Origin of the sequence: Acinetobacter albensis, from assembly GCF_900095025.1 — a bacterium.
GTDB classification, from domain to species: Bacteria; Pseudomonadota; Gammaproteobacteria; order Pseudomonadales; family Moraxellaceae; genus Acinetobacter; species Acinetobacter albensis.
Genome location: NZ_FMBK01000012.1, coordinates 57,672 through 115,342, shown reverse-complemented (window position 1 = coordinate 115,342; position 57,671 = coordinate 57,672). Strand labels below are relative to the sequence as shown.

Below are 57,671 nucleotides of genomic sequence, written 5' to 3'. Positions count from 1 at the left end.
GTGATTACCGTGGAGGTGGTCGCTCAAGCGCACGTGAAACAGCCATGCGAGTGGCTGCCGGTGCAATTGCGAAAAAATATTTATCTGAAAAATTTGGTATTTTAATCCGTGGTCATGTCACACAAATTGGAACAGAAAAAGTCCATACTTTAGATTGGAATGAAGTTCCTAATAATCCATTTTTCTGTGGCGATGTTAATGCAGTTCCACGTTTTGAAGCACTAGTCACGTCATTACGTGAGCAAGGCACAAGTTGTGGCGCAAAGCTTGAAATTTTGGCGGAGAATGTTCCAGTGGGTTGGGGTGAACCAGTATTTGACCGTTTGGATGCAGATATTGCCCATGCAATGATGTCAATTAATGCCGTTAAAGGGGTTGAAATTGGTGATGGCTTTGCAGTAGCCGAACAGTTTGGTCATGAATCTCGTGATGAATTAACGACGGATGGTTTCTTGGCCAATCATTCAGGTGGCATTTTAGGCGGGATTTCAAGTGGTCAGACTATTCGCGTTGCGATTGCATTGAAACCTACTGCAAGTATTACGACCCCGGGTAAAACCATTAATCTTGAGCGTGAAGATACGGATGTATTGACCAAAGGTCGTCATGATCCTTGTGTGGGTGTCCGTGCAACGCCAATTGCTGAAGCAATGTTTGCAATTGTGCTCATGGATCATTTTATGCGTCATCGTGCTCAAAATGCAGATGTGGTCGCACCATTTGCACCCATCGAGCCTAAATGAGGAAAACAAAGCAGTGCTTTGTCCCGAACAAGTTAAGTAAAGAATAGATATTTTAAGTTTTTAAAAAACCAGATATAAAATCTGGTTTTTTTTGATTAATCTTTTTTAAAATATAAGTTCAATTTATCAAGAATGAACCTAATTTATTCGTGAATCTCATTTAATCATAAACTCGATACACGCCTACAAAACGTTCGCAACCTTTTTGCGTAGTCTTAACCGATAAAATGGCTTTACTAAAATTAAATTGATATTTGCAATCATGCTCGTTATCTGTCACTTGATCTTTTCGGTCTGGAGTGGTGTAGGCCAAGAACGAAATGCTTTGTGTTTCTAATTTATTATTCGGATTACGATAAGCAATTCCTTCAATTTTAATACTATTTTTGCTTAATTGATGCACCTGTAAATGCACAGGTTGATTGGCAATTTGACCATTTTCAAATTTCAAATAATGACTGGTTAAACTTTGATTCAAGGAAGTGTAAAAGTTGAGATCATCAATACGCAATTCAAACTGTTGTTTATAACAATCTAAACTTTTACATTGTTGAAGGCGTTTAAACCATAAAGTATGGGTATCTTGTAATAAATGCACGGGTGCATCACTGACCAGAAAGGCCGTGGTGTAATGATTGATCAGCTTTTCTCGAGATTCATCAAAATTCTCGGCACAAATTTTCTTCATTGACGATGTATTGGGCTGAGTACAGTCAATTTTTTGAGCATGCGCCAGAGTTGAGCATAGACAGCCAATACTGAACAACATGCTAAAAGTTTTAATGAGATTAATTTCGGTATTCAGCAGCATGATCGCTTATAATTTCACTATATTACGCTGCTGTAACTATAGCGAAAGAGAAAGCGTGAATACAACATTTCAATCATTTATTTCTTAAGGATGCTTAAAGTGGTCGCACAAATTCGAATTGGTCAGGGAATAGATGTACACGCCTTTGAAGAAGGTGACTTTGTCACTTTAGCAGGAATAAAAATACCCCATACTCAAGGTTTAAAAGCACATTCTGATGGAGATGTCGTATTACATGCGTTGTGTGATGCCCTGTTAGGTGCATTAGCATTGGGTGATATTGGACAGCATTTTCCAGATACAGATGCAAAATTTAAAGGTGCTGATAGTCGAGCTCTCTTGAAGCATGTTTATCAACTGATTTTAGATCGAGGGTATTTACTCAATAATGCTGATATAACGGTGGCCTGTGAACGTCCAAAATTAGCCAAGCATAATTTAGATATGCGCCAAAGTATTGCTGATGTATTGAAAGTACATGTGACACAAATCAGTATCAAAGCCACCACGACTGAACAACTCGGATTCACTGGCCGTCAAGAAGGTATTTTAGCGACGGCCACGGTTTTGATTTCGCATCAGGTAAAATAATCTGGATGAATCAAAGACTGTTGTAATTCTTTCGTCGCTTTACGACCTTGAAGTTGTAAGGCGACAGCATGAGTCAGTCCTGTCCATGTATCATTTGGCTGCCAAATATTGTGCATCAGATCTTGCGCCGTAGGTAAGTCCATATCCATAAAATATTGACGATATAAATACATTAAGCTACTGACGTGATGGTTTTTACAACAATGCACCCAAACCAATTGTTCTTTAACTAAATGGTCAAGCATGTCTAAGACCAATAAACATTGATCATCAGAAGGGGTATCTGGAGAAATGGGCAACTGAATATAGTTTAAACCCAAATCAAGACAAATTTGATCTTGATGGGCCAAGGATTGTTCTAGATTGGATAAGCCTAGATTGATAACGGTATTTATGCCGTACTCTTTAATTGTTTTTAACTGTTCAGCATTCGGTTGAGCTGAAGTAAAAAGATGTTCGTGAATAAACTGAAAATTTTCAATATGGCTGAGTGCATGTTCAATATCATTCATAAAATAAATTTTCCCCTAGCTTCAAAATACAAACGCCATCTATCGAGATGGCGTTTTAGGTGATTTAACGATTTGGTAAAACGTCTTTCAATGCTTCATGCATATCGAGTAAGGCTTTCTCTGTAGTTTCCCAATCAATACAGCCATCCGTCACAGATTGACCATATTCAAGGTCATCTAGATTGGTTGGAATATCTTGGCGGCCACCTTTAATATGACTTTCCACCATAATTCCAACAATAGATTTATTACCATCCTGAATTTGTTCTGTGATGTTTTTCAGAACCAAGGGTTGTAAATAGGGGTCTTTATTGGAGTTAGCATGACTGGTATCAATCATGATTTTGGTACTGACTTTGGCTTTTGCTAAGGCATTTTCAGCTTCAGCTACAGAACCCGCATCATAATTTGGTTTACCGTTACCACCACGAAGCACAACATGCCCATACTGGTTACCACTGGTACGAATGACAGAGACTTGTCCTTGATCATTGAGTCCTAAGAAACTGTGACCATGCTTTACCGATTGCATCGCATTGGTTGCAACGGTTAAGCCACCATCTGTACCATTTTTAAAACCTACTGGTGATGATAAACCGGATGACATTTCACGGTGTGTCTGGCTTTCAGTGGTACGCGCACCAATCGCTGACCATGAAATCAGATCTTGATAATATTGTGGTGAGTTCGGATCAAGTGCTTCAGTTGCACACGGTAAACCTTTTTGATTTAATTCAACCAACAGCTGACGACCTATACGAAGACCTTTTTCGATATTAAAAGAATCATTCATATCAGGATCGTTAATTAAACCTTTCCAACCGACAGTTGTACGTGGTTTTTCAAAATAAACCCGCATAACCACATAAATTGAATCTTTAATTTTTTCGCTTAAAACTTTTAAACGATCTGCGTAGTCATGAGCTGCAACTGTGTCATGAATTGAACAAGGACCAATTACCACAAATAGGCGTTTGTCAGTCCCGTCAAGAATATTGCGAATAGTTTCACGACCTTTTAACACCGTTTGATAGGCATGTTCAGTTAAAGGTAACTCTTTTTTTAATTCAGCAGGAGTTACGAGAGGCTGAATGCTTTGTACATTCACGTCATCGATGTCGGATTGTGTAATAGAATTTGACTGTAGTGTATTCATTGCCGTCACTGGTTTGATCATACAAGAGTTTTTTTAGTAGCCTGAATATAACACGATTCTATTGGTGAGTTGCTATAGCACAGACCAATAAAATCATGAGAATACAGATGAATCGAATAGAGAGTCTAAGCTTGACTGCTATGTTCAAGTGTTGAAATCATGGCAGTGGTCGGTTTTTCCACTGGTTTTGCTTTCACTGGATGCAGGATAAAGTTAATCCCTAATGCAAATAATGTGATGCCTAAAACTTTACGGATAATTTTTTCAGGTAAACGGGAACTGATTAAAGTACCGATGATAATGGCAGGAATTGAACCAACCAACAGCCAACCGAGTAAATGAAAATCTACATTTCCTGAGCTCATGTGTCCCAGTCCAGCGACTAAGGTTAAAAGCACAGCATGTACGACATCAGAACCGATAATACGAATCATGGGTAAGTTGGGAAACATTAGTACTAGGGCCATAATCCCAAATGCGCCTGCACCTACAGATGAGAGGGTCACAAATACACCCAGTACAATGCCCATAATGACAATCAAAGCACGTTTATCTTTGGCTTGAAAATTTACCTTTTCTAAATCTTGGGTCATATCTACGGCGTCATTTTTACGAAACTTATTAAAGAAACGTTCAATTTGAGCGCGGAAAACAATAGAGATCCCAGTTAAAGTCAACATAAAACCAAGTACTGTTGTCAGTACGGCTTTATAACTTGAAGATTGGCTTAAATAATTTTCTAGAACCCAGTGTGTGGCAAGTGAAGCAGGAATACTTCCGACTGCTAGCCAAATCACAATGGGCCAGACAATATTCAATTTTTTGGCATGTACAAACGAGCCACAAAATTTGGAAATAGCGGCATATAACAAATCAGTACCAATCGCAATATGTGGTTCAATTCTAAATAAACTAATCAGGATGGGGGTCATCAAAGAGCCACCTCCAACACCTGTAATACCTACACAAAAACCGACCAATACACCTGCTAAAATAAATTCGAGTGGACCAAACATGGTTATATGCCAAATATCAAAAAACGTAGATATGTTATGATTTTTTTGTATAAGCCGTTGTCTTGATTATTGATTTGCTTATTCAAAAAAAAGCTAAAGTCGATTTAATATATTCGGATACTCTTATTTAAAAATAACTCCATCTATTTTGAATATTCTTTGTTCTTAATTTTGAGTTCATTGACACAAAAGATAAACAACCATAAAAGCGGAGTCAAAAAAATCCAAAAGCTAATAAAACCAATTGAAAAACCCTGTTGTTTCATCAATAAAAAAATAGAAATGAGGAGAATGAACAAACACATGAATCGGGTGGTTCGAGGCTTAATCGTTAGAAATGACCATTTGGATTGCTGAGTTTTCTTGATTTGTTTTTCACTCACTTTATATAAACCAAAAACAGCACATAAAATGATGAGCAAACTCCATAAAATATTCATCAAAGACCGTCCTGATTTTTTAATTGAGTGTTTTTCTCAAGTTTATTTTTTATTTTGGTGTGCGCTTTGAGTTGAATGGGGTGGATATTTCTATATAAAAATATAGCCAATAAAGCAAAAATCACAATAAAAATGTCAATTCTCAAAAAAGTCCAATAATCGCTAAAATGCTGAATACTGTCTTGTTTAAGCAGATACAGCAGATTAAAGACAACCAAACTAAAGGATAATGTGATAAATATGGTTAATTGTACTTTCCAAAGATATTGTTTTTTTAAACATAAACTTAAAATAAAAACAGCCAACCATACGCTAAAAAAAGTTATGACTTCATAGTTTTGGGAACTATGCAGAGATAAACCGATGCGGTTGGCATAAAAATAGCTAATAACTGCAATTGGTAAACCTAGAATAGCCGTAATATTAAGTCGCTGAACCAAATAATGTCCAAAGTGAAATTGTTGCTGCTTATTTTGTAGTTGTCGCTTTAAACTCCAGAGCAATAAACCTGATGCAATCATCGCGCAGCCGAGTAAGCCTGAAAATAACAAGGCCAAACGGAGCAGGGGTTGTGCAAAAGTTGCCATATGTAATCCGTATACACCTGCATTCAGTGTGGCAATTGCACTCTCATTTTTACTACTTGATAATGGCTGCCCTGTAATAGCATTGAAAGTCATTTGTGCTTGATTACGGGTAATCGAATGATCTTTACGTTCGATAAAAGTAATTTGTGCCTGTTGGGTATTTGGATTTTTCACATGGATAGTGTTGAACTCAGTTTTGCCCCATTTTTGTTGCACAGGTTGTATCAAGCGCTCAATAGATTGCATTTGAGCGGGCGAGTTTTTTTCAATTTTGGGAGCGATTTTTGTATTAATTTCATCGAAATATTGGTAGTTATTTTCAGGATAAAGTTTTTGCATACCCCAAGGTAAATATAAATAAAAGAAAATAGCTAAACCTGTAAATGTAATAGTGAGAAAGAAAGGAAGGGCAATAACCGAGCTGACATTATGAAAATCTAAATACGAACGTTGACCTTTAAAAGCACGTAAAGTAAAGAAATCGACAAAGATTTTTTTATGCGTAATGATGCCTGAAACCAAGGCAATCAACATAATAAATGCTGCAAGTGACACAATTAATCGACCAAGCAAATAATTCATGCCGAATAGTTGGAAGTGGAATAAATAGAAAAAATCTCCCCCGAGTGTTTCGGTTAGGCTGACTTCTGTTGCAGTATTCGGATTTAAAGTCTTATTTTCATATGCTCCATCGGCTTTTTGCCAATATAGTTGGTTGACTGGCTTCTGTTCATTGGCGATGTTGATCGTCCATGTTTTGGCATTTGGCGCATTTTGTTCTAAATACTGGTATGCAGAATGTAGAGCTGTGTCTTGATTAACCTGTATTTGGGTCAGAGGTGGTTGCATCCAAAGGCTGATTTCTTGACGATAATATGACAGTGCACCCATTAGAAAAATGGCGAACATGAGCCAGCCAAAGATTAATCCTGTCCAAGAATGCAGCCATGCCATGGATTGACGTATTGATTTTTGCATGACTTATCCTAATATCCAATATATTACAGCTAGACATATCAACAAACTGAAACTGATCAAACTTAATTTACGCACCGTGTAAATACAAAAACTACTGATCACAAAACCAATAAAAAACAGAAGACTGATGAAGGCTGCCAAATAAATTGATTCTGCTTTCGGCAGTAAGGTATTCAAAATTAGGGTGAGATTTTGAATCAATAAAGAAGTACAGATGTAGCCCAAGATAAATGCAATGATAAATCGATAGAGCACAGAGATTCGATAAGAGAAAGATACGGTTTTACTCATAAGGGAAGGTCACTGTGCTCACAAAAATCACGCCTAAATCATCAGGCCAAGTTAATTATTTAATATTTGAATTTCACTGCCACAGAATAGTTAGCAGGTTCGCCGTAAAAAGCTTGTCCATCGGGAAAGCTATTTAAGTATTTTTTATCGGTGACATTTTTAGCATTTGCTTGTAGCAAAATATGATCATTTACTTCATAACTGGCCATTAAATTGACTAAGGCATAAGCATCTTGAGTGATGGTGCTATTTAAAGTCGCATCATACAATTTGATATTGTCTTGCCATTGCAGCCCAGCACCGACTTTCAGTTGAGGTAAAGTAGGTACGGTATAAGTTGCTAACAGATTAATGGTTTGGTTTGGATTATAGGTTCGTGCTGCACCACCATTTTTTATATCTTTTAAGCTAAATTGGGTGTAACCAAAAGCGAGGTTGATATCATCGTTAATTTCTCCGGCCAAGCCAATTTCTACGCCTTGAGAAAGTAAATCGCTGGTCTTAGACGTACGATTTAATGGGTTACCATCGGAATTACGCAATGGATAATTATTTTGTTCCGTTCTAAAGACACTCATTGAACCTGTTAATCGATCATTTAGCCATGCGCTTTTAATCCCCATTTCATAACTTTCACCTTCAACAGGTTTTAAAGCTTGACGCGTTGTTTCTTCAATCCCTGTTTGTGGACGGAAAATAGAGGTATAGCTCATATAACCTGTATATTCAGGGCTGAAATTATAAGTTAAACCTGCATAGGGCGATAATTTACTTTCACTGTAATCCATTGGAGAACCATAGCTACTGCCATGACTTTTCGCCTGAACGTAATTGCCACCTAAGATTAATTTCAAGTCATCATTTAAATGAATACGTGTAGCAGCATAGTAAGAGTTAATTTTTTGTTTATAGTCCGCTGCATCACTAAACTCAGACCATGTAACTGATTGTGGTGTCCAGCTCGCCCAATTTGTTGTGTATTGAGTTAGATAAGGCACACCATCATAAATACCTGCTACATTATTAATATTACTGTCATTAATAACACCACTCGATTGTTGATCGTATTGATGTGTTTGAATATGACTGTATCCTAATGTAGCTTCATGCTCTTGATTGAGTAAGTTAAAAGTACCTTGGAAATTCAAATCAGTAAAATGTTTACGCAGTTGTTCTTTGCCACCCCAAGCTGTGAGTGAAACGCCTGAACCATCTGCTTGAGGATTGCCATAGTAATAAAGCAAGCGGCTATTGTGTTCAGTATCACTATAGTTATAGCTCAGTTTTGCAGTCCATTTTTTGCCAAGTTTTTGTTGTAATTCTAGGAAAGCATCTTGGGTTTCATTGTCCCAATGTGCCCAATCTGGATTTGGATTGTAATTTCGGTCATAAGACAGTTGTTTTCCATTGGCATCAAGGAGGGGTAAAGCTCCCCAGTTATTGGCATTGGGTTTATTCTGGTTTTGACTGTAACCGACAGTTAATAATGTTGAGTCAGTAATATCGGCTTCTAAGATGCCTGCAAAGCCATTTTTTTCAGAAGAATATCGGTCAAGATGCGAATCTCCCGTTTGCTCATATCCCATGAGGCGACCACGTACTCGTCCATCTGGAGAAAGTGAACCAGAAACGTCTGCTTCATAGCGCTGGGTATCCCAAGAACCATAACTTAGTCCAGCACTTGCCTGTAATTCTTTGGTCGGACGTTTACGAATATTATTAATGGTTGCACTTGGGTCACCAAAGGCATTCGATAGGGCATCGGCGCCTTTGACTACTTCGACGCGGTCATAAAAGTAAGTATCGGGATTGGTATTATTATAATTATAGCTGCTTAATGGGAAGCCTACACCATCAGTGAGAATATTTGAAATTTCAAAACCGCGTGACATATAAGAGCTACGTTCTGTTTCCTGACTCTGAACAGTGACCCCAGGTGTATTTTTTAAAATTTCACGTGTTGAATTTAAACCAAAATCTTCAATTTGCTGGCGTGTGACTACATTGACGGTTTGAGGGGTCTCTTTGACTGCAATATTGAGTTTTGAAGCACTGCTACTATTTTTTACAGTATAAGCTTTGGTTTTTTCAGAACTCTCATTTGTATTTTCTGATTGGGCTTGGAGTTGAATCGTAGATAAGGTTTGGCTTTCATTTTCAATAAGGTTTTCTGCAAAGCTATATTGAACACTTAAAATCGCAAAACTGAGTAAAGATAATTTGAAGCTTTGATAAAAGAGAGGAGAGATGGATTGCATGAGTGATTCTAAGTGAAAATAATTATCATTAATGTTATTGTTTGTGTGATCTGAACGCAAGACAGAAGTAATTGAGTTTTTGAATTAAAATAAATAAAAAGAGTGAGAATTTAGATAGAAATGCTTTAAGCCATGTTTAGAAAGTGATTTTAAGATTACGCTTTAAATAAATTGAATATGTTAAAATAGTTCTAAATTTAAATAGGATAAAAGTCTTGCAAAATCGGAAGCTTAAAATCGGTATAGTGGTTGGAGAAGTATCAGGTGATACTTTGGGCGCAAAACTAATCCGCAGTTTTCGTGAGCAAGGAATTGATGCTGAATTTGAAGGCATTGGTGGACCACAGATGATCGCTGAGGGGTTTAAAAGCGCTTATCCGATGGATGTTTTATCGGTTATGGGGATTGTTGAAGTTCTTAAAGACATTAAAAAACTATTTGCAGTACGTGATGGCTTGGTTGAAACTTGGAGTAAAGATCCAGTTGATATTTTTATTGGTATTGATGCGCCAGATTTTAATTTACGTTTATCGAAAAGCTTAAAACAAAAAAATCTACCGATTAAAACCGTTCAATATGTCAGTCCTTCAGTTTGGGCATGGCGTCAGGGACGGGTACATGGTATTAAAGCCAGTATTGATTTAGTGCTCTGCTTATTTCCGTTTGAAAAGTCTTTTTATCATAAATTTGATGTGCCTGCTGCTTGTGTTGGACATCCTTTGGCAAGTCAATTGCCGCTTAAAAATCCAATTATAGAAGCAAAGCAAGAGCTTAATTTAAATATTGAAGATAAGCATATTGCACTTTTGCCGGGTAGCCGCCGTGGTGAAATTGAAAGACTTGGCCCTTTGGTATTGGATGCTGCCAACATTATTTATCAAAAATATCCAGAATATATTTTTTTAATTCCTGCGATTAATGATGCGCGTCAGCAACAAATTGAAGCATTATTAAAAGATTATCCAAGTGACTTTGTGGCCAAAATTAAACTGATGGAGAATAGTGATATTGAATCTAAAATTGGTCGCCAAGTCATGAATGCCTCAAATATTGTCGCTTTGGCATCAGGAACTGCAACTTTAGAGGCAATGTTATTACATCGCCCAATGGTCACTTTTTATAAGCTGAATTGGTTGACCTATGTGGTGGTTAAATTTCTGATCAAAATTCCGTATTATTCTTTGCCCAATATTATTGCAGGTAAAAAAGTGATTCGTGAGCTCATTCAAAATGACGCCACCGCCGAAAACTTAGCGGCTGAAATAGAAAAATTAATGAATGTTGAAACCGCACAAATTCAATCAATGCAGCACATTACGATGCATAAACAATTGCTTGCAGGTAATAGTGAAGATCCCGTTCAGGCTATTCTCAATACCTTAAAATCAGTAAAATCTACTGAAACTGTTGACGATACTGGCTTGGGGTTAAACTAAACAGTTTTTTAAAAGTTTGGCTAAAGGCGGTTTCGGAAGAATAACCGACTCGGTGCGCAATTTGTTGAATGGAAAATTGTCCTGCACGTAAGTGTTGTGAAGCCAAACGGAAACGGTATTGTTGCAAATATGCCAATGGCGTTTCACCCACGATCTGGCTAAATAAGGTGGCAAATTTAGAGCGGGACATACAGCATTGCTCAGCCAATGTTTCAACTGTCCATGCCAATTCTGGTTGGCTATGAATGGCCGCTAAAGCATTTGATAGTTCAGGATGCGACAGCGCGCTAAGCCAATTATTAGAATCATTTAATTGTGCAATGTAGTCACGAACGCATTCAATAAAAAGAATACTCACCAGATGATCTAAAATTTTGTCGCGTCCGGGCCGAATTTGATACGCCTCAATTGCTAAAAAATGTAAACCAATTTGCAACCATTCTGGTGCTGCACTGCCTGTAATATGGTGAATGTGAATATAGGGGGGTAGGGCATGCAGTAAAGGGCGGGCCATAAGGGTATCAAGATGGCAGCGGATCGCTAAAATGAGTGTAGATTCTCCACTCGGACTGCCAAATTCAATGGTTTCTTGTCTTTTTTGATCAAAAAGTGTGGTGATATCTAAAGCTTCTACCAAATTGCTGTGTGTATGACTAGAACAGGAGTGATTTTGTCCTGATGGCATCAGAATGAGATCTCCAGCTTCAACATAAAGCTGAGTATGTGAATTGAGTTGTAGCATCATACTACCGACTAAAACCACATAACCAATCATGGCATCTTGTTCTTGATAACAATGCACCCAATTACCTTGCGGTTTTAAATAGATATATTCAGATCGATTAAGATGAATATCATCAAATATTTTACTTAAAGCATCCATGATTATCGTTCTTCATCAGCGAATTAAAGTATAAGAATTCTCAAATAGTATAAGCATGTGATTTTAGGTCAAAAATAGGCTCTTTAAGCCAAGGACGTTTAGATAGGTTTTTTGGACGCTCACAACTGTTCTTGAGTGCTTATTTCTATAAATATAGCGATAGAACAGAAAATAGGGAAGCATATCGCATGAATGCGCCATTAAATTTAAAGCAAGACCACCTTCAAATTGTGCCTACTTCCTCAGGTTTAGCGTTAGATAAAAAGCGCTATTGGTGGTTACTGAGTCCAGGTTTACCTGTGCTTGGAATGGGTATTTTGGCAGGTTATCATTTTGGCCCTAAAGCGACAAAAAAAATCTTTGCTTTAGGTGGACCTTTACTTTTACATGTCATTATTCCCAGTATTGATTCTATTGTTGGACAGGACAATAACAATCCTGAAAATGAACAAATCCAATCATTGGTCGAAGATCCATATTATGACCGTATTGTAAAACTCTTTATCCCTTTACAAATGACTGCCAATGTTTTTGCAGCTTATGTGGTCAGTCGAAAAAGTACTTCATTTCTCGATCAAATTTTACTGGGTATTTCCATGGGTGCGATTAATGGTATTGGAGTCAATACTGCACACGAGTTATCACACAGACCCCATAAAAAAGATCATTATCTTTCACATGCGACTTTAATGCCGTTATTTTATAACCATTTTCGAGTTGAACATCCGTATGGGCATCATAGACGTGCAGCTACTCCCGATGATCCCGCATCTTCGAAAATGGGAGAAACCTTCTACGAATTCTGGCCAAGAACAGTTTTTGGTGGCTTAAAATCGGCTATAGAGATTGAAAAAAATCGTTTAAAACGTAAAGGTCTGTCATTTTTTAGTCCCCAAAATGAACTATTTCAAGGCTGGGCGATGAGTGCTGGATTTCACGCTACATTGTTAAATCTGTTTGGGCGAGAGATTATCCCTTACTTGGCGACGCAAGCCTTTTATGGAGTAAGTTTGTTCGAAGTCATTAATTACATTGAACATTACGGTTTAATGCGTGAACAAAAAGAAGATGGATCTTTTGCACGAACCATGCCTGAGCACAGTTGGAATAACAATAACATTACCACCAATTTATTTTTGTATCAGTTACAACGTCATTCAGATCATCATGCTTATCCGACACGGCCTTTTCAAGCCTTGCGTCATTTTGATGAAGCACCAGAATTACCAAGTGGTTATGCCACCATGTTATTGCCCGCTTTAATTCCATCCTTATGGTTTAAAATGATGGATAAACGTGTTTTTGATCATTATCAAGGTGATTTAAATAAAGCTAATATTCATCCAAAACGTCGTGCAAAAATCTTTCAGAAATTTGGGGTAATTGATCGATTGTTAAACAGAGATTGAAGATGAAAAAAGAGCCTAATTAGGCTCTTTTTCTTTTTTAAAATAAGAAAACTTTATGACTGTTTTGGTTTATTTAGGGCTTCATTTAAAACGTCTTTATCTAGAGCATTGTCCCAACGAGCAACCACAATGGTTGCACACGCATTCCCAACAAGGTTGGTCAATGCACGGCACTCAGACATAAAACGGTCAATACCTAAAATAAGTGCCATACCAGCGACTGGAACGGCAGGTACGACTGACAGCGTAGCAGCTAATGTAATAAAGCCTGCACCAGTTACGCCTGCTGCACCTTTAGAACTCACCATTGCAACCAGCAATAATGCGACTTGTTCGCCAATAGATAAATCGACATTACAGGCCTGTGCAATAAATAAAGCGGCCATCGTCATATAAATATTAGTACCGTCAAGGTTAAATGAATATCCTGTTGGTATCACTAAACCGACTACAGATTTCTCACAGCCTGCTTTTTCCATTTTATGCATAAGAGAAGGTAGCGCAGCTTCTGACGAACTGGTTCCTAATACAAGCCATAATTCATCTTTAATATATCGGATTAGCGCTAAAATTGAGAAACCATTATAACGAGCAACAGCACCTAAAATAATCAGGATAAATAAGAGAGCGGTGATATAGAACGTCATAATCAATAGTAATAAATTACCAATAGATTGAATACCATAAGCACCAATAGTAAATGCCATTGCACCAAATGCACCAATCGGTGCTAATTTCATGAGCATGCCCACGAGGTAAAATACAGGTGCTGTTAGGTTATTTAAAAGATCTACAATAGGACGACCACGATCACCAATTGCAGCTAATGAAATACCAAATAAAACGGCTACGAATAGAACTTGTAGAATACTTCCTTCAGCCAAAGGACTAATTAAAGTCTTTGGAATAATATTCATGAAGAAATCGACCAAGGTCGCGTCGTGTGCTTTTTCGACATAGCCTGCAACTTTATCGGTTGCCAGTGTGGTTGGATCAATATTCAAGCCTTTACCAGGTTGAATAATATTTGCCACTACCATGCCTATAACAAGGGCAAGTGAAGAAAATGTAAAGAAGTACAACATTGCCTTACCAGTGACACGCCCAACACGACTCATATTGGTCATACTGGCAATACCAGTCACCACTGTTAAAAAAATGACTGGGGCAATAATCATTTTCACGATTTTAATAAAAGCATCACCTAAAGGTTTTAAACTTTCGCCAAATTCTGGATAAAAATGTCCTAAAAGGATACCTAAGATAATTGCAAAGATGACCTGTACATATAAGATCTGATGAAACTTTTGTTTCTTCTTAATAGCTTCTGGTTCAAGGGTACTGAAATCCATTATCTGAATACCTTTTACGATGGAAAGAATTTTAAATAGCTAAAGTACTTAATCGCTCAGCAATATTAATACTTCAGAAAGGAGGAAAAAGAAGCATTGTAAAGAAGAAAAAGCCAACTCCATCATAAATTTGAGAAATACTAATTTTGGATACTATATCTTAAAGATATAAAAGTATATTTTAAATGATGATAGTAGGCCCTAATTTGGTGCGTGTATATTTATGTTTTATATGGATATTTTATTAACTAACTGTTTTTTAAAAATTAAAATAAAATTTTTCGATCACATAATAAAAGCATGTTAATGATATTGATATTTTTTATATAAATGGTTTGTCTGTTAAAATGGATTTGAATGAGTAATTCAATGTATGCAGATTTTTTCAATTAAAATGGGTTTATAGCGGTTCAATCGACAATCAAATTTTATAAATAAACGATTTAAAGTAATATGAATTGTATTGTTAAAAGAGCATTTATGTGAGATTTCATGCTTAATTTAAATCAAAACACCGACTTTTAAAGTCATTGATTGGAAGTGAATTTAGGAATAAATAGCCTAAGCAAACTAAACATTCAGTTTGAAAAAGCATATAATTGAATAAACTGACGATTAATCCATTAAAAATGACACCTGCTTGCAAAGTTTTAAAATCGAGTGCAATTGAATTTTCAATTCATGAATATGAACATGATGTACACGCAAAAAGTTTTGGATTAGAAGCTGCCCAAAAGCTTAATTTAGATGTAAGGGAAGTTTTTAAAACATTACTGGTAACAGACAGCAAAAATTTCTATGTTGCAGTTTTACCTGTTGCACATCAGTTAAGTTTAAAGAAAATTGCTGCGGCAGTGGGTGCTAAAAAATTACAGATGGCAGAGCCTAAAGATGCTGAGCGCTTAACAGGTTATTTGGTTGGCGGTATTAGTCCAATAGGACAGAAAAAGCGTTTAAAAACGGTAATTGATCAGTCAGCCGAATTACTAAATAAAATTTATATCAGTGGTGGAAAACGAGGTTTGGATATCGGTATAAAGCCTCAAGATCTTATACGGGTATTGAATGCGCAGTTTGCTGATGTACTAGATCAAGATTAAAAGTCAGCACAGCTAGGTACCTTCTAATGATAAGATTGAATTTAAAGTGATAATAATGTGTTCTTAAACTGTTCAACTTCTGTTATTCCGACCCTTACAGGGGATTATCCTGAATGGCATTGTGGTCGTGAGTATTATTCACTCTGGTATATTCATATTGAACATCCAGAATTACTGGCTTATCTAGATCAGCTACGTTCTGAATTTTCAGATTTTTTATACGCTCCAAATAGCCGACAGTTTCATATTACTTTATTCGTATGTGGCTTTTTAACGCAGCACAAGCCTGTTCGAGATGATGATTTTAATCTCGTAGCTATGCAGCAACATCTCCAGACATTAATTGCACAAAGACCAAAAAAAATTAAATTAAAAACTGGAAGGATTAATAGTTTTGAAAGTGCTTTATTTGTAGAGGTGATGGATGACAGCAATCTACTTAAACAGATTCGTCATTTGTTTCAAGAAACTGCAAATGAAATTGCACCTTTAACCTATCATCCACATTTGACCTTAGGTTTATATTCTCATAGCTTCAAAAGTGATCTGATTTTTAAACATATTCAAAATATAGAACAGCAAAGTTTTGAATTTTCAGTCGATCAAATTACCTTTGGTTGGTATCAGGCACAGGTACTACAAGGCCCGCTTTATCCTTTACAGCAGTTTAAATTGGAAAATGCATGATACAACTTATTTTAGGCGGTGCACGTTCTGGTAAAAGTCGCTTTGCAGAACAAGCCGCGAAAGATTCAAATTTAAACGTGACTTATATTGCAACGGCGCGGGCATTTGATCGCGAAATGCAGGCTCGTATTGATCATCATCAAGCACAAAGACCCAAGCATTGGACTGTGATTGAAGAATCTTTATATCTAGCCGAGTGTTTAATGAGAGTGGATCAACCCAATCAACTAATTCTTGTCGATTGCCTAACTTTGTGGATGAGCAATTTATTGATGCATGAAAATGCTGAATTACAGTCACAGGAATGCTTAAAACTGCTTGAAGTTTTAGCTAGTTTACAATCGGAACTGATTTTAGTCAGTAACGAAACCGGTTTAGGGGTGATTCCAATGGGGGAAATCAGCCGTAAGTTTGTTGATGAATCTGGGCGTTTACATCAACAATTGGGGCAAATTGCCGAAAAAGTTGTATTTTGTGTTGCGGGTTTTCCCATGATGTTAAAAGGAGAGAAATAATGAGCTGGTGGTTGGATGCGTGTAAAACGCCAAGTGCAGAAGTAAAAAAATTAGCGCAAGAACGTCAATTACAACTGACCAAACCGACAGGATCATTATCTGAACTTGAAAATACCGCGGTGCTATTGGCAAGTTTACAAGACAATCCACGTCCAGAGGTAGATCGACCTTGGATTAGCATTTTTGCGGGTGATCATGGAATTATGGAGGAAAATATTTCTGCTTATCCGCAAGCAGTTACACGGCAAATGCTACAAAATTTCGGTTCAGGTGGTGCATGTATTAGTGTTATTGCTAAAGAATATAGGGCTAAATTACAAGTCATTGATTGTGGCACAGTCGGTGATGATTATGAATATAAAGGCGTAGAACGCCATTGTATCATTGCAGGGACTGCCAACTTTAGTCATCACGTGGCAATGACAGAAACACAATGTATAGCAGCAATGGATTTGGGACGTAAAAGTGTTGAAGATGCTGTGGCGTATGGCGCATCTATTTATGTCGCAGGGGAAATGGGCATTGGCAATACCTGTTCAGCTTCAGCAGTTGCATGCTTTTTATTGAATGAAACTGCAGAACAGTTAACAGGAGTTGGAACGGGTATTCGTGCAGAACAACTCACTCATAAGAAAAATGTAATTAATCAGGCTTTGGCCTTGCATCGAGATTATGTGGCTCAAGATGCTTTTAAAGCATTGTGTGCAGTGGGTGGTTTGGAAATAGCAGCCATGACAGGTGCTTATATTCGCTGTGCTCAACTTGGAGTTCCTATAGTGGTTGATGGTTTTATTACGACAGTTTCAGCGTTACTTGCCGTACGTTTAAATCCAGCAGTTCGTGAGTGGATGTTGTTTGGACATCAGTCAGCTGAATACGGTCATCGCCGATTATTAGAAGAACTTCGGGCAAATCCTTTGCTCAAACTAAACTTACGTTTAGGTGAAGGGAGTGGTGCAGGGGCTGCCTTAGGAATTATTAAATTGGCGTGTAGCTTACACAACAACATGGCAACTTTTACTGAAGCTGCGGTGATTGGCGAAAAAGTTTAATTCCAGAATATTGATCTAGGAGTGTAGATGTTAAAGATTGATCTATTACGTCATGGAGAAACTACTTTAAGCCACACTTTAAGGGGTTCAACGGATGACGATTTAACCGAAGTAGGTTGGTCGCAAATGCAGCAAACTATAGATCAGTCTTTACATATATCTACACATCAGCAGCTACAATGGGACGTTGTTTTTAGTTCTTCTTTAAAGCGATGCCATTTATTTGCACATCACATTTCACAGCAATTAAAGCTTGAGTTGATTATTGATTCTCATTTGCAGGAAATGCATTTTGGGGATTGGGAAGGTATTTCAACTCAGGTAATTTATGAAAAAAATCCTGAACTATTGGCTAATTTTTGGCAACAACCCACTCTATTTACGCCGCCCAATGCAGAAAAATTGCAGGAATTTCAGCAGAGAATTCTCACTAGCTTTGAAAAAATCCAACAGCAGATGTTAAAAAATGATTGGGAGCATGCTTTAGTGGTGACACATGGCGGCGTAATAAAGCTGCTCAAATGCATCGCTTTGAATCATAAATTAGATGATATTCTTAAAATGAGCGCAGAGTTGGGGCAACTCAACTCCTTTGTCATTCGAGACAATGCTTCGGTACATTTGCTGAAGGAAGAATAATCATGACACCATTTTTGATTGCCTTACAGTTTTTGACTCAATTTCCCATTCAGTTAAAAAAAATGCCGACGCAACAGCAAAATGCCCAATCTTTATTGTTTTATCCACTAGTTGGCCTAATCATCGGAATTATCCTGTTTATCTTGGTCATTTTATTGCAGGAATTACCCTCCATTTTGCTTTCAAGTCTGGTTCTGGTGGTATGGATTTGGTTGACGGGTGGTCTGCATTTAGATGGTTTGGCCGATACCGCTGATGCTTGGGTTGGTGGCTTTGGCGATAAAGAACGTACTTTAACAATCATGAAAGACCCGAACTGTGGGCCAATCGGTGTACTCAGTTTGATTATAGTATCTTTACTAAAATGGTCAGCCATCTACATCTTATTAGAACAGCAATTATTTTTAGCAGTACTTTTATTTCCTGTTCTGGGACGTTTAACCCCGTTGTTTTTATTTTTGACTACCCATTATGTGCGCGAGAAAGGGCTAGGTTTTTCTATTGCAGCATATTTGCCAAAACTCGGATCTGGCATTGTTTTAACGCTAGGCTTAGCCAGCGCCTTATATTTTGGATACGCTGGCTTAGTGCTGATCTTTATTTTTCTGGGTAGTCTGGTTTATCTGCGACATAAGTTTATGCAACGTATTGGTGGGATAACTGGCGATACAATTGGTGCGAGCATTGAAATCGTTGAAACCGTCACTTTATTGAGTTTTGTGGTACTTAGTTTTTATGTACCGACCGTTTGGTTCTAATCTCACTTTTTAACCACAATCAAGTCTGAAAAATATATTCAAAAAAATGATCTGAAATGGCACGTTAAAAATAAATTTACAAGCAGTTCGGTGGTTTAGGAATGCCCGCTAAGCGACTTAAATGACGTGCGACTAACCCTGTATTAAACTGTTCTTGTAATACGGCGTTGTTAATATCTGAGCTGACAGTTTTCATCAAAAACTTAATTAATGGCCGTGTTGCAGGCGAGTGTCCAAACTGATGATAAAACTGGCGCACGGCTTGTAATATTTGAAAGTGCCAAGGCGTTAATTCTAAATCGAGCTTCCTTGCCAATTCTTGTGCAACGCTTTCATTCCAGATGGTGTAATCGACTAAATGACCATCTTGATCGAGATCTAAGTTCATGATTATACTCAAATTAAGCTAAACGGATACAACGGCTATAGGCTAGACACAGATCTGCAAATTGCTCATAAGAAATCACGATTGCATTTTCTAAGATTTGACTGGCTAAAATTTCTGCATCACGATCCAATATATAAAACTGATTCAATTGTTGAATAAACGTATGTTGAAAATGTAAAACCGATTCACCCATTAAAATGACACGATCTTCTGAGCTATACGTTTGTGCTAATTTTGACAAAGCAGAAGGGGTAGCAGAATAACTACTTTGAATCAGATATAAACTTTTATTCGACATACAATTTTACTCTTTTTTACCAGTACACAACAAAATCAAAATTTTGGATCAATTGACTATTCAATTCAACAAATTCAATTTCTTGCTCGGTATGCTCTACAAAATATGATGCCCGATGTTTATTTTCTATTAAAATTGGGGTCAGATCATAAAATTCAAAACTATCAATCATATTTGAAGCAAGCTTGAATGCGTGTTTAAACTGATCGAATTGAAGGTTCGAATTTAGCAAACTTAAAGCAGCATCCTGTAATAAGACTTTAACTTCACAACCGAAAGTTGCCAATACCATGGTCGCAGCTAAACTTTCATGAACTTGTAAATTGGCGAGATTCGCTTGAGTTAAAATAACGAGTACGGTTTTCACACAATTTACCTTTTAAAAGCAAAAAATTCCGAAAAATAATATCTTAGAATTGAATTAGACGTTGTGTTGATTGTATGGCATCGGCAAGTTCGCCGAGCCCAACCAGTTCAAAACCTGATGCTAGATTGTATTGACTAATCTGATGGCGCTGGGCATTTTCTTCATCACTAATTCCACGGGATAATGCAGCACTCACGCAAACGGGTAAGCGAATCGCAAGTGTTAGCCATTCATTCATTAAATGACATTGGTCATCCGGAACCCATTGTAAATTGTTGGCAACAGAAACGCCGTCTTGATAGAAAAACACACGGAAATCTTGCTTTTTAGCGTGTAAGGCGCGTGCTAATCCAAGTGCATGCCAAGCATAAATAGAGGTGGGGGCGGAAGTAATTAGTAATAAAGTGCTCATTGCAATTCACTTGAGGAATGACCAATCCAATGTTGATGCATCCAGACGTCATAATAAAAAGGTAGTATACAATAATTTTAGGAGGTATCTAAAGAATTTGGAACCAAATATTAAAATTATTATAAAAATATTTGTTTAAAAATAATGAGTTATTGGTTGTTAGTTATTTGAAATTTAAAAACTATTGATACCTGTCTTTTTATCTGCCTTGGCCAACTTGCTCATACAAATTAGTTGGCAAGAAAGCTCAATGAATCGGAAGCCAAATGTACAGTTAAAATCCAAGTAATTGAACGAAAGTGATTAAAAGCTTTGGCTGAAAAACAGAATGTCATTAATCAAGTGAATGCAGATTATGATCAAGTTAAATCTGAACAAAGAACCAAAGTTGAAACAGTTATAAGTGAGATGCAAAGATTATTGATCGTCCTGTCTATAACAATGTGTGTCTTGAGATAATGGGTGTCAGCAATTAACTCACTTATCAGCAGTGATTCCAGCTAATCTTTTTGAGCCTTATCTAAATCTTCAAAAATTGGAATCAGTTCAAGGGAAAACTGTATTGTTATGCGCAGTGGATAGTGTGGCGAAATATAATGCTTGTAAGGCATGTCATGGCACAATTGTGAAGGCCCTCAGGTGAGGGCTGCATTCCCATTCGATTTCAATAAAAGTTAATGTCACAGTTTGTGTACAGTGTGTGAATCAATGCCTTTAAATGAGGGTTTTTTCTTATAAAGCCATTAAGTTAAATATGGTGTAAATTCTCTATACATCATGCTCAAAGCTAACACGCACATCATTAGAGCTAAACCTTTAAGCAAAGCACTCTGTATTTTTAAATTATGTAGAATTTTTTTTAGACTCCAAGAAAAAAACACATAAAAACAACCAATAACAGCCAAAGTTAAAACGGTTATTACGATTATAAAAAATGTTTGTTCTTTCATGCTATATGCTCCAAAAATTGCAGGAACAAGTGCTAGATAAAATGAAATAGTTTTAGGATTACTTAGGGTGATAAACAATCCATCTCTATATGAAAAAAGTGTTTCTTCAAGGGTATTTTTATTTTGTATTTGCAGTAAATCTCCTTTAAAAGACCAAAAGCTATAAGCTAAATACAATAAATATATGCTGGATAGCATCACCAAATAAAAAGAAAAATTTGGAATTAGTTTTGTCAGTGAAGAAACTAAAAAAATAGAAATAAGTAAAAAAATGATATCACCTGTGATAAGTCCAAAGAGCATCATTACGCCATGTTTATAGCCATGTGTAAGTGTTTTAAACATTAGTCCTGTCATTCCCGGACCAGGCAAAATCGCAGCTAAAGCTAGAGTAAAAATATATGTGGTGAATTGTGTAAGATAGTCCATACAAGAATAGATCAAGGGAAAAGTTACACATATTTTTCGTTAAAAACAAAGATTAAAATGATCTATTTATTTCATAAAAAACTTAAAAAAGGGTATAGAATTACTTTTTTGGTTAATTACTTGAGTATTCATGCCTAAAAATAAAAAAATTGATAAAACGGATGTAAAGATTTTGGAGTTACTGCAGAAAGACTCACGTATTACAACAGCTGAATTATCTGAGCAATTGAGCTTATCGACCTCTCCTTGTTGGCGTAGAGTTAAACAGCTTGAAGATACAGGTATTATTCAAGGATATGGAGTATTGCTTGACCGTAAAAAAATAGATTTAGGCGTAATGGTATTTGTACGAGTGTCTATAGATAGTCATAGCGAGAAAGAAGCAAAAAAATTTGAAGAAGAAGTAATGGCCTTAGATTATGTTGTTGCATGTTACAGCATTGGAGGGGATGCAGATTTCTTACTCCAAGTTGTATCACCAGATCTTGATACTTATGCCGAATTTTCAATGTCGACGATTAGAAGACTACCTGGAATAAAAGAAATGCAAAGTATGTTTGCTTTAAAAGAAATAAAGCCTTTTGCAGGCTTTCCAGTTAATATTTATCCATAAAATATTTATCTAGGTTAAATTTTCTAAAATTAACAGAATAGATCTTATGCTAAGGGCTTGATTCATGGGTCTTTGCCGTATGAGTTATGAATCAGTTTTTGCAATATCTACAACATCATTTTTTAGTCTATCAAGTTCTTCATAGACTTTTTGATCAAGCTTAGGCCTAACCTTTTCAAATTTAATTTTTAACAATTCTAAACTTCTGAGCATCATCTCAAAAATAAGTTTTTTGCGTCCCAGATCATCGGTAGACTTAAATTCCTCGTAATTTATTTTTAAACGAAAATCCATAGTCTTTTTTTTAAATGAATACATGACTCGTTCTTCGAAGCCTTTTGGACCCATCATTATCGTAATACAATTCCAACTATCTAAAGGTATATCGTAAGACTTATGCTCAAGTTTATGATTAAGAAGCTCTCTAACATAGTTACGAGCAACATTTAATTGTGTTAATTGTTCTTCATTTAATACTGCTTTACTTGATTCACTACTCATCCATACCTTCATAGAAAATCCTTAATAGTCTAATTTTTTATAATAAAAAAGCCCGACATCCTGTTGGGCTTTTTTACATATTTGATGCTTTCGGTATAACTCCTGTCGTACCTGCATTCTCCGTTGCTGTTTATTCTTATTTTTATTTGGAGCATCCTGCTCTTTATGTCTCCATGATAGGAGGTTGGGGCGAAGTCGTATAGCCGCAAAATCCCTAAATCTCTGTACGCTTTTGCGTACATAATTGAGTAAAAATTATCCCTGTTTTATCCGCAGAAATTGGGGATAATTTAAGATCTCGGTGCGTTGATAACATAGATAAAAACCTCAATTAGATTAAAAAATAATCAATATTATTGGCAGAGATACCAGTGTTGATTAAAAAAAGCCGACTTGTGACTAAGTCGGCTTTTTGCGGTTTTCAGGTCAGTTAATTTTTTAACTATATAAAAAGCTATTTAAAGTGCATTTCATATCAGCACCATTCTGTTAAATGGATAGTGTCTTGGGAGAAGTTTCCCTCCAAAAGATCCAAATAAAGATAGCAAGAAACAAAAGTATTAAACTTGAAAAGATTAAGACAGAGCTATGAGCCATAACAAAAGCAGAGTTGGCTGATTTCATGATGATATCCGCACTTTCTGGCGATAGGCTTGGAAGGGCTTGATAAGTTTGGCCTATGGAACTTTCAACTGTTTTCAGTTGATCAACACTAAAAAAACGATAAAAATCAACATTTTTTGTGTAGAAGAAAGATGCCATTAATCCGAAGATTGTTACACCCAAACCTGTTCCTAACTCATAGGACATTCCTTCAATAGCACCCGCAGATGATGCTTGTTCAATAGGTGCTCCTGATAAAATTGCTGATGTCGCGGCTAAAAAGGCACATAAAATACTTAGCCCTAATAAGATCATATAAAAAGATGCAAATAAATATTCAGTTTCAAAATTAACAACTGATAAAAAATACATAGAGACAGAACTCAGTATTAAGCTAACCACTGCAACTTTTTTAGTTCCAAACTTATTTAAAAGGGGTGTACTAATCACGCCACCCACACTGACTGCAATCATAAATGGTAAAATATATAGACCCGCTTCTAATGGGCTAAATTGATACACGTATTGTAGTTTTTGGGAAATAAGTAATTCAAATCCTACCAGCGCAATCATAGCCACAACTGAAATTGTGAAACCATATTTCACAGGTTTCGATGTAAATAGCTTAAGATCAAATAGTGGTTGATTACTTTTAATCTGCCTTTTTACAAATAAAAAACCGAGTACAACTCCTGTAAACCCAAGAAGAATGAATTGAGGATCAAATTCTTTTAAGCCGGATTTTAAACTGTAAATGACCAAAAGAATGGCCGCTATAAGTATTAACGCATCTAATATATTTAATTTTTTTTCATGTATAAAATTTTGTTTAGGTAGATACTTTAAAATACATATACTTACAAGTATAACAATAGGAACATTAATCAAAAATACTGATCCCCAATAGAAGTATTCTAATAGTAACCCACCGACCAAAGGTCCGAAGGCGGCACCGGCTCCGCCAGCCATAACCCACAGTCCTAGAGCAAAGTTCCGTTCTTTTTCATCCATAAATGTATGGCGTAGACAAGCTAAAGTGGCAGGCATAATCATTGATGCACCCAAGGCCAATATAGCTCTTGCAAAAATTAAAAAATTGGCTGTAGGTGAGAATGCAGCTAGCACCGAGGCTATTCCGAAGATGATACTCCCCATCAGCATGAGTTTTCGGTAACCAACTTTATCGCCCAAAGCACCCATTACTAAAATAAGCCCAGCCATCAACAATGGATAGATATCGATAATCCATAAGAGTTGTGATGTGCTTGCTTTTAACTCTTGGCTTAATGTGGGTACAGCAATATGAAGGACAGTTGCATCAATAGCGACAGGCAGATAAAGCCCAACTACAATGGCTAAAATGAGCCATTTGGGATATGAAAACATAAAAATAGTATAAATTGAACAGATGTTCAATTTATACTATTTTTTGATTTTTTACGCAACTTGTATATGCTGATGATGTTGTAAATAACTGTATTAAAAAATGAGCTACTTAAGTAAAACGGAACGAAAAAAACAGATCTTAGATGCTGCTATGACAATCGCATTAGATGATGGTTTGAATACATTGACAGTACGTAATTTAGCTCAACGAGCTTCTTTATCTGTAGGGCTTATTCATCATCACTTTAAAACTATTCAAGAATTAAAGTGTGAAGTATTTATGCAGCTCATTTATAAAAATTTAGATATCAGCGAAATAGATGATAATTTAAGTTTAACGGGAAAAATACTTTTGGCTCTAGGTTTTACTGAATCAGAAGATGAATTACCTTACGTTCGATTGTGGAATGATGCTGAACAAAATAGTCATATTAGTCCTGAATTTAATAGAGTCTTTCTAGTAGCAATTGAAGAATGGCAGAAGTCTGTAAAAAAAATATTGGAATCGGCATCATTAAAGAATCATCAAGAAAACCTTGACGATATAGCTTGGCAATTTATAGGTCTAACTTTAGGATTAGAAGGGCTAGCAAAGTTTCATTCCCATTTATTTACTTATGAATATATGACTCAATTAGTAACTCATTTAATCGAAAATAAAATCAATCAAAAAATTTAGTTTTTCTAAAATTAGCATAATACACCTTATGCGAAATTCTCTATTTATTTTTAAATAAATCATTGGTTTAACTGTTTCATAGAAGCCCGATCAAGCTGGATTGGGTTTTTTATGTGAAATATAGAGTTCCACGCATAATATTTTTAATAAAACTACGGTATAAAATTATGACCTCAAAAAAATTCAATATCGTTAATGCCGTATGAGTAGTATTCGGTATAGCAGCTTTTATTTATTTTCAGCAAGCCATGAAAGTAGACCATTTTGCCGGTTAGAGCAGGGCACAGAACAATTTAACGGTTCAGGACAATAACTTGAAATCAGCAGTTCAGTGTGCTGATGATCCTGAAATTAATGTTAATAAAGATTTTTTAGAAGGGCGTAAAACATATTTTAAGTATAAAAAATATGATCTTAAATAATACTGCTTAAATGCTAATATATGGATCTGTGTGAAAAGCGTGTAAATAGGCCTTGTAAATAAAGTTACGCAGATTTTAATTGCTATACATTTATTATAAAAATACCAATAAAGATTTAATTAGAGCCAAAACTAAAATTGATCCGCTAATTACTGATGTTGAGGTTGATTATCGGTTCTAATCTATCATTGAGTATTTTACAAATAGATAAAAAACCGCCTTTGGGTGGTTTTTTATATCAGGCACAAAACGAGAGAATTTGCTTTCGTTTTAATTGCAGTTTGCACGATCTGGTTTGACTCATAACTTCACGTATGTAGATCTTAATGTGGTTCTGATCTGTGAGTAGAATTCAGATCATGTCTAACTTGACTAATACGATCATAAATCACTTTTCGCATGCGGTTTATGACTCCAAGTGGTTTATGTTCAGGTCGTGTATGCCACGGTGTAAAGGAAAGGTTTTCACAAAACCTATTTTGTTCAGGCGTATCGAAAACTTGTTGAGGAATGCGGATGGTTGCTACCTTGTAAAAAGGAGCTTGGCTTTCCTTCCATTCCGTCATAGAGTCCTCGACTGACATGGTATTTGATGTTCGAGGCTGTATTAAAAACTCCATACATGCATCGCCATTTTGCAGACTATTTCGTAGCGTATCTCTCAGAAAATCATGAGTTGGTTGTGCTGGCATAGGGTCTGTTATTGTTGAGCAAGCTCTAGCAGAATATTTTACCGCTTTACGGTCAGAACCTAGTCCTAATTGATAGGGAACCATGGACCAATATCGAGTTTGCAGCGGATTTGAAATTTTATTTCTAGAATTTAAGGCAATCCAAGTTCCTTTAGCCCCTAATGCAAAAGGAATATGGAGTTTTTTAAGAAATCTATCACTATTTATATCCTGCATAAATGACATATAGCGAGCTGGATCATTAACAAAAAAGACAGGATGATTAATCATAATAAAATCTTGCGTAGATGCTGCATCATCTAAAAGATTATTCCCCGGCACCGCCAAAAGTTTGATCGCCATGCCCCGAGCATCTCTTTTAATATCGGCCTGTTTTGCATCACTAGATCCATTAGAAAAACGAATCCAGGCTTGGTATGTCTTGCCGGGAATAAAGATACCTAGAGCCATGTTTTTGGGGAGCGCTTCATCTATCTTGAATTCTGCGCGTACACAGCCATGTGCTTTGGGGTGGGCATCACGTAATGCGAGTCCTGTGGAATAGTCTTTCCGGATCGACATTTCAATTATGTCAGCAATTTTTTCAGCTGTTTTTGCCTCATTAGGATAAAAATTTTCACTTAAATCCCGATCAATATTCGGGTAAAAACTACTTTGGGGAGTACTAACGGCTATAGGCGAAGTATTGGCATGTGCAGCAGTACAAATACTGATTATTATGATGGGGTGGAAAAGTAGACCCCAATATACAGGTTTTATGAAGTTTGGCATTAATTGTCTCCTTGCTATAAAGCTGGAATCATTTTTAATTTATAGCCTGATAGTTCTAAATTCTTTTACCCTTCAGTAATGCACAAGGTAATGATAATGTCTGTCGTATTTTTATTCTTTCCAGCTATCAACATATTTGCCCAATCTTGCTCAGGCTAAGGGGAGATATTTTTTGTAGTAAACAAAATACAGTTAATAACAATAACTGCAACAGATGCAAAATTCGAAACCTGTAATATGATCATATAATGCTCTTGCAGATTAGCCGACTCAAGAGAATTTTTGAGTCGGTTTTTGCTTATGGTCACTGTGAATAAGTTGGCAAGAACACCAAAATTACACCAATAATATATAAGATACTGATTATAATAAGGAGTATCTAAACAATGATTTTAGTGACTGGTGGTTTAGGCTTTATAGGTTCACACATTGCTTTAAGTCTGATGGCGCATGGGCAAGAAGTCATTATTGTGGATAATTTATCCAATGCAAATTTACAAACCTTAGAACGATTAGAATATATTTCAGGCCGTTATGTGCCTTTTGTCAAAATTGATATTCGAAATACGCCTGCATTAAATAAAGTTTTTGAACAATATTCTGTAGAAGCGGTCATTCATACTGCTGGCTTTAAATCAATTGAAGAGTCTGCTTTAAAACCACTGGAATATTATAATGATAATGTCAGTTGCATTATGAGTTTACTCCGCGCTATGCAACGTACTGGTATACGAACACTGGTTCATTTATCCAGTTTAGCAGTCTATGGTAAGTCCAGTTTAAATCTTTTAGAAGAAATGCCATTTGATTATGCTTATCCAAATCCGTATATAAAATCACAGCAAATGATTGAAGAAATTATACGAGATACTGCTTTGACTGATAGTGAGTGGAAAATTGCAATTTTAAGATTAAGTAATATTGCCGGTGCTTTTGAACATGCAGTATTAGGTGAATTTGTTGCGCCTTTACCTAAAAATATTATTCCATTGGCCTTACAAGTGGCTGCTAAGCAACGAGATTATGTTGAGTTACGTCAACAGGCCCAAACCTCAGACAGTACAGCAGAACGAAGTTTCTTACATGTATTGGATTGTTGTGATGCTATTTTGGCTACGTTACATTGGTTAAGCGCTCAACAGCATGTATGTGAAGCCTTTAATATTTCAGGTTCTACAGTGTCTATTCGTGCTTTATTGGATGAAGTTAGCAAAGTGACACATACAGAAATTAATACTTTAGAAGCACATATCTATCCCGCTGCTGAACTCGATCAAATTGGCGCAACGTCAGAAAAAGCATTTAAAACCTTAAACTGGAAAGCCCAACGCAGCCTCAATAAAACGATTGAAGATGCATGGCGTTTTTACCAACACACATTAAATGGGAATTAAAAAATAAATTTAAAATTGTAAATAATAACCATTTGCAATTGATTCTAATTTCATTAAGATCATAACAGATAGCATTTGTACAAGAAATTCAGAAAATTGTAATATTACACAGCAATGAGGTTAAACATGCAAACACGTATTGAACATGACACTATGGGTGACGTTGAAGTACCCAGTGAAGCAATGTGGGGCGCACAAACACAGCGCAGTTTGCAGAACTTTAAAATTGGTCAAGAGCGTTTACCGCGTGCCATGATTCGTGCCATGGGTTTAGTGAAGAAGGCTGCAGCTATAACCAATGCTGAATTGAATCAAATTCCACAAGAATTATCACATTATATTGTGGATGCGGCAGAAGAAGTGATTTCTGGAAAATGGGATAGCCAATTCCCGCTGGTGGTTTGGCAAACAGGTTCAGGCACACAAAGTAATATGAATTGCAATGAAGTGATAGCCAATGTTGCCAATCAAAAGCTAGGGAATCCTTTAGGTTCACAAAAACCTGTTCATCCCAATGACCATGTCAATCGTGCTCAATCGACCAATGACTCATTTCCTACCGCGATTCATGTGGCGGCATGTTTGCAAATTAATGAATTATTGATACCTGCAGTGCAGCATTTGCGTGACACTTTAGATCAAAAATCCAAAGAATTTTCAGATATTGTCAAAATTGGTCGTACCCACTTACAGGATGCGACCCCTTTAACTTTAGGGCAAGAGTTTAGTGGTTATGTGTCACAGCTTGAACATGGATTGAAACGTCTACAGCAAGCTCTTTCAGGTTTGTATGAATTGCCTTTAGGGGGAACAGCTGTTGGAACAGGGTTGAATGCTCATCCTGATTATGCAGAAAAGGCCGCTGAACAATTGGAAATACTCACGGGTTTACCTTTTATCACTGCACCCAATAAGTTTGAAGCATTAGCAGGACGTGACGCCGCAGTATTTGCTTCTGGCGCTTTAAAAACTTTAGCTGCCAGTTTAAATAAAATTGCCAATGATATTCGTTGGTTAGCCAGTGGCCCGCGTTGTGGATTGGGTGAACTTAGAATTCCTGAAAATGAACCTGGTTCGAGTATTATGCCAGGCAAAGTCAATCCAACTCAAAGTGAAGCAATGACTATGGTGGTCGCTCAAGTCTTGGGTAATGACACCACCATCAATGTGGCGGGTGCTTCAGGCAACTTTGAGCTGAATGTTTTTATGCCTGTGATTGTATTTAACTTATTACAGTCTATTCAATTGTTGGGTGATGCATGTAATAGTTTCAACGAGCATTGTGCTGTAGGCATTGAGCCAAATCGTGAAAAAATTGATTATTTCTTACATAACTCACTGATGTTAGTGACGGCTTTAAATCCGATGATTGGTTATGAGAATGCTGCCAAAGTCGCTAAAATTGCATACAAGGAAGGCAAAACGCTGAAGCAGGTGGCTGTTGAACTGAATTTAGTCACTGAAGCACAGTTTGATGCGTTGGTCATTCCTGAGGAAATGGTTTCACCTAACGTAAAATAATCATCTGATTGCTTGAAGTCTTATCAATTGCACAGCAGTGGTTTTTATCTGTTATAGATATGCGGACAATAGCACTAGAAATTTACTGCTGATGATTGATTATGCTTGATGTTTATTTAACATGTATTTAAATATGTTCTAATTTATTGTTTTATAATATATTTAATATGTCGTTTTCCCTCTAAAATATAGGAAAAAGGACGATCATAGATATTATAGAAAACAACGAGTTATCAAATGGTTTTGCATTCAGTTTTTTCGGCAATTCAGCCAATTAAAAAAGCCACTTATAAAGTGGCTTTTATTGTTTGTGGATCAGTTTAGATCACAGGGACGGTCAATACCCACGTCTGCGTCATTCCAAATAATCTCATGTCCTGATGCATAAAATTCAGTCATTTTTCAGTTACATGACCTGCCAATGTTTGAGCTGATTTACCGGCTTTCTTATGCAAGTGAATGGAGAGAGCACGAATTTCATGGAAGCTTGGTAGTTGGGGACCCTTTAGTTCGGGATATGCATTTGCTAATTTAATTGCTTTCAAAAATTCTCTAGACACATATTGTGCTTCGATTTGTGTCCAATGCTCTTTAGTTTGACCACGGTTTTTAGTCTTTCCTTTTGGTACTCTGTGAATAATGTATGGGCTTAAAACCTGATCTTTACAACGATCTAAAACACGCTGCAATTCATCATTAATTTTAATTCGAACATACCCAGCACCTTCTAATAGCTCAAAATCATCTTCCGGGTCATCTGTGGTTTTTTCTTGCGCCACGTGTAAGAAACCATTTTTAATGCCGGTCCATCTCATATTGATGATGTCTATACGTCGCTGTGTTGTGAGCATAGCTAAATCAATTGCGTTTTTAAGCCATGGAGGGGATACATTTCGAATAGCAGTTAAGCCCATTAAAGTGTGGCGCTTACGTTGTTTGACTCGATAACGCTTGATTGTTTGTGCAGCTGGATTGTCTACTACTATGCCTTTACTTATAGCTAGATCAAATATTTGAATTAACAAACTACGAGTTTCAATGCTTGTTGATGCAGGTACGCTTTCAAGCAATTTATTGATCATAAATAGAGTAATTGAAGAGAGTGGCATGTTTTCCCATTCAGCACACTGCTTTAAGCTGTGTGTATAAGTTCTTAGTGTATTTTCGGCAAGTGGTCGACCATCTTTTCGATGCTTCTCAGCTAAGAATTTTTGTGAGAACTCACCAAACGTTACCTCACCCATAACAACCGATATAAGATCGGTTGCTGGAGATAAAATATCGTTAAGTTTTCAGGCAGCATTTATAGCTTTAGCCTTCCTCAACAGCTGGCAGAAAAACTGGAGCAGAAAAAACAACTTGATCAGGAGATAGCGGGTAAGACAATGTAGCCTGATCACCTACTTCAGCAGGTTCAAACACAGATGGGAATTTAATCAGATTACTAACTGTAGATAGCCGAGGTGAATACCTCAGCTATCATCTTTTGATTCTGCTAATTCAGATTAGCCTCCTTAAAAGAGGCTTGAATAAATTAAAGTAAAATGAGAACTAGAAAGTGATTGAGAACATTTTTAAATAATCCAATTTTTCTTAAAATTTAGCACGTAAAGATAAAGTCACATTACGTGGTTCACCCCAATAAACACCATTATAAAAGCCAACTTGCTGATAATATTTTTCATCAAATAAATTATTAGCCTGTAGGTTTGCACTTAATGAATCATTAAAAGTATATCCAACATTAGCACTTGCTAAAAAGTAAGCATCTTGACGAACATAACCATCAGTATTTTTTGGTGCGCTACTTGATTTACTTTCTACATCACTTTGCCAATTTACCCCAAATCCTAAATGGATTTTATTAGCACCTTCCCACAAATACTCAGGAAGTTTAAAGTTTGTATATACTTTAACTAAATTTTGAGGAATTGTTGTTGATGCTTTTACTTGTTCAGAACTTATGCTGTTAGAGTAAGTATAACCAGCTGTAATATTCCAATTAGGGTTTATTTTTCCTATAGCTTCAATTTCAAAGCCTTCAATTTTTAAACCTTCGCCTGAAGATAGCATTGGATCACCGCCATCATCGGTTTTGATACCTGCGAGTATTGCTGCATTATCTTTAATTGCAACATTTGATTTTTCAGACCAGAAAGCTGCAGCCGTTGCAAGTAATTGGTCATCTAAGAAACTGGCTTTAATGCCAGCTTCATAACTTTTACCAACTTCAGGTTCTAAGAAATTATTATTCCGGTCTTTATTGCTGCTTGGATTGAATATATCTGTGTAGCTTGCATAAGCCGTATAGATATCATTTAAATTAAAAGTTGCACCGAAATATGGAGTAAATGCATCTGCTTCAACATCACTTTTAGTTCCATTCGTTGCAGAATAATCACTGTATCGTCCGCCCAGAATTACTTTCAAATCATCCGTTACATTCAACTTAAGCGCGGTATAAGCACCGTAGTTTTGTTGTTTTGAATCTTTAGTTACGGGTATAACATCATAATCAGGTTTGAATGTGGTATTACCATCCCATGTCCGCCAATCATTAATCACACACGTATCACCTAAATTGTTTGAGGGCACCGTTACTCCATTTTCATCTTTCTTTGTACACGTTAATTGATGACTCGCAAGCCCATTCACTCTTCCATCAGGACTATTTGTGGAACGGTTAAATCCATTTGCTCCAATAACGAGTTCATGTTGCCGGTCAAATAGCTTAAATGGACCACTGGCAAATAATTCGAGACTCGTTTTCTTGGATTCAGAAGTTGGATAAACTGTGGTCCAGACACCTATACCAGATCCATCATTTTGATTTGGAAAACCAGACCCACCGTATGACATTAGCCAAAAACTTTTTGATAATGAATATGAACCTGCGGCTTTTACGATCCAGTCATTATCAAATTTATAAGTTAAGTCAGCAAAAGCGGTTCTGTCACTTTGGCTCACTGTATTCCAACTATTTGCTAAACTAAAATTCCGCGGTAAATTTGCCAGTGATCCATCTTGATTCCAGTAGGGCACAGTACCCCATGTAGAGCCTTTGGGTTGATTATCCTGATATTGAAAACCAATACCACCCGTTAATTTATTGGTTAGATCAGCTTCAACCATTGCCATTGCTGCTGTTGTTTCTAGCGAATAGTAATCCATATAGGAATTACCTTCTCTATGTGCAGCCATTACACGGCTTCTCACACTTCCATCTGCAGTTAAGGGTATAGAAATATCAGCTTCATTTCGAATGGTATCCCAAGTGCCGAATGAAGTGGTAGCTGATCCAGAAAGCTCTTTTGCTGGACGTTTTCGAATCATATTAATGGTTGCAGATGGATTACCAGTAGCTCCAGTTAAACCTGTTGCACCTTTTACGACTTCGATTCGATCAAAGAAGAAGCTGTCTACACGTGGGCTATTATCTCCTATTGGCATGCCATCTATTTGACGGTTAGTAATCCCATATCCTCTAGCTGAGTAATTTGATCGCTCACTATCATTTTTAGTGACAGTCACGCCAGGTGTTGCTGCAAGTACATCATCAATAATATTTAAATTTCTTTGCTCAATTTGTTCACGAGTGATCACGCTTACGGATTGTGGTGTTTCTTTTAAAGATAATTTTAACTTTGATGAGGTTCTAGAGGATTTAGCCTTGTAACTTTTACTTCCTTCTGTTTTTTCATCATTAGCTTCAGCTGTGAAAGTAATCATTTGAAGAACAGTTGAGTTTGTTTCAATGGCATTGTCTTTTTGTGCAAAAGCAGTATGTGACATAGCGCCAAAAATCAGAATTGATTTTATAGCAGTATTTGAAGCAGTTCGTTTAAGCTGATCAGTCATAACAATACATCAATGTAATTGAGAATCATTATTATTACTAATTACAGTACAAAAATAAACAAATTAAACATTATTTCTTTATATTTAGATTTTTTATTTTGATTTAAGAAATAAATTGCAAAATATTCTGGTCAAGTCTGGCCAGTGAGCGTGGTTTAGGCTTTTTAGAGTTTGTATTACGCATGATCTGGACTGATCAATGGCAGATTAAGCGTCTCTGGTATCCAATCAAAACCTACTTGAATTATCCCAATGCATATTAATGATGAGGAAAATCCAGATTATTTCCTGACAAGCCGGTTGCGTATTTCAATTGTTGATACTTCCGAGATTATTGAGCTGTCACCAATTTTACGGCGTTTAATTCCTTCCAATGTCGTGGTCAAGGATTATTCAAAGGCTTTAGATGTTGAGTTGGAGAATAGCTCAATAGGTGCAGCGGAATATGGCAAGGTTTATCAGTATCAGCTGATTGACTTCAGTGATTTGGGAGAGATTTAAAGGCAATAACTAGTTAAATGACATTAAATTGATTAATATTTTTCTCTAATTAAGTCATTAAGAATACGGGAAAAATTAATTGCAGGCTGGCAAGCAAGGTCAGCTTTAAATGCAATTCCAAGTCCAATAGTTGATGTTTGATTTTTCAAATATTTGTATTTTATACCTTCAATTCTTAGTTGTTTAGTTGATTCTGGAACCAAGGAAATTCCTAAATTTGCTGCAACAAGGGATAAAATTGAAATTATTTGAGGAGCTTGCTGACCTATTTGAGGAGTAAAGCCGTGTTGCTTACATGTATCAACAATTGCGGAGTATAATCCGGCACTTATATTAGGTGGCGATACAATAAATTTCTCATTTTTAAGCACATTTAAATCAATATTTTCTTGTTCGATAACTGGATAATCAATAGGTAAGGCGACAATTAATTTTTCATTAATAAGGTTCTTAACAATTATGCTTTTAGAAAAAATATCTGGTGGTCTTATAACAGCTATATCAAGTTCATTATTTAATAGGTCTTCAATTAAAATCAAAGAGTTTGCCTCTTTAAGAATTAAATTAACATCTGGATAGGTGCCCTGATAGTGCTTAATGGCTGTGGGAATAAGTGGATTTAAAATAGATGTACCAGTAAACCCAAGACGTAATTCTCCAATCTCGCCATTCGCTGTATTTCTTGTTAATCTCACTGCATTTTTAAGTATTTTTTGTATAGGTAATACCGTTTCGAGGAATGTTTTTCCTGCAGGGGTAAGTGTAGCGCCCTGAGAGTAACGATGAAATAACTCAACACCTAATTCCTCTTCCAGTTTTTTTATCTGCATACTCAATGGAGGCTGACTAATTCCTAAACGTAAGGCAGCCTTTGAAAAATTCTGTTCTTCTGCAACAGCTATAAAATATTGAATATGCCGGATGTCCATATGTTTTATATATACCACTATTGATTAATATATATTATACATATACCAGAGCCGTGATTAAACTTTGGAATTCATCCAATTAAGTTTTAAGTAAAACTATGAAAGAACATAGTGCCTTAGTCACACCATTTGGAATGAGTGAATTCAAAAAAGCAGGGTTAGCACTTTTTCTTTTAGGTTTTTCGAGTTTCTCATTAATATATTGCGTGCAACCACTGTTACCCGAATTTACTTCAAGTTTTCATATAACTGCAAGTAGTAGTGCACTTGCCTTATCAATGACAACAGGCTTTCTCGCATTTTCCATAATGTTGTCAGGCGCATTCTCGCAAGTGCTTGGTAGAAAGGGACTAATGTTTTATTCAATGTCTTTAGCAGGTATTTTGAATATTATCTGTGCGATCTCACCGAACTGGCAAATTCTAATTTTTTTAAGAAGTATTGAAGGTTTTGTTTTAGGAGGGGTTCCTGCAGTGGCAATGGCTTGGATTGCCGAAGAGATACATCCTAAAGACTTAAGTAGAATGATGGGTCTATATATTGCTGGTACTGCATTTGGCGGTATGATGGGCCGTGTGGGAATGGGATTGTTGACAGAAATTTTCTCTTGGCAAGTCTCAATGGCGGTGCTCGGTTTTATATGTTTATTTTGCGCGCTAGGGTTTATTAAGTTATTGCCTGATGCAAGGAATGTTACTCAGCGTAAAATTATGAATGTATCTTTCCATTTAAATGCTTGGCTTGGGCATCTAAAAAATATTCATTTAGTTAGGCTTTATAGTATTGGTTTTTTGATGACAAGTGTATTTGTGACATTATTTAATTATGTGACATTTCGCTTTTCAACAGAACCGTATAGTCTAAGCCAAACTCAGATTAGTTTAATATTTTTGTCTTATAGTTTTGGGATGGTTTCATCTTCTATTGCAGGAACCATGGCTGATCGGGTTGGTCGTAAACCAGTTTTATCATTAGGTTTTATTTTAATGCTTATAGGCGTTTTTTTAACTCTAAGTGCTTCACTTTTTTACATTATTTTAGGCATAGTAATTGTAACTACGGGCTTTTTTATTTCACATTCTATTGCAAGTGGCAATGTTGGAAAGCTAGCGCATGAAAACAAAGGTCATGCGGCCTCATTATATTTGCTTTTCTATTATCTAGGCTCGAGCATTATTGGTTCAATGAGTGGGATAGTCTGGCAAGAGCAAGGATGGGATGGAATAGTTATTCTAAACGTATTTATGATTGTTTTAGCATTGGTTATTATTGCTTTTACCCAAAGGGTAACGATGTCAGAATAGATGTGAAGTTGGAATTTTTAATAATGATGCACTTATTTGTTTATGGCACATTAGGGCCTAATAAACCTAATTCTCATACATAGACACCAACATATTAAACAGCCTGCTCAGAAAATCTCTAGGTGGGTATTCTAAAAGCGGACATTTTTACTTTAGAGAAAACAGACATTTCTATTTGGGGCTTACAGGACTGTTTCGTATAAGCGCCATTATGTTAAATTATAATAAATATATTGAATTTTACATGTAATTTTGATTTATTATACTGACTGTCATTAAATATAAGGAAATAGATATGGTCCTTTCTTCAGAGAAAGCAATTGAAAGCATCCATACCATGCATGTACTGATTGAAAAAATTTTCAGCGGTATAAATAGTAATCAAGACTTACCTTTATTGATTGAACATTTTTCTGAAAATTTTGAAATGGTTGGTGCGGCTGGCAAAAAATTTAATTTTGAAGAAGTGAAGCAGTTGTTCACGAACAATCAAGGAAAAATGCCAGATATCAAGATTGAAATTTATGATGAAGAAATTATTTCGCAGAATGAACAGACTATTGTTTTGACGTATACAGAGAAACATACAAAAGAAAATGGTGTATTAATCCGCCGTTCTTGTGCATTAATTGAAGAAGTTCAAGGAAAAATGCTTTGGCGTTTTCTACAAGAAACATTTGTAGGATAAAAGTACTTATCTCCTACATCAAAAACGAAAGGCTTATTTTAGTTTTTAAAGTATATAAGCCTAAGTTTTAACTAGTTGAAATAAAATACCCAATATACTCAAAGCGATTAGAAACAGCCTTCTTTCTTTTTCCACTATTGGTACTTTTAGTGCAAATAATATGTTTAATGTGCGCAAAATATAAAATGTTAGTCAATCTAATTTTGAAATAGAAATATAATCCATGGTTACTTAATTTTTGCTCTAGCTGGGCTATGGGTTAAGTCCTGCGATTGTATTAGGTATGCCTATTGATGTGTATTCAAGTAACTAATTTATATGCTTAATTTAATATTATTTTTCTAATTAATTTGTATTCATTTCTTCTACCAAATAGGAACATAGTCATTTGAAGGTATAACTTAATACTCAAAAAGACATGGAATATTACACATAAAACAAAATATAATTGAACTGAGGATATGAAAGTTTTGGATGGTTCTAACCAAAAAATAAGCTTGAATAGAAGTAATTTTTTGGAAAGAAATAAAAAATTTCTGATGATATTGATTAAGAAATATTTTTTCTATTCAAGCTAAAGGAAAATATGGGCTTATGAGGAATATAAGCCGTAGTACAAGGAATAAGTTACATGAATAGTTCTATCAAGAATCAAGCTACCGCTGTCAGTAAAAAATCGAATGCATATGCATGGTATGTTGTGCTTCTCTGTATGTTGGCTTATATATTTTCATTTATTGACCGTCAAATTCTGGCATTGATGATTGAGCCAATTAAAGCAGATTTAAATTTATCAGATACACAGTTCAGTTTATTGCATGGATTAGCATTTTCATTGTTCTATGCTTTTATGGGTTTACCTCTAGCCTATTTAGCAGATCGATTTTCACGTCCTAAAATTATTGCCGTGGGAATCGTATTTTGGAGTATTGCGACAGCACTCTGTGGTTTAAGTAAGAGCTTTTTTCAACTGTTCTTTAGTCGAATGGGCGTGGGCGTGGGAGAAGCTGCCTTATCACCAGCCGCATATTCAATGTTTAGTGATATGTTCACTAAGGATAAACTTGGTCGTGCCGTTGCGGTGTATTCAAGTGGGTCATTTGTCGGTGGTGGTATTGCCTTTTTGGTCGGTGGTTATGTCATTGGCTTACTGAAAAATATGAGCTTGATTGAAGTACCGTTATTAGGTGCGATTAAAGCATGGCAAATGGCATTTATTCTAGTCGGTCTACCTGGTGTTTTTATTGGCTTGTTGTTTATTTTGACAGTGCGTGATCCACAACGTAAAGGTCAGCGTCTAGATGCGCAAGGCCGAGTCGAAAAGACCAGCATGAAAAAAGCGTTTAAATTTATTAAAAAACATAGCACCACCTTCGGATGTCATTACTTTGGTTTTACTTTCTATGCGATGGCACTGTACTGCCTCATCAGCTGGACCCCTGCATTTTATATGCGCAAATATGGTTTAACTCCAACTGAAGCAGGTTATATGCTAGGTACAGTCATGCTGGTAGCGAATACACTAGGCGTATTTTGTGCAGGTTGGTTAAATGACTGGTTTATTCAAAAAGGCAGAAAAGATGCACCCATGATTACGGGTGTTATAGGGATTGTCGGTTTAATTCTCCCAATGATTGCATTCACTCAAGTATCTGAACTTTGGCTGTCTGTAACACTACTGGTTCCAGCCATGTTCTTTGCATCATTTCCAATGCCTATTTCAACCACAGCAATGCAAATGCTTGCACCAAACCAGATACGTGCGCAGATTTCGGCGGTCTTTTTGCTAATCAGTAATTTAGTTGCTGTCGGAATTGGTACTACATTGGTGGCATTAGTAACTGATAAAATTTTTGGAAATCCACTGATGGTGGGCACATCATTAACTATTGTGGGTACTTTCTCATGCATTTTAGCATTTATATTGTTGAAAAAAGGATGTAAAGCCTTTAGCGCCAGTATGCAACAAGAACATCCAATTTAAGTTCAAGCACTTAAACATTAAAGATACAAGTAAAAGCTCATTAGATTTAATGAGCTTTTGTTTTTGTGCAAATTTAGAAGAATAGACGTAATGGAGTTCAGCAATGAATCAGCGTTTAAATTTGAGTCATTTGCATTATTTGGATGAATTTCTGTTATTTAATTCAAATGATTATCAAACCATTAAAGATAAAATTAGTCATTATTTGTGCCCACATCAGTTTGATGTAGAGATCGCTTCAAGTTTGAATACGCGTTTAAATGGATTTAGCTTTGGCAATTCGGCTTTATATGATTTGAAATATAGCGCGGCTGTCGCGATCACCATTGATGAAACATCTTCGCATTATTTGTTCCGAATTAATCTTGAAGGGCAATGTCAAATTGAACATGCAAAACACCAGATTTTACAGTCACACGGCATCATGACAGTAACGCACCCGCATACGCAAAATAGGATTATTACTAATCAACGCTGTCGCAATATTATTTTGAAATTGGCTCAGCAGGATGTGGAAACTCAGCTCTATAAAATGTTGGGCTATACCCCCTCAGAATCTGTAATATTTGATACTGGTGACTCATGCACAGCAGAAGGATTGAACTCGATTATTGAAACACTCAATTATCTTTGTCATGCTTATTATAATATTCAAAACTGGAGTTTTATTTCAGCCAGCTTTAACCAGTATTTAATTGAATTAATTTTGCTGAAAGTTCCCAATAATTATAGTCAAAAACTGAATGAACGCAGACAAGACATCTTACCTAGTCATATGCGAAAAGCGCAGCAATATATTCAGCAACATCTGCAATCGAAGGTTTCTCTTGCTGAACTTAGTAATTTTTGCGGAGTGTCTAGTCGTACTTTGCAAAAAAGCTTTAACCAGCATTATCAACAAACGCCAATTGAATATATTCGAGATCAGCGTATGCATGCAGTGCATCAAGCTTTATTGAATAGCCAAACTAGTGATACAGTCACGGATATTCTTTTGCAGAATGGTATTCAAAGTTTAGGGCATTTTTCAAGTTTATATAAAAAGCGCTATGGTTGTCTGCCATCACAAACCTTAAAAATGAAAGTCATATAAATACTAGAAAATATTCGTATATCGAACAGTTTATTCGCATATGGAGAAGTGAGCTTCTTTTTAATCTTCTAAAGTTAACTGAGTTAATCAGGAGGATTCAAAATGAAAATTACAGTACTTGGCGGCGGTCATGGATGTTATGCCGCAGCTGCTGAAATGGCAGAAATAGGTCATGATGTGGTGTTATGGCGCAGAGATAGCGACGCACTCAAAGCATTAGCAGAAACAGGTGAACTTTTCATTTTGGATTATCAAGGTGAGCGTTCAGTAACTGTTGGTTTTGACAATTGCCAGATTAACTTAAAAGACTCTTTAGAGCAGGCAATTGTAGACGCTGAACTAATCATCATCCCTTTACCAGCAACTACGCATTTAAACTTAGCGAAACAGGCAGCACCGTATTTTAAAGATGGTCAAGTGGTTTATTTACCGCCTGGTACGTTTGGTAGCTTTGTCTTTGCTCAAGCCATGAAAAATTCGGGAAATCATGCTCAGACAGCATTTGCTGAAACAGGAACCTTACCTTATTTGGTACGCAAACACGGTATCAATCGGATTGTGGTGAGTGGTTATGCAACTCGCTTGCCTACAGGTGTTTTTCCTAGCCATTTATCTGAAGCTGCATTTAAGATTTTAAAGCAAGCCTATCCAAGTGTTGAGCCGATAGAAGACGGTTTGAGCGGGGCATTAATGAATGCAGGGCCTATTATCCATCCTCCGCTCATTATGATGAATGCGGGTCCGCTAGAACACTTCGAGGCATGGGATATTCATAATGAAGGCACACAGCCATCCATTCGCCGTGTTACGTCTCAATTGGATGCAGAACGGATGCAATTACGAGAAGCCTTAGGTTATGCTGCTCCACATTTTCCACTTGCAGATCATTATAATAAAGCAGATGAAGGCGATGAGTGGATGTATGGTCGAGGTGCTCATGGAAAGCTCACCGACAGCGGTGACTGGCGCGAAGACATTGATTTGCAGTCGCATCGCTATATGCTTGAAGACACTCGTTTAGGATTATCGTTAATTGTTTCTGTAGGCCGTTGGGCAGGTGTAAAAACCCCTGTAGCTGAAGGCTTGCTGAATATTGCCTCTGCTATTACAGGCAAAGATTTATATGCTGAAGGTCTTACATTTGAAAGTTTAGGCTTGGCGAATAAATCGAAACAAGAATTACAAGTAATCTTAAAACAAGGAGTTTAAGATGTCCAAAATTCAACATGTAGCCGTGGTCGGTGCAGGGCGAATGGGAAAAGCGATTGCGATTGCTTTTGCCTATGCCGGACTACAGGTAAAACTGATTGATGCCAAAGTTCGTTCAGCTCAAGAGTTTGTACAATACCAACAGCAAGTAGAGCAGGATGTTGCGCAAGAACTAATGCTCTTAAGCCAAATTAAGTTTATACAAACCACGCAAATATCAGTGATTCAAGCCAACATACAAATACTCGAAAAATCTGCTTCCATTCAATATTTAAAACAATGTGATTTAGTTTTGGAAGGTGTACCTGAGCAACATCAGGCGAAACAAGAAATCTTTGCTTGGCTAGATTCTTATATTTCATCGAATTGTATTGTGGCCTCAACCACATCGACCTTTTTAGTGACCGATATCGCCAAAATGATTTCTCATCCTGAACGTGTTGTTAATGCCCATTGGTTAAATCCTGCTTATTTAATTCCATTGGTTGAATTAAGCCGATCAGACCAAACTTCAGATCAAGTAGTGCAAGTACTGAAATCTTTTTTGACCACAATTGGCAAGGTGGCGGTGGTATGCAATGCCAAAGCAGGTTATATCGTTCCCAGAATTCAAGCTTTAGCTATGAATGAAGCCGCTCGCATGGTCGAAGAGGGTGTTGCTTCAGCAGAAGATATTGATATCGCGATTCGAACGGGTTTCGGCCTGCGGTTTTCTGTCTTAGGATTACTTGAGTTTATTGATTGGGGTGGTGGCGATATTTTATATTATGCATCACAGTATTTAGAGCGCGAATTGGGTGCAAGATATAGTACACCAAAGATTGTTAGAGAAAATATGCGCAATGGCCGAAATGGCTTAAGGGAGCAACAAGGCTTTTATCAATACAAAGACCTAGATATTCCCGCTTATAAACGGCAAGTGTTACAAACTTTTTTAAATAGAATTGAAACATCAGGTTTAAAGCCTGAATTTAATATAGCTAATCAGACTCAATAGATAAGTCGTAAAAAGCCCATCGTGGGCTTTTTTTTATGACTTATATTTAATTTTTAGCTAGATGGCATGAGTTCAAATATTTTTTTCATTTGTGTATTAAGTTGAATTAATTCTTCATCATCAAAAGCATTCAAGATTCCTGAAAGTGTGACTTGGCTAATTTGATTAATCTGTACCACCAATTTCTTTCCCTTTTCGGTTAACTTGACCATAGAGATGCGTTCGTCGGATTCAGAAGAAAAAACCTCAACAATATCATCTTCGACTAAGCGGTAAATGGCTTTGGTTGCGGTAGTCAGTTTAAGTGTCGATAAATTTGCAATTTCAGTAATACTGGCTTGACCTAGTGCATTGGTACTTAAAATAATTTTACGTCGTGTATTGTCTATCCCTAGTTTTTTTATAGATTTCTCAATCAACTGCGTATATTTCCCATTCACTTGGGAGATCCAGAAAAAAGGATAATTTTGTATACTGCTCGGTTCATTGTTCGGCAGAAAATTTTCTAAATGAGTAAGCATGGCAAAGTGATAACTTTGTGAAAATGGATAATGCCATTATACAAAAATAAAAAATATTTTCTTTGTTCTCTTTAATGAAAAATACTTGACAATTACATTACTTTTTCAGATATTAGTCTTATATATAAAAATACATGGAAAAGTGCATGAATATTGTGGCAAAGGATGTCCATTTAGGGTCAGGAAAATTCATCGTTATGGTGAAAGACTCTATTGATATTCAAGGTTTTCAAACCATTGCAGGAAGTAAGGCGCTAGAAAATGTTCCTATAGCTAAGAAAAATGCAGTTGTGGTTGATCGTATTTTGGCTGCAAATTGCCAAATTACCGCTAAAACGAATTTGCATGAATTGGCATTTGGCATTACTGGCATTAATAGTGCTTTTGGTACAGCAATTAATCCGAAATATTCATCACTCATTCCGGGTGGATCATCTAGCGGTTCGGCTGCCGCTGTGGCAGCAAAATTAGCTGATTTCACTTTAGGCACAGATACAGGTGGTTCAATTCGTATGCCAGCAGCTTGCTGTGGGGTGTTTGGATTGAAGCCAACTTTTGGTCGTGTGAGCCGTGAAGGTGTCCATCCTGAAAATAGCTCATTAGACAGCGTTGGCCCATTTGCTAATTCAGTCAATATGATTGAAACCGCTATGCAGATTATTGATCCGAGTTTTTATCCTGCGAAATCCTTAGAGCAAGCGCCTAAGCTTGCAATGCTTAATGTGCAGGCAAGCGATGAAGTGAATACATGCATTGCTGAATATCTTGAAAAAGCTGGACTGGCTTTAACACAGGTAGATCTTGCATCGTTTGATGATGCCTTTCACGCCGGTATGCAAATGATCAATTTCGAAAATTGGCAGGCTTATGGTGCTTTAACTGAAACTGGGCTTTTAGGCTCTGATGTCAATGCACGTTTATTGAAGGCTTCTGAAACCACACAGCAACAGGTTGTAGAAGCAGAACTGGTAAAAAAACGCTTTACTCAAGAAGTTGATGATTTATTGAATCAATACGATGCATTGCTGTTGCCGACATTGCCACAAATTCCACCATCGGTTGTTGGTGCAGAAAATACAGCCGCTTTTTTAAATCTAACTGGGCTGGTTCGTCCATTTAATTTGTCTGGGCATCCAGCTATTTCAGTACCGTTAGAGACCAAGAAAGGCTTACCAGTTGGATTGCAAATCGTTGCTAAAAAAAATGCAGATGAACAGCTTTGTGCGATTGCTGAATTTATCGTGAAAGCAGCGCAATAAGTTACAAGGAGTTAACGAATGAATGATTTATCTACAAGGGATTTTGTAATGGATAATACCACAGTAGATTTAACGGATTTATGTCAGGAAATCCGTGAACGCGCATGTACGGGCGAGTTTGATAATCAAGCCTATGTCAGTCAGGACATCATTGAAAAATTAAAAAAATTAGGTGTATATCGAGCATTTGTTCCTAAGCGCTTTGGTGGTTCAGAAGTTTCGCCGCGTGAATTTTGTGAACTGATTGAAAAATTATCTATGGCAGATGGCTCTGTAGGATGGGTTGCGAGTTTTGGGATGAGTCCAGCTTATTTAGGCAGCTTACCAGAAGAAACCCTCAAAGAGCTTTACAAAGATTCTCCAGATATTGTTTTTGCAGGCGGTATTTTTCCACCTCAACCAGCAGAAATGAGCGATGACGGTGTAGTGGTTAAAGGACGTTGGAAATTTTCCAGTGGATGTATGGGTGCGGATATTGTCGGTGTGGGAATTGCACCACAGAAGGACAATGAAGCACAAGGCTTGCCACGTATGGCCGTAATGCCAGCAAAAAAAGCCAAAATTGAAATGACTTGGGATACCAGTGGTTTAAAAGGAACCGGAAGTCATGATTTAGTGGTTGATAATGTTGTGGTCGCGAAAGAGTGGACATTTGTTCGTGGAGAGCCGTCTAAGCTTCCAGAGCCATTTTTTAAATATCCGTCTTTGTCACTTGCAACTCAGGTCTTAACAGTCGTGGGTATTGGTGTAGCTGCTGCTGCTTTAGAAGAGTTTAAGAACCTCGCTCCGGGCAAGGCGTCTATTACTGGTGGTTCAGAAATTGCAAACCGTCCTGTAACTCAATATGAATTTGCAAAAGCAGAAGCTGAGTTTAAAGCCGCGCGTACATGGTTTTATGAAACCATGGATACCGTTTGGAATGAAGTGGTTGCAGGTCGAACGCCAACAGCAGAACAAGTCAGTGATATGCGTTTGTCCTGTACCCATGCTGCTCGTGTTGCTGCTCGTGTTGCCCGCAAAATGCAAATGCTCGCAGGGATGACCGCCATTTATACCAACAATGTATTTAGCCGTTTTGTGAATGATGCCAATGTGGTGACCCAACATGCCTTTATGGGGGATGCAACTTTGCAGAATGCAGGTTTGATCAGCTTTGGCTTAAAACCAGCACCAGGCTATTTATAAGCAACTTGACTTCATGCATGAGGATTCAGAATGAATGACAAAATGAATTTGACCGCAATTTTACAGCGTTTAACGCAGTTGGAAGCACACGTTGCAATTCGAAATTGTATTAATCGCTATATGGAAATTTGCGACACTTTAGATGCCGGTACTGACTTAAATGAATTGATGGATTTGTTTGACGAAGACAGTATTTGGGAAGGCATTGGCGAAAAGTATGCACAGTCTTTTGGTCGTTTAAGCTCACGTCAGGTAATTCATGACATGTTTAAAGGCTACACCCAAAAAGAATCGCATTTCGTGATGAATGCACATTTTGTCAGTTCAGAACAGATTTATGTTGAGGATACACAGGCAAAAGCAACGTGGTTGATGTTGCAAACCTCAACATTTAGAGATGGTCGTAGTCATTTAAATACAGCCAAACTCAGCGTGATATTTAAGCAACAACAGGACGGACACTGGAAAATTAAGCATTTTCAAACAGAAAACATTTTTAGCCGTCCAGTGTCTCATTGGAACAGTACAGCGGAATTGCCAGTACCGTCTCAGAAATAATTCAAGGATAAATTTAAAAGGATAATTGACATGAATAGTATCATTCCAATGCAAAATATTGATATTGACTACAATGAGTTAGTGCAATCTGACCGTGCACATACTTCTCTGTATAAAGATGAAAAAATCTTTGATGATGAGATGGAAAAGATTTATCACAACTCTTGGGTATGGGTCGCACACGCGAGTGAAATTCCTGAAGGTGGTAGTTATAAAACTATAAACATTGGTAAGCAGCCTGTGGTTGTAGTACGTGATCGTAAAAAGAAAGTGCATGTCTTACTTAATCGTTGCCGTCACCGCGCTGCAACGGTATGTGAACATAAAAAAGGAAAAACCAACAGTTTTGTATGCCCGTACCACGGTTGGAGCTACGCTTTGGATGGTAGCCTACGTGGTGTACCGTCTCCTGAAAGCTATGGGGAATGCTTAGAAAAATCTGAATTTCCTTTAATTAGTCTGCGTGTTGAAGAATATAACGGCATGATTTTCGCCTCTTTTAACCATGATGTTGAACCGCTAGAAGACTTTTTAGGTGCTGCAAAAAAATGGATTGACCTGTTCATGAAACAGGGTGCGGGCTATCCAGTGAAAGTTTTGGGTGAGCACCGTTTTACTTTCCCAGGCAACTGGAAAATTCAGTTAGAAAATACCACTGATGCCTATCATTTCCCATTAGTACATAAATCATTCTTAAGTTCTGTAGATGAAAAAACCGAAGAATTATTTAATTTTGATAATCAACCTGGTTTTGTCGAAGACTTGGGCAATGGCCATAGTGTAATGGTAATGATTCCTGAATTGGTCGATCTTGAAGAAGAATTGATGGAACGTCCAATTCAAGAACGTTTTGAAGATTTGGCTCAGGCTTTGCGTGATGAAGGCCATGAAGAATTGGAAGTACGTCGTATCGTCCGTGCTGTAGGCGGTTCTGGCTTTAACTTGAATTTATTCCCGAACATTGCGTGTTCAATGGCGTTCTTCCGTGTGATGCAACCAATTTCTGTAGATAAAACAGAAATTCATCATTCCGTCATTACCATGGACGGTGGTCCACAAATTGCCAATCAGTATCGTTTACGCTTGCATGAACATTTCCAAGGCCCATTTGGTTTTGGTACACCCGATGATGCAGAAGCTTGGGAGCGTGTACAAAAAGGTGCAGATGCAGGTAAAGATTTATGGATCATGCTGAATCGTGGTTTACCGGGCGAAGTGAAAACTGAAGATGGCTTAAAAAGTGATGTCAGTGCTGAAACGGGTATGCGTGCTGCTTATCAGCAGTGGAAAAAGTTGATGACGGCTTAAGGAGAGAGCAATGAAAATCGATTTAAATTTATTGAATGAAGTGACTGCTTTTATTTGGGCTGAAGCTGACATGCTTGACCATTACGAACATGAATCTTGGTTAAAGTTATGGAATAAAACAGGTGTTTATATTATTCCGATTGATCCTGCTTTAACGGATTATGAAAACAATTTGAACTATGCATATGACGATCATCATATGCGTCAATTGCGTGTGAACCGTCTAGACAATGGAGAGGCTATTTCGGCTTCTCCAAAAGCAAATACGGTACGTAGTGTGTCACGTGTTCGTATTGTCAAAGATGATGAAGGTGAAATTGTTTTACGTTGCGCTCAAAACTTGCGTGAGTTCCGTAAAGAAAATCTGAAGCATTATACCGCAGATGTCACCTTTCACTTGATTCGCGATGCTGAACAAGGTTTTAAAATTAATCGAAAAATTATTAATTTAGTCAATTCTACCGATACCTTGGCGGGTATCAGTTACATCCTTTAGGAGAAGAACATGAAACAGGTTGTTTTAGTGACTGGTGCAGCATCGGGTTTGGGTAATGTGATTGCAGAATACTTTGCTAGCCAAGGTCATCAAGTGATTTTATCGGCAAGCACATTGGAAAAAGCTGAAAATGCAAAAGGGCGTAGTGCCTATGCAAGCAATATGTTTCCTTTGAAGTTGGATATTTCTGTTGAAGCAGATTTTCATCATGCTGTGCAATGGATCGAAGAGAAATTTTCAAAACTTGATGTGCTGATTAATAATGCAACCGTCACCAAAGCAACGCCTGTTTTAGAGATTACTGCGGCTGATTTTGACTGGATTACTCAAGTGAATCAGCGCGGTACATTTCAGTCTTGTCAAATTATTGGCAAATATATGGCAGAAAAAGGTGCTGGTCGTATTGTCAATATGGCGTCTCTGGCAGGACAAAACGGCGGAACAGCAACAGGCGCACATTATGCAGCGACTAAAGGTGCAATTGTAACCCTCACCAAAATTTTTGCTAAAGAATTTGCTGCAAAAGGCGTCACTGTCAATGCGGTCGCACCAGGGCCAATGGAATCGCCAATTGTGCATAGCGTGGTATCGGATGAAAAAATGGCACAGTTTATTCAGAATATTCCTGTCAAAGCTTTGGGCAGTATGGAATTTATTGCTGAAACATGTGCGTTATTGGCCAGTCCAAATGCTGGTTTTGTAACGGGTGCAACGTGGGATATCAACGGCGGATTATTTATGCGTTAAGCCTTCGGCTTGATGCATAAAAAGGGAGATGAATTATGACTGCACTTTATAATGTTGTTGTCAAAAATCGCCATGTAGAAGGCGAAAATATTGCAGTCATGGAATTTGAATCTGCAACATCTACAGCCTTACCTAAAATTGAAGCAGGTGCACATATTGATGTGCATTTACCGAATGGTATGGTGCGTCAGTATTCGCTGTGTCAAAACCCAAATAAAACAGGTATTTTTCGTTTAGGAATTTTGCGTGACCCTGAATCTAGAGGTGGTTCTGTATCTGCCTTTGATGATTTAAAAGACGGTATGCACATTCAGGTCAGTGAGCCTAAAAATTTATTTTCTTTGGTTAAAGCTAAGCATTCGGTATTAATTGGTGGCGGTATTGGCATTACCCCACTCATTACGATGGCTTATCAACTGGCACTTCAAGGTGAGTCTTTTGAACTACATTATTGTGGTGCAAGTCCAGAACGTTGTGCTTTTGTAGATGAAATTAAAAAGGGTGAATTAGCGCAATTCACCACCTTTCATTTTAAATCGGAAGGTGCAAGCCATCGTGAGTTTTTCCAATCTGCGATACAAAATATTGATCTAGAAAGCCATATTTATACCTGTGGTCCAAATGGATTTATGGATTGGGTGATTAATCTCGCACTCACACAAGAATTTCCTGAACAGCAAATTCACAAAGAATATTTTCAGGTAGACGTAGAAACGGGTGGCGATGCTTTTGAAGTTGTTGCGCAGCAAAGCGGCAAAATTATTATGGTTAATGCCGAAGAAACCATTTTACAAGCTTTGGCACGCGAAGGCATTGAAATAGAAATGTCATGTGAGCAAGGGGTTTGCGGAACATGCATGTGCGATGTGATTGAAGGTGAGCCCGATCATCGCGATGTATATTTTACCGATGAAGAGAAAGCCAGCAATGAGCAAATACTGGTGTGTTGTTCTCGTGCTAAATCGGCACGCCTTGTTTTAGATATTTAAATAAACACGAGTTACATTGAAATTGCAAAGTATTGAGTCCGCACAGGAATAGGACTTTAAAATTCAGGAGAGAAACATGAACGCATTACATACGATGGATACCGTAAAAATTGATCCAATCAAATTTAGACGCGCATTAGGCAATTTTGCTACAGGCGTCACTATTATGACTGCACAGAATGCACAAGGAGAAAAGGTTGGTGTTACTGCCAATAGCTTTAATTCAGTTTCTTTAGATCCTGCTTTAATTTTATGGAGTATTGATAAAAACTCTTCAAGTTTTCATGTGTTTGAGCAAGCAACCCATTTTGCGGTTAATATTTTGTCGGGTTCGCAAATTGAACTTTCGAATAAGTTTTCACGTCGGAATATTGATAAATATGAAGGCACCAGTTATCAGGAAGGAACAGGGTTGGCGCCTGTTTTAGACCATTGCTCGGCTGTCTTTGAATGTGAGCGCCATCAAATTATTGAAGGCGGAGATCACTGGATTATTATTGGTAAAGTCGTTAATTTTTATGATGAAGGCCGCAGCCCACTAGTTTACCATCAAGGAGCTTATTCAGGAGTAACTCCGCATCCTTTGTTACAGGTTAAGGAACCAATAGAAGCTGAAAATGTAGGTGATATGTATCAAGGACATTTACACGGTAATGTCTGTTATTTAATGAGTCGCGCCTTTAAATTCTATCAAAATGATTATATACCTAAGCAATTGGTCACGGGATTTCGTACCAGTGAAGCGAGACTTTTATTGGTTTTAGGTAGTGGTACAGCATCAAGCAAAGCAGAATTGCCACGTGATATTGCTATGCCTATGCGTGAAGTGGAACAATCTGCTGCAATTTTGGCGAAAGATGGCCTACTGATTGAAAGTGACGGTTTTTATAAGTTGACAGAAAAAGGAAAGAAAACTGCACACTATTTATTTGATATTGCCGACAGTCATCAAAACGAAGTACTAGAAAAATATTCTGAAAGTGAGAAGAATAGTTTCATTAAAATTTTAAAGGATATTGCGGGTATTAATTAAGTTAAACCGCGAGGCAACTATTGTTGAACAGCAAGAGTTGCCTATTTTTTTCACTCCAATTATGACCCATAATAATAGCACCCAATAAAGTCCGTTTTTTATAGATGAAAAATGATCTATTTCTAACATCTCATTAAATCTAATCCTGATCTTTAAGTGCTTTTTAATAGAATAATCTTTCATCAGGCTTAGTCATTAAGTAAATGAGCTCTGTTGTGAAATTGCTCATCCACTTAAAGCCAAGTCTGAAATAAAAATTTCTAAAAATGTGTCATTTTTTATAGATTCTTAAAAACTCTAAAAAACAAATATAAATTAATGTATGAGAATAAATATATTATTTGGATGGGCAATAAAAAACGTGGTCTGTCATATTGTTCTATGACAGACCCCACTTTATAATGAAAGATTACAAGATCCTAAAAATTAATAATCCAATGTCATACTTTGTGTACTGTTTTGATCAATTTTCTTTTGATCGACCGCATCTTCTTTACATTCAAAGTTTTCAAACAATGAGAGTTGATCGGCAAAATGAGCATCTGGGTTGCCATTTTTATCAATAAAACCACTTTGACCTGGCGCTAGAATTGAACACATGGTGACCTGACTTGGATTCAATACCACTCTAAAAGAAGCACTCCCAGTATTACCATAAGTACTTAATTTTTGTTGATGGGTTAGATCTGCCCATGGAATACCGACTGAATTTTTGGCAGAGAAGCCCATGGTTGCAACAGGAAGTTTCCAATTATTCGGATTGGTAGAGTTGTATTGTTTGGACAGGATTGCTAAACCATTTTCAAGAGCAACTAAAACCACATCATCAGGAGATTGTCCCTTTAAGAAGTCAATCTGTTGAGGAACACCCGATTGTTTTCCTTGCAATGCATTCCAGATTAATTTTGATGCACTGGCTGGCTGGGCGCTCCGTGGATCTAAGTTGATAGGATAAAGGGTATCAGTATAACGATTGTAAATACTTTCCGATAAATTGGGTTTTAAGACCAATTCAATCATTTGATTCAGCCATGCACGCATAATGGCAGGGGATGCGCCTTCATAGTATTTGGCTTCATGATCTGGACGGAGCTTATAATCCCAAGACGCCAGTAGAGGTGCTATTTTTTTTACAGCTTCAGAAGCTTTCGGGTTTTGTGCTGCTTTGATCATAGCGGGAATGAAATAGCGTGCGTTTAGATCAGCCCAGGCACCAGTTTTATTAATGTCCCAAATTTCTTGCTGGCTCAGCTTTTGTTTACTTTCAAGTGGTTCAAGTAGCTCATTGACACGATCTACATGAGAAAAATTAGATGAGTCTGAACGTAAACCTGCATAAGCTTTATTGTTCCAACTGGCGATGTAGCCCTTTTCTGGATTGTACTCTTTTGGATTATGCGAAAAGTCGTAAAAACCTTGCCACTCCATTGAGCCATCACCTTGGGCAGGAAACTGCGGATGTTGACTTTCTGGACGGATAGGTAAACGACCTAGTGCTGCAACCCCAATATTATCATCTGTATCGGCATAGAACCACGTGATGGATGCCGCAACACGATTGGCTTGTTTGAGAAATTCATCCCAATTGGTTGCTTTCGCTGCATTGGCCCAGCCTAATAACGTTTCAACCTCAACACCTTCCCAGCTGCGTCTTTGCGCATAGGCCATTTGATTTTTCTCATCCCATGCATTAACAAAGCCTTGTTTGCTTTTATAAACATCTAAAATGTGATCTGCTTGTTTACGCACTTTAATTTTAACTTGCTGATGTTTAAAGGGAATATATGTACCTTGGTAGAAATATTCCTTAGGATTACTCGGATTGAGTTTTAACTGATAAAAATCATTGGTATCTAATGAGCCGACCGTTGAACCCCATGCAATCTTGCCATTGGTACCAAATAAAATAGCAGGCAGGCCGACAGGCGTAATACCCGTTAAATTGTAGCCAGCACCATGTAAGCCAATACTGTAGGTAATGGCAGGGGTGTACCATCCTTGCTGCGGGCCATTATATAAAACAGCTTGTCCTTCAACGGTTTTATCACTCTTTAGAACCCAAGCATTACTTGCTGTTGGTACGCCATCAATAACACCTTTGCCCAAAGCAATACGGGCTTGAGTTAAATAGTTATCTGCCGCTTGTTTTGAAATAGGTCGAACCTTTTTGAAAACTTGCTTTTGCTGTGTTGAAAACTGAGGCTTTTGTTCTGACTGGATAATGGTCGGAGCACTTGGATCGTCTAGCCAACGCAATTGTTGATAAACTTTTAAACCTTCATCTTGGCCCTTTTCTTTTTGTAGTTGAGTCAGTAGGTCTAAATTAGAAATTTCTGAACTTGCTGCGAAAAAGCGATTTAAAATTAAGCCAACCCAAATCATAGCAATATCCTCGGACTGCCACGTGGATGGCTTGAAATCATAGTCTATGAATTCTTTTGGCATCAGTTCAGGGTTTTCTGTAATTTCTTTGATTCTTTTATTGAAACCAGCGGCGTAGCCGTCAAAAATTGCGCGGTCTTCAGGTGATAATTGTGCAAGTTGTTGTTTAATGTTTTCAGGGTTAAAACGACTGTGTGTTGCAATATCATATTGCAGATAGTCTGGTCCTAGGACTTCAGCTACCGTACCTTGACCAGTTCGCTTCGACATTTCCATTTGGAATAAACGATCTGTTGCTACAGCATATCCATAACCGTAAAAAAGTCCGAATGTATTGTCTGCATAAACATGCGGTGTGCCAAAATTATCACGTTTAATGGTCACTTGTTTTTGAACAGGGATAGGATCTAAAGTTGAGGAGGAATTGCAACCTGCAAGAAACATGCAGCTTAAACCTAAAACGCTGTATCGAATCAATGCATTTTTATAATGAGGCTGATTATTCAGCAGATGACTTTTCAATTTATATATCCTTACTTTCATTATGATTTAGAAGTGAACTCATTCACTACGACCACATATTTAATGTGGCTACATTCACTGATGAACATACCTTGTTCATTACTTTAAATTATTAATATATATCCATGTAATTTTCCATTACAAGGAAGGTATATCGTTATACTTTCTTGAATATAAATGAACTAAAAATACAGTTTCTGTCATAAATATAACTAAAAAAAATATTTTTATATTAAATTAAGTTTTTGTATTTAAATAAAATTTTAAAATTATTAGATAGAAATTCTCATCTACTTTTAAATCTTTGTTAAAGCAGGTATTTTAGCTTTTCTATTTTTGAATGAAATCTACTCTAAAAATTAATTTTCAAAATAAATAATATTTTTTAAAATTAACAAGAAAATTACATGTATTTATGTTATAAAAAATAAAGTCGTGAGACTCATCAATAAATGATAAATGGAGTTTGTCATATGGAAATCAATAAAATATTGCTTATTTCTGCTCTATCAGCAGGTTCAGTCACCAGTCATGCAGATGTACGCATTGGTGTTGTTAGCTCATCGACAGGCCCAGTGGCAATGGTCGGAATTCCGCAAAAAAATACAGTTGCGTTACTTCCTAAAACCATTGGTGGTGAAAAAGTCACTTATATTTCTTTAGATGACGCCAGCGACCCAACAGCAAGCGTAAAAGCAATTAATAAACTGATTAGTGAAAGCAATGTAGATGCCATTATTGGGCCTTCTGGTTCACCAAATGCCAGTGCTGTGATTGGTATTATTGCTAAAGCTCAGGTTCCTTTACTGGCACCCGTTGGAACATCAACGGTTGTTTTACCCATGAATGCACAAAAAAAATGGGTATTTAAAACCACACAAAATGATGATTTGATTGCACAAGCCTTAGTTGAAGACATGGTTAAGAGCAAGATTAAAACCTTAGGTTTTATTGGTACAGCAGATCCTTATGGTGAAAACTGGAGTAAAGTGGTTGCGAGTTTAGCCGCCAGTAAAGGTATTAAAATTACGCAGAAAGAGTCCTTTCAGCGCCAAGATACCTCATTGACTGGACAAGCACTGAAACTAATTGCGGGTAAGCCACAAGCCATTTTGATTGCAGCCCCAGGAAGTGCCGCAGTAACACCACAAGTGGCTTTATATGATCGTGGTTACCGTGGACAAATTTATCAAACGCATGGTGCAGCTTTAGATCAGTTTTTAAAGTTAGGTGGCAAAAAAGTGGATAACACAATTTTGGCTGCCAGTCTAATGCTTGTGATTAATGAAATTGACAATAAGCATCCTTCCAAAGCCGTTGCTTTGAAATACATGAACAATTACAAAAAAACCTATGGTGAATATCCAGCGACATTTGGTGCCAATGTTTATGATGCCGGACTACTTTTAGAAAAAGCAATTCCAGTAGCATTGAAGCAGGCCAAACCAGGAACTGCACAATTCCGCCAAGCCTTACGTACTGCATTAGAACAAACCAAAGAGCTAGCGGGTACACAAGGTGTTTATAACATGACACCAATGGATCATAGCGGTTTTGACAAGCGTGGGCGGGTCATGGTCACTGTGAAAAATAGTCAATGGAAATTGATGAAGTAATAAAATTTTTTATTTATTAATCTGCTATTAGATTCAGGGTGCAATGGCACTTCGGGAGCTATTGTCTCTGAAAAATAGCGAGGATCAGGCGGTCATGGATTTAGACATTGCATTAATTCTTGGGCAAGATGGGATTACCAGTGGGGCAATCTATGCATTGCTCGCCTTATGTATTTTATTGGTTTTTACTGTCACCCGAATTTTACTCATTCCCTTAGGTGAATTTAGTGTTTTTGGCGCACTGACACTTGCCGCTATCCAAGCTGGAACACCCAGCCATATTGTATGGCTATTGGTCGTATTTTTTGCTGTTCAGCTACTTATTGATATTTATACGAGTTTAAAAAATAAAACGCCATTTCATTTAAAAAGCCATAGTTTCTGGGCGGTTTATATTGCTCTCGTTGTTAGTGCAATGTATTTACTACCCTTGGCAAGCCTGCCAATGCTAATTCAAGTTTTACTGGCTTTGGCTGTAATTACACCACTTGGTCCGCAAATTTATCGTTTATTTTTTCAGCCTTTGGTGGCAGCCAAATCATTAGTGCTACTCATCGTCTCTATTGCAGTGCATGTTGCCTTGGTCGGTATTGGTTTGCTCATTTTTGGTCCAGATGGCGCACAAACCAAACCATTTAGTGATGCGGTATACCAAATGGGAAGTTTAGCTGTTAATAGCCAAACCCTTTATATTCTTGTCGCTTTTTTCAGCATGATTATTGTGCTGTGGTATTTCTTTGGCAAGACCCTTTATGGCAAAGCTTTAAGAGCGACTGCTGTGAATCGGGTCGGTGCACAGCTGATGGGGATTTCTCCAATTTTTGCAGGAAAAATCACCTTTGCAATGGCCGCTTTTATGGGGGCATTCGCGGGTATTTTAATTGCACCGATTACCACGTTGTACTATGACTCCGGTTTTATTATTAGCCTCAAAGGCTTTGTTGGCGCAATTATTGGCGGTTTGGTCAGCTTTCCTGTGGCAGCGGTAGGTTCAGTTGCTGTGGGCATTATTGAAGCATTTTCTATGTTTTGGGCCAGTGATTATAAAGAAATTATTGTCTTTACCCTCATTTTTCCATTTTTGCTTTGGAAATCTTTAACATCTCGTCACATTGAGGAGGACCATGAATGAAGTCTAAATATTTATTTATGGGCTTTGCATTGCTCATGGCCCTTAGCCCGTTCATTTTACCTGCTTATCAAGTCACGCTCCTCAACTATATCGGGCTAAATGCTTTAGTGGTTCTAGGTTTAGTATTATTAACTGGTGTTGGCGGTATGACTAGCTTTGGTCAAGCTGCTTTGGTTGGAATAGGTGCATATTCAACGGCCTACTTAACAGTGACAGAACAGTTACCCCAGTTCTTGATGTGGACAGGTGGAAGCCCATGGGCAGGGCTACTTTTAGGCATTGTTTTAACGGTTGTTTCCGCATTTCTTGTGGGTGGCCTAACCTTAAAATTGTCTGGACATTATTTGCCTTTAGGCACGATTGCTTGGGGTATATCGCTCTATTATTTTTTCTCAACCATTGAAAGTTTAGGCGGACATTCAGGAATTTCAAATATTCCAAGTATTTCTATTGCAGGATATGCCTTAGACAATAGCAATAAAATGTTTTATCTCATTTGGCTGATTTTGTTTATAGCCATTATTTTGACCAAAAATCTTTTAAATTCCAGAGAAGGTCGTGCGATACGTGCACTAAAAGGTGGACAAGTCATGGCGGAATCTATGGGGGTAAATACCTTTAGATCTAAAATGATCGTTTTTGTTATCTCTTCAGTTTTTGCATCTATCTCAGGTTGGTTATATGCACATAATCAATCATTTATTAATCCCACACCATTTG

At 37.1% G+C, this 57,671-nt stretch carries 53 protein-coding genes (2 of these 53 cut by a window edge); 32 read left to right on the top strand and 21 right to left on the bottom strand.

All coding sequences use genetic code 11. The annotated features are described in order from the left end of the window. On the top strand, positions 1–743 hold the 3' portion of the coding sequence (aroC, locus tag GA0116959_RS11135; protein WP_092720759.1) for a chorismate synthase. 352 nt of this gene lie to the left of the window's left edge; 743 of the gene's 1,095 nt are visible here — the last part of the coding sequence; its start codon lies off the left edge, out of view; it ends in the stop codon at positions 741–743. A 160-nt stretch (positions 744–903) separates the two neighbouring features. Here aroC and GA0116959_RS11130 read toward each other — a convergent pair whose 3' ends face one another. Continuing rightward, the gene (locus GA0116959_RS11130) at positions 904–1,554 is read right to left on the bottom strand and encodes an A1S_1983 family putative colistin resistance protein (RefSeq protein ID WP_092720758.1); all 651 of its coding nucleotides are present in this window, start codon (positions 1,552–1,554) and stop codon (positions 904–906) included. Positions 1,555–1,653: 99 nt separating this feature from the next. Here GA0116959_RS11130 and ispF point away from each other — a divergent pair, with 99 nt between their 5' ends. Further along, positions 1,654–2,145 (top strand): 2-C-methyl-D-erythritol 2,4-cyclodiphosphate synthase, encoded by a 492-nt coding sequence (ispF, locus tag GA0116959_RS11125; RefSeq protein ID WP_092720757.1) that lies wholly within the window; start codon positions 1,654–1,656, stop codon positions 2,143–2,145. On the opposite strand, the gene GA0116959_RS11120 is transcribed toward ispF, so the two are convergent. The 5 genes from GA0116959_RS11120 to GA0116959_RS11090 form a co-directional block, all read right to left on the bottom strand. After that, positions 2,133–2,657: a protein tyrosine phosphatase family protein gene (locus tag GA0116959_RS11120; RefSeq protein WP_092720756.1), complete on the bottom strand. Its 525-nt coding sequence runs from the start codon at positions 2,655–2,657 to the stop codon at positions 2,133–2,135. The two genes, ispF and GA0116959_RS11120, sit on opposite strands and share 13 nt — an antisense overlap. A gap of 64 nt (positions 2,658–2,721) precedes the next feature. Continuing rightward, complete coding sequence (locus GA0116959_RS11115) at positions 2,722–3,813, bottom strand: 3-deoxy-7-phosphoheptulonate synthase (protein WP_053580201.1); 1,092 nt, start codon at positions 3,811–3,813, stop codon at positions 2,722–2,724. A gap of 125 nt (positions 3,814–3,938) precedes the next feature. Then, positions 3,939–4,829, bottom strand: coding sequence for a sulfite exporter TauE/SafE family protein (locus tag GA0116959_RS11110; RefSeq protein ID WP_092720755.1), 891 nt, complete (start codon positions 4,827–4,829; stop codon positions 3,939–3,941). 439 nt (positions 4,830–5,268) lie between these two features. Beyond that, positions 5,269–6,834, bottom strand: coding sequence for a PepSY-associated TM helix domain-containing protein (locus tag GA0116959_RS11100; RefSeq protein WP_092720753.1), 1,566 nt, complete (start codon positions 6,832–6,834; stop codon positions 5,269–5,271). A 350-nt stretch (positions 6,835–7,184) separates the two neighbouring features. Then, positions 7,185–9,383: a TonB-dependent siderophore receptor gene (locus GA0116959_RS11090; RefSeq protein ID WP_092720751.1), complete on the bottom strand. Its 2,199-nt coding sequence runs from the start codon at positions 9,381–9,383 to the stop codon at positions 7,185–7,187. 215 nt (positions 9,384–9,598) lie between these two features. Between GA0116959_RS11090 and lpxB the strand changes: the two genes are divergently transcribed. Then, positions 9,599–10,819: a lipid-A-disaccharide synthase gene (gene lpxB / locus GA0116959_RS11085; protein ID WP_092720750.1), complete on the top strand. Its 1,221-nt coding sequence runs from the start codon at positions 9,599–9,601 to the stop codon at positions 10,817–10,819. On the opposite strand, the gene GA0116959_RS11080 is transcribed toward lpxB, so the two are convergent. Beyond that, complete coding sequence (locus GA0116959_RS11080; RefSeq protein WP_092720749.1) at positions 10,779–11,702, bottom strand: AraC family transcriptional regulator; 924 nt, start codon at positions 11,700–11,702, stop codon at positions 10,779–10,781. The genes lpxB and GA0116959_RS11080 overlap by 41 nt on opposite strands. A gap of 188 nt (positions 11,703–11,890) precedes the next feature. Between GA0116959_RS11080 and GA0116959_RS11075 the strand changes: the two genes are divergently transcribed. Next, entirely contained in the window at positions 11,891–13,111 is a 1,221-nt protein-coding gene (locus tag GA0116959_RS11075) for an alkane 1-monooxygenase (protein ID WP_092720748.1), read from the top strand. Between the two features lie 53 nt (positions 13,112–13,164). On the opposite strand, the gene GA0116959_RS11070 is transcribed toward GA0116959_RS11075, so the two are convergent. Beyond that, the gene (locus GA0116959_RS11070; protein WP_092720747.1) at positions 13,165–14,463 is read right to left on the bottom strand and encodes a dicarboxylate/amino acid:cation symporter; all 1,299 of its coding nucleotides are present in this window, start codon (positions 14,461–14,463) and stop codon (positions 13,165–13,167) included. A 629-nt stretch (positions 14,464–15,092) separates the two neighbouring features. Between GA0116959_RS11070 and ybaK the strand changes: the two genes are divergently transcribed. Genes ybaK through GA0116959_RS11040 form a run of 6 tightly spaced genes read left to right on the top strand, consistent with a single transcriptional unit; the run spans position 15,093 to position 19,214 of the window. Then, positions 15,093–15,563, top strand: a complete 471-nt coding sequence (gene ybaK / locus GA0116959_RS11065) for a Cys-tRNA(Pro) deacylase (protein WP_092720746.1) — start codon at positions 15,093–15,095, stop codon at positions 15,561–15,563. Between the two features lie 57 nt (positions 15,564–15,620). Continuing rightward, entirely contained in the window at positions 15,621–16,250 is a 630-nt protein-coding gene (locus tag GA0116959_RS11060; RefSeq protein ID WP_092720745.1) for a 2'-5' RNA ligase family protein, read from the top strand. Next, positions 16,247–16,765 carry a bifunctional adenosylcobinamide kinase/adenosylcobinamide-phosphate guanylyltransferase gene (gene cobU / locus GA0116959_RS11055; RefSeq protein ID WP_092720744.1) on the top strand — a complete coding sequence of 173 codons (519 nt, stop codon included), beginning with the start codon at positions 16,247–16,249 and terminating at the stop codon, positions 16,763–16,765. The genes GA0116959_RS11060 and cobU overlap by 4 nt, the downstream gene beginning before the upstream one ends. Next, positions 16,765–17,817 carry a nicotinate-nucleotide--dimethylbenzimidazole phosphoribosyltransferase gene (gene cobT / locus GA0116959_RS11050; RefSeq protein WP_092720743.1) on the top strand — a complete coding sequence of 351 codons (1,053 nt, stop codon included), beginning with the start codon at positions 16,765–16,767 and terminating at the stop codon, positions 17,815–17,817. The genes cobU and cobT overlap by 1 nt, the downstream gene beginning before the upstream one ends. A 27-nt stretch (positions 17,818–17,844) precedes the next feature. After that, entirely contained in the window at positions 17,845–18,456 is a 612-nt protein-coding gene (locus tag GA0116959_RS11045) for a histidine phosphatase family protein (protein ID WP_092720742.1), read from the top strand. A gap of 2 nt (positions 18,457–18,458) precedes the next feature. Then, entirely contained in the window at positions 18,459–19,214 is a 756-nt protein-coding gene (locus GA0116959_RS11040; RefSeq protein ID WP_092720741.1) for an adenosylcobinamide-GDP ribazoletransferase, read from the top strand. 76 nt (positions 19,215–19,290) lie between these two features. On the opposite strand, the gene GA0116959_RS11035 is transcribed toward GA0116959_RS11040, so the two are convergent. The 5 genes from GA0116959_RS11035 to GA0116959_RS11010 form a co-directional block, all read right to left on the bottom strand. Next, a complete protein-coding gene (locus GA0116959_RS11035) occupies positions 19,291–19,602 on the bottom strand; it encodes a TusE/DsrC/DsvC family sulfur relay protein (RefSeq protein WP_092720740.1) in 312 nt (103 codons plus the stop codon). Between the two features lie 13 nt (positions 19,603–19,615). Continuing rightward, the gene (locus GA0116959_RS11030) at positions 19,616–19,900 is read right to left on the bottom strand and encodes a DsrH/TusB family sulfur metabolism protein (protein ID WP_053577838.1); all 285 of its coding nucleotides are present in this window, start codon (positions 19,898–19,900) and stop codon (positions 19,616–19,618) included. A 16-nt stretch (positions 19,901–19,916) separates the two neighbouring features. Further along, positions 19,917–20,267, bottom strand: a complete 351-nt coding sequence (locus GA0116959_RS11025; RefSeq protein WP_092720739.1) for a hypothetical protein — start codon at positions 20,265–20,267, stop codon at positions 19,917–19,919. 43 nt (positions 20,268–20,310) lie between these two features. After that, the gene (tusD, locus tag GA0116959_RS11020) at positions 20,311–20,679 is read right to left on the bottom strand and encodes a sulfurtransferase complex subunit TusD (protein WP_092720738.1); all 369 of its coding nucleotides are present in this window, start codon (positions 20,677–20,679) and stop codon (positions 20,311–20,313) included. A gap of 743 nt (positions 20,680–21,422) precedes the next feature. Further along, entirely contained in the window at positions 21,423–22,058 is a 636-nt protein-coding gene (locus tag GA0116959_RS11010) for a LysE family translocator (RefSeq protein WP_092720737.1), read from the bottom strand. A gap of 130 nt (positions 22,059–22,188) precedes the next feature. Between GA0116959_RS11010 and GA0116959_RS11005 the strand changes: the two genes are divergently transcribed. Next, complete coding sequence (locus GA0116959_RS11005; protein ID WP_092720736.1) at positions 22,189–22,671, top strand: Lrp/AsnC family transcriptional regulator; 483 nt, start codon at positions 22,189–22,191, stop codon at positions 22,669–22,671. 84 nt (positions 22,672–22,755) lie between these two features. Here GA0116959_RS11005 and GA0116959_RS11000 read toward each other — a convergent pair whose 3' ends face one another. Together GA0116959_RS11000 and GA0116959_RS10995 are read right to left on the bottom strand one after the other, a co-directional pair. After that, on the bottom strand, positions 22,756–23,184 hold the full coding sequence (locus GA0116959_RS11000) for an Imm44 family immunity protein (RefSeq protein WP_092720735.1): 429 nt from the start codon (positions 23,182–23,184) through the stop codon (positions 22,756–22,758). A gap of 477 nt (positions 23,185–23,661) precedes the next feature. Next, positions 23,662–25,161 (bottom strand): MFS transporter, encoded by a 1,500-nt coding sequence (locus tag GA0116959_RS10995; RefSeq protein WP_092720734.1) that lies wholly within the window; start codon positions 25,159–25,161, stop codon positions 23,662–23,664. A gap of 100 nt (positions 25,162–25,261) precedes the next feature. On the opposite strand from GA0116959_RS10995, the gene GA0116959_RS10990 reads away from it, so the two are divergent. Beyond that, complete coding sequence (locus tag GA0116959_RS10990; RefSeq protein ID WP_092720733.1) at positions 25,262–25,840, top strand: TetR family transcriptional regulator; 579 nt, start codon at positions 25,262–25,264, stop codon at positions 25,838–25,840. Positions 25,841–26,585: 745 nt separating this feature from the next. On the opposite strand, the gene GA0116959_RS10985 is transcribed toward GA0116959_RS10990, so the two are convergent. After that, entirely contained in the window at positions 26,586–27,725 is a 1,140-nt protein-coding gene (locus GA0116959_RS10985; RefSeq protein ID WP_092720732.1) for a catalase family protein, read from the bottom strand. 386 nt (positions 27,726–28,111) lie between these two features. Here GA0116959_RS10985 and GA0116959_RS10980 point away from each other — a divergent pair, with 386 nt between their 5' ends. Both GA0116959_RS10980 and fumC read left to right on the top strand, forming a co-directional pair. Beyond that, positions 28,112–29,119 (top strand): SDR family NAD(P)-dependent oxidoreductase, encoded by a 1,008-nt coding sequence (locus tag GA0116959_RS10980; protein ID WP_053577842.1) that lies wholly within the window; start codon positions 28,112–28,114, stop codon positions 29,117–29,119. Positions 29,120–29,245: 126 nt separating this feature from the next. Next, complete coding sequence (gene fumC / locus GA0116959_RS10975) at positions 29,246–30,640, top strand: class II fumarate hydratase (protein WP_092720731.1); 1,395 nt, start codon at positions 29,246–29,248, stop codon at positions 30,638–30,640. 395 nt (positions 30,641–31,035) lie between these two features. Here fumC and GA0116959_RS10970 read toward each other — a convergent pair whose 3' ends face one another. Both GA0116959_RS10970 and GA0116959_RS10965 read right to left on the bottom strand, forming a co-directional pair. Continuing rightward, complete coding sequence (locus GA0116959_RS10970; protein WP_244878595.1) at positions 31,036–31,884, bottom strand: site-specific integrase; 849 nt, start codon at positions 31,882–31,884, stop codon at positions 31,036–31,038. 349 nt (positions 31,885–32,233) lie between these two features. Further along, complete coding sequence (locus GA0116959_RS10965; protein ID WP_092720730.1) at positions 32,234–34,498, bottom strand: TonB-dependent siderophore receptor; 2,265 nt, start codon at positions 34,496–34,498, stop codon at positions 32,234–32,236. A gap of 252 nt (positions 34,499–34,750) precedes the next feature. Here GA0116959_RS10965 and GA0116959_RS10960 point away from each other — a divergent pair, with 252 nt between their 5' ends. After that, positions 34,751–34,999 (top strand): hypothetical protein, encoded by a 249-nt coding sequence (locus GA0116959_RS10960; protein WP_213030766.1) that lies wholly within the window; start codon positions 34,751–34,753, stop codon positions 34,997–34,999. Positions 35,000–35,031: 32 nt separating this feature from the next. Here GA0116959_RS10960 and GA0116959_RS10955 read toward each other — a convergent pair whose 3' ends face one another. Then, positions 35,032–35,928, bottom strand: coding sequence for a LysR family transcriptional regulator (locus GA0116959_RS10955; protein WP_092720729.1), 897 nt, complete (start codon positions 35,926–35,928; stop codon positions 35,032–35,034). Between the two features lie 98 nt (positions 35,929–36,026). On the opposite strand from GA0116959_RS10955, the gene GA0116959_RS10950 reads away from it, so the two are divergent. The 6 genes from GA0116959_RS10950 to GA0116959_RS10925 all read left to right on the top strand — a co-directional run bounded on the left by GA0116959_RS10950 (position 36,027) and on the right by GA0116959_RS10925 (position 43,203). After that, complete coding sequence (locus GA0116959_RS10950) at positions 36,027–37,232, top strand: MFS transporter (RefSeq protein WP_092720728.1); 1,206 nt, start codon at positions 36,027–36,029, stop codon at positions 37,230–37,232. Between the two features lie 295 nt (positions 37,233–37,527). Continuing rightward, positions 37,528–37,920: a DUF4440 domain-containing protein gene (locus GA0116959_RS10945; protein WP_092720727.1), complete on the top strand. Its 393-nt coding sequence runs from the start codon at positions 37,528–37,530 to the stop codon at positions 37,918–37,920. Positions 37,921–38,551: 631 nt separating this feature from the next. Further along, complete coding sequence (locus GA0116959_RS10940) at positions 38,552–39,904, top strand: spinster family MFS transporter (protein ID WP_092720726.1); 1,353 nt, start codon at positions 38,552–38,554, stop codon at positions 39,902–39,904. 103 nt (positions 39,905–40,007) lie between these two features. After that, a complete protein-coding gene (locus GA0116959_RS10935; protein ID WP_092720725.1) occupies positions 40,008–40,997 on the top strand; it encodes an AraC family transcriptional regulator in 990 nt (329 codons plus the stop codon). A 102-nt stretch (positions 40,998–41,099) separates the two neighbouring features. Next, a complete protein-coding gene (locus GA0116959_RS10930) occupies positions 41,100–42,206 on the top strand; it encodes an NAD/NADP-dependent octopine/nopaline dehydrogenase family protein (RefSeq protein ID WP_092720724.1) in 1,107 nt (368 codons plus the stop codon). A 1-nt stretch (position 42,207) separates the two neighbouring features. Continuing rightward, on the top strand, positions 42,208–43,203 hold the full coding sequence (locus tag GA0116959_RS10925; RefSeq protein ID WP_092720723.1) for a 3-hydroxybutyryl-CoA dehydrogenase: 996 nt from the start codon (positions 42,208–42,210) through the stop codon (positions 43,201–43,203). 53 nt (positions 43,204–43,256) lie between these two features. On the opposite strand, the gene GA0116959_RS10920 is transcribed toward GA0116959_RS10925, so the two are convergent. After that, positions 43,257–43,724 (bottom strand): MarR family winged helix-turn-helix transcriptional regulator, encoded by a 468-nt coding sequence (locus GA0116959_RS10920; RefSeq protein ID WP_092720722.1) that lies wholly within the window; start codon positions 43,722–43,724, stop codon positions 43,257–43,259. A gap of 146 nt (positions 43,725–43,870) precedes the next feature. Here GA0116959_RS10920 and GA0116959_RS10915 point away from each other — a divergent pair, with 146 nt between their 5' ends. The 8 genes from GA0116959_RS10915 to GA0116959_RS10880 all read left to right on the top strand — a co-directional run bounded on the left by GA0116959_RS10915 (position 43,871) and on the right by GA0116959_RS10880 (position 51,299). Further along, a complete protein-coding gene (locus GA0116959_RS10915; protein WP_092720721.1) occupies positions 43,871–44,983 on the top strand; it encodes an amidase in 1,113 nt (370 codons plus the stop codon). 18 nt (positions 44,984–45,001) lie between these two features. Beyond that, entirely contained in the window at positions 45,002–46,168 is a 1,167-nt protein-coding gene (locus GA0116959_RS10910; protein ID WP_092720720.1) for an acyl-CoA dehydrogenase family protein, read from the top strand. Between the two features lie 30 nt (positions 46,169–46,198). Next, positions 46,199–46,726 carry a nuclear transport factor 2 family protein gene (locus GA0116959_RS10905; RefSeq protein WP_092720719.1) on the top strand — a complete coding sequence of 176 codons (528 nt, stop codon included), beginning with the start codon at positions 46,199–46,201 and terminating at the stop codon, positions 46,724–46,726. 30 nt (positions 46,727–46,756) lie between these two features. Further along, positions 46,757–48,034 (top strand): aromatic ring-hydroxylating oxygenase subunit alpha, encoded by a 1,278-nt coding sequence (locus tag GA0116959_RS10900; RefSeq protein WP_092720718.1) that lies wholly within the window; start codon positions 46,757–46,759, stop codon positions 48,032–48,034. A gap of 10 nt (positions 48,035–48,044) precedes the next feature. Further along, entirely contained in the window at positions 48,045–48,530 is a 486-nt protein-coding gene (locus GA0116959_RS10895) for an aromatic-ring-hydroxylating dioxygenase subunit beta (protein ID WP_092720717.1), read from the top strand. Positions 48,531–48,539: 9 nt separating this feature from the next. Next, positions 48,540–49,277 (top strand): SDR family NAD(P)-dependent oxidoreductase, encoded by a 738-nt coding sequence (locus GA0116959_RS10890; protein WP_092720716.1) that lies wholly within the window; start codon positions 48,540–48,542, stop codon positions 49,275–49,277. 35 nt (positions 49,278–49,312) lie between these two features. Further along, positions 49,313–50,266 (top strand): PDR/VanB family oxidoreductase, encoded by a 954-nt coding sequence (locus GA0116959_RS10885; protein WP_092720715.1) that lies wholly within the window; start codon positions 49,313–49,315, stop codon positions 50,264–50,266. Positions 50,267–50,342: 76 nt separating this feature from the next. Continuing rightward, entirely contained in the window at positions 50,343–51,299 is a 957-nt protein-coding gene (locus tag GA0116959_RS10880; RefSeq protein ID WP_092720714.1) for a p-hydroxyphenylacetate 3-hydroxylase reductase component, read from the top strand. Positions 51,300–51,725: 426 nt separating this feature from the next. Here GA0116959_RS10880 and GA0116959_RS10875 read toward each other — a convergent pair whose 3' ends face one another. Next, positions 51,726–54,191, bottom strand: coding sequence for a penicillin acylase family protein (locus GA0116959_RS10875; RefSeq protein ID WP_092720767.1), 2,466 nt, complete (start codon positions 54,189–54,191; stop codon positions 51,726–51,728). A 485-nt stretch (positions 54,192–54,676) separates the two neighbouring features. On the opposite strand from GA0116959_RS10875, the gene GA0116959_RS10870 reads away from it, so the two are divergent. The 3 genes from GA0116959_RS10870 to GA0116959_RS10860 all read left to right on the top strand — a co-directional run. Continuing rightward, positions 54,677–55,819 (top strand): ABC transporter substrate-binding protein, encoded by a 1,143-nt coding sequence (locus GA0116959_RS10870; protein ID WP_092720713.1) that lies wholly within the window; start codon positions 54,677–54,679, stop codon positions 55,817–55,819. A gap of 94 nt (positions 55,820–55,913) precedes the next feature. Then, positions 55,914–56,951 carry a branched-chain amino acid ABC transporter permease gene (locus GA0116959_RS10865; RefSeq protein ID WP_092720712.1) on the top strand — a complete coding sequence of 346 codons (1,038 nt, stop codon included), beginning with the start codon at positions 55,914–55,916 and terminating at the stop codon, positions 56,949–56,951. Then, a protein-coding gene (locus tag GA0116959_RS10860) for a branched-chain amino acid ABC transporter ATP-binding protein/permease (RefSeq protein WP_092720711.1) crosses the window boundary here: on the top strand, positions 56,948–57,671 show its start. The gene runs 1,079 nt beyond the window's last position; the window shows 724 of its 1,803 coding nt (coding positions 1–724); its start codon is at positions 56,948–56,950; the stop codon falls past the right edge of the window. Before GA0116959_RS10865 ends, GA0116959_RS10860 begins: the two co-directional genes overlap by 4 nt.

Bases quoted from the DNA above. Each gene is read 5' to 3' on its own strand.
- GA0116959_RS10885 (WP_092720715.1), top strand. From the start codon at position 49,313: ATGACTGCACTTTATAATGTTGTTGTCAAAAATCGCCATGTAGAAGGC.
- GA0116959_RS11090 (WP_092720751.1), bottom strand. From the start codon at position 9,383: ATGCAATCCATCTCTCCTCTCTTTTATCAAAGCTTCAAATTATCTTTA.
- GA0116959_RS11045 (WP_092720742.1), top strand. From the start codon at position 17,845: ATGTTAAAGATTGATCTATTACGTCATGGAGAAACTACTTTAAGCCAC.
- GA0116959_RS10995 (WP_092720734.1), bottom strand. From the start codon at position 25,161: ATGTTTTCATATCCCAAATGGCTCATTTTAGCCATTGTAGTTGGGCTT.
- GA0116959_RS10985 (WP_092720732.1), bottom strand. From the start codon at position 27,725: ATGCCAAACTTCATAAAACCTGTATATTGGGGTCTACTTTTCCACCCC.
- GA0116959_RS10945 (WP_092720727.1), top strand. From the start codon at position 37,528: ATGGTCCTTTCTTCAGAGAAAGCAATTGAAAGCATCCATACCATGCAT.
- GA0116959_RS11040 (WP_092720741.1), top strand. From the start codon at position 18,459: ATGACACCATTTTTGATTGCCTTACAGTTTTTGACTCAATTTCCCATT.
- GA0116959_RS11100 (WP_092720753.1), bottom strand. From the start codon at position 6,834: ATGCAAAAATCAATACGTCAATCCATGGCATGGCTGCATTCTTGGACA.
- GA0116959_RS10900 (WP_092720718.1), top strand. From the start codon at position 46,757: ATGAATAGTATCATTCCAATGCAAAATATTGATATTGACTACAATGAG.
- GA0116959_RS10990 (WP_092720733.1), top strand. From the start codon at position 25,262: ATGAGCTACTTAAGTAAAACGGAACGAAAAAAACAGATCTTAGATGCT.
- GA0116959_RS10930 (WP_092720724.1), top strand. From the start codon at position 41,100: ATGAAAATTACAGTACTTGGCGGCGGTCATGGATGTTATGCCGCAGCT.
- cobT (WP_092720743.1), top strand. From the start codon at position 16,765: ATGAGCTGGTGGTTGGATGCGTGTAAAACGCCAAGTGCAGAAGTAAAA.
- GA0116959_RS11005 (WP_092720736.1), top strand. From the start codon at position 22,189: ATGCCTAAAAATAAAAAAATTGATAAAACGGATGTAAAGATTTTGGAG.
- ybaK (WP_092720746.1), top strand. From the start codon at position 15,093: ATGACACCTGCTTGCAAAGTTTTAAAATCGAGTGCAATTGAATTTTCA.
- GA0116959_RS10950 (WP_092720728.1), top strand. From the start codon at position 36,027: ATGAAAGAACATAGTGCCTTAGTCACACCATTTGGAATGAGTGAATTC.
- GA0116959_RS10865 (WP_092720712.1), top strand. From the start codon at position 55,914: ATGGATTTAGACATTGCATTAATTCTTGGGCAAGATGGGATTACCAGT.
- GA0116959_RS10880 (WP_092720714.1), top strand. From the start codon at position 50,343: ATGAACGCATTACATACGATGGATACCGTAAAAATTGATCCAATCAAA.
- GA0116959_RS11010 (WP_092720737.1), bottom strand. From the start codon at position 22,058: ATGGACTATCTTACACAATTCACCACATATATTTTTACTCTAGCTTTA.
- GA0116959_RS11070 (WP_092720747.1), bottom strand. From the start codon at position 14,463: ATGGATTTCAGTACCCTTGAACCAGAAGCTATTAAGAAGAAACAAAAG.
- GA0116959_RS11080 (WP_092720749.1), bottom strand. From the start codon at position 11,702: ATGGATGCTTTAAGTAAAATATTTGATGATATTCATCTTAATCGATCT.
- GA0116959_RS11115 (WP_053580201.1), bottom strand. From the start codon at position 3,813: ATGAATACACTACAGTCAAATTCTATTACACAATCCGACATCGATGAC.
- GA0116959_RS10980 (WP_053577842.1), top strand. From the start codon at position 28,112: ATGATTTTAGTGACTGGTGGTTTAGGCTTTATAGGTTCACACATTGCT.
- GA0116959_RS11110 (WP_092720755.1), bottom strand. From the start codon at position 4,829: ATGTTTGGTCCACTCGAATTTATTTTAGCAGGTGTATTGGTCGGTTTT.
- GA0116959_RS10890 (WP_092720716.1), top strand. From the start codon at position 48,540: ATGAAACAGGTTGTTTTAGTGACTGGTGCAGCATCGGGTTTGGGTAAT.
- GA0116959_RS11030 (WP_053577838.1), bottom strand. From the start codon at position 19,900: ATGTCGAATAAAAGTTTATATCTGATTCAAAGTAGTTATTCTGCTACC.
- GA0116959_RS11130 (WP_092720758.1), bottom strand. From the start codon at position 1,554: ATGCTGCTGAATACCGAAATTAATCTCATTAAAACTTTTAGCATGTTG.
- GA0116959_RS11035 (WP_092720740.1), bottom strand. From the start codon at position 19,602: ATGAACTTAGATCTCGATCAAGATGGTCATTTAGTCGATTACACCATC.
- GA0116959_RS10870 (WP_092720713.1), top strand. From the start codon at position 54,677: ATGGAAATCAATAAAATATTGCTTATTTCTGCTCTATCAGCAGGTTCA.
- GA0116959_RS10965 (WP_092720730.1), bottom strand. From the start codon at position 34,498: ATGACTGATCAGCTTAAACGAACTGCTTCAAATACTGCTATAAAATCA.
- GA0116959_RS11000 (WP_092720735.1), bottom strand. From the start codon at position 23,184: ATGAAGGTATGGATGAGTAGTGAATCAAGTAAAGCAGTATTAAATGAA.
- GA0116959_RS10960 (WP_213030766.1), top strand. From the start codon at position 34,751: ATGCATATTAATGATGAGGAAAATCCAGATTATTTCCTGACAAGCCGG.
- GA0116959_RS11075 (WP_092720748.1), top strand. From the start codon at position 11,891: ATGAATGCGCCATTAAATTTAAAGCAAGACCACCTTCAAATTGTGCCT.
- GA0116959_RS10915 (WP_092720721.1), top strand. From the start codon at position 43,871: ATGAATATTGTGGCAAAGGATGTCCATTTAGGGTCAGGAAAATTCATC.
- GA0116959_RS10955 (WP_092720729.1), bottom strand. From the start codon at position 35,928: ATGGACATCCGGCATATTCAATATTTTATAGCTGTTGCAGAAGAACAG.
- GA0116959_RS10920 (WP_092720722.1), bottom strand. From the start codon at position 43,724: ATGCTTACTCATTTAGAAAATTTTCTGCCGAACAATGAACCGAGCAGT.
- GA0116959_RS10905 (WP_092720719.1), top strand. From the start codon at position 46,199: ATGAATGACAAAATGAATTTGACCGCAATTTTACAGCGTTTAACGCAG.
- tusD (WP_092720738.1), bottom strand. From the start codon at position 20,679: ATGAGCACTTTATTACTAATTACTTCCGCCCCCACCTCTATTTATGCT.
- GA0116959_RS10935 (WP_092720725.1), top strand. From the start codon at position 40,008: ATGAATCAGCGTTTAAATTTGAGTCATTTGCATTATTTGGATGAATTT.
- cobU (WP_092720744.1), top strand. From the start codon at position 16,247: ATGATACAACTTATTTTAGGCGGTGCACGTTCTGGTAAAAGTCGCTTT.
- GA0116959_RS10970 (WP_244878595.1), bottom strand. From the start codon at position 31,884: ATGGGTGAGGTAACGTTTGGTGAGTTCTCACAAAAATTCTTAGCTGAG.
- GA0116959_RS10910 (WP_092720720.1), top strand. From the start codon at position 45,002: ATGAATGATTTATCTACAAGGGATTTTGTAATGGATAATACCACAGTA.
- GA0116959_RS10940 (WP_092720726.1), top strand. From the start codon at position 38,552: ATGAATAGTTCTATCAAGAATCAAGCTACCGCTGTCAGTAAAAAATCG.
- GA0116959_RS10895 (WP_092720717.1), top strand. From the start codon at position 48,045: ATGAAAATCGATTTAAATTTATTGAATGAAGTGACTGCTTTTATTTGG.
- fumC (WP_092720731.1), top strand. From the start codon at position 29,246: ATGCAAACACGTATTGAACATGACACTATGGGTGACGTTGAAGTACCC.
- GA0116959_RS10925 (WP_092720723.1), top strand. From the start codon at position 42,208: ATGTCCAAAATTCAACATGTAGCCGTGGTCGGTGCAGGGCGAATGGGA.
- GA0116959_RS11120 (WP_092720756.1), bottom strand. From the start codon at position 2,657: ATGAATGATATTGAACATGCACTCAGCCATATTGAAAATTTTCAGTTT.